Raw genomic sequence first — 56,994 nt, 5'->3', positions numbered from 1 at the left:
GAACCTCGTCTACCAGCGCCGGCTGTCCCCCCTCGCCATGCGCGCGCAGCAGCTCCGCGCCGAGGTCAGCGAGATCGCGCACGAGAGCTTCGACGGGGCGCTGGTCGTCAAGACCCTCGGCAGAGAGGACGCCGAGGCCGTCCGCTTCCAGGCCAAGGCGGACGAGCTCCGCGACGCCAACATCGCCGTGGGCCGCATCCGCGGCCTGTTCGACCCGTTGCTGGAGGCGCTCCCGACGCTGGGGGTGCTCGCGGTGCTGCTGTTCGGCTCCATCCGGCTCGCCGCGGGGGACGTCTCGCCGGGCGACCTGATCCAGGTGTCCTACCTGTTCACGCTGCTGGCGTTCCCGATACGCGCGCTCGGCTGGGTGCTCGCCGAGATGCCGCGCAGCGTCGTCGGCTGGACGCGGGTGCAGGACGTGCTGAACGCGTCCGGCTCGATGGAGTACGGCCCGGCCCGCCTGAACGCGGGCGGCCCCGCCCGGCTGGAGGTGCGCGGCCTCGCCTACGGCTACTCGGCGGACGCGCCCGTGCTGTCCGGGGTCGACTTCCAGGTCAGGCCCGGCCGCACCGTCGCGATCGTCGGCCCCACCGGCTCGGGCAAGTCCACGCTGACCCAGCTCCTCGTCCGCCTGATCGACCCCGACCGGGGCCAGGTGCTCCTCGACGGCGTCGACCTGCGCGAGGTCGCGAAGGGCGAGGTGAGCACGGCCGCCTCCCTGGTCCCGCAGCAGACCTTCCTGTTCGACGACACCGTGCGCGGCAACCTGACCCTCGGGACCGGCGGAGGTGAGCCCGTACCGGACGAGAGGATCTGGGCGGCGCTGCGCCTCGCCCAGGCGGAGGGGTTCGTGAGCGCCCTGCCGAACAACCTGGACACGCGGGTCGGCGAGCGCGGCGCGACGCTGTCGGGCGGGCAGCGGCAGCGGCTGGCGCTGGCCAGGGCGCTGGTCAGGACCCCTCGCCTGCTCATCCTGGACGACGCCACCTCCAGTGTGGACGCGCAGGTGGAGAGCCGGATCCTTTCCGGCCTGCGGGAGGGCTCGCCGGACTCCACGGTGATCGTCGTCGCCTACCGGATGGCGACGATCGCGCTGGCGGACGAGGTCGTCTACCTGGAGCACGGCCGGGTCGCCGACCGGGGCCCGCACGACGTGCTGCTCGCCCGGTGCGAGGGCTACCGCAACCTCGTCACCGCCTACGAACGTGCCGAATCCGAGCGCGCGGCGCTCGACGCCGACGAGGGGATCGTGGCATGACGTCGCGGGTCGAAGAACGTGCCATGACGACGTCGCTGAGCGTGGAGGGGCGCTCGGCTCTCGGGACGTTGCGGCGTGGCCTCGCGCTGTCGCCGGAGTTCCGCGTCGGCCTCCCGGTGACGCTGGTGCTGGCGGTGCTCGCGACGCTCGGCAAGGTGATCGTCCCCATCGCTGTTCAGCAGGTCATCGACCGTGGGCTGAAGGATGCGACGCCGGATGTCGCGTTCATCAGGGACGCCGTCATCCTGTGCGCCGTCGCGGTGACGCTGACCGCGCTGTGCGGCTACCTCATGAACGTCCGTCTCTACCGCTCCACCGAGTCGGGGCTCGCCTCCCTGCGCGGCAAGGGATTCCGGCACGTCCACGACTTGTCGGTGCTCACGCAGAACACCGAGCGGCGCGGCGCGCTGGTCTCCCGGGTCACCAGCGACGTGGACCAGATCAGCACGTTCATGCAGTGGGGTGGCCTGATGGTCATCATCTCGATGGGTCAGCTACTCATCGCGAGCGTGCTGATGGCGATCTACTCCTGGCAGCTCGCGCTGGTCGTGTGGGGCTGCTTCCTGCCGCTGGTCATCGTGCTGCCGAGGTTCCAGCGCTGGGTGGCCCGTGCCTACACCCACGTGCGCGAGCGCACCGGCGACATGCTGGCCGCGGTCAGCGAGTCCGTGGTCGGCAGCGCGGTGATCCGCGCGTACGGCTCGGAGGAGCGCACCGCGCGGCGCATCGACGAGGCCGTCGACGCCCAGCGCAACGCGCAGACCCGCGCCCAGAAGATCGTCGCGTTCACCTTCCCGATCACCGAGCTGGTGGGGGCGGTGGCGGTCGCCGGGGTGGTGCTGCTGGGGGTCGAGCTCGGCATCGGCGGCACGATCTCCGCCGGGCGCCTGGTCGCGTTCCTGTTCCTCATCACGCTGTTCATCAGCCCCCTGCAGACCGCGACCGAGGTGCTCAACGACGCCCAGAACGCCGTGGCCGGGTGGCGGCGGGTGCTCGGCGTGCTGGACACGCCGGCGGACGTGGCCGACCCGGTGCGCGGGGTGAGCCTGCCGCGCGGCTCCATCACGGTCTCGTTCCAGGACGTGGGCTTCGCCTACCCGGACGGGCCGCCCGTCCTGCACGAGGTCTCGGTGGACATCGCGCCGAGGACCCGGGTCGCGGTCGTCGGCGAGACCGGTTCGGGCAAGACGACCTTCGCCAAGCTGCTCACCCGCCTCATGGACCCGACCTCGGGGCGTGTTCTGGTCGACGGCGTGGACCTGCGCAAGGTGCGGTTCTCCTCGCTGCGGGAGCGCATCGTCATGGTGCCGCAGGACGGGTTCCTGTTCAGCGGCTCCCTCGCGGACAACATCCGCTACGGCCGCCCCTCGGCCACCGACGACGACATCGCCCTGGCCATGACCGAGCTGGGGCTGACCGACTGGCTGGAGGGCCTTCCCGCCGGCCTGTCCACCCCGGTGGGCCAGCGCGGCGAGTCGCTGTCGGCGGGGGAGCGGCAGCTCGTCGCGCTGGCCAGGGCCTATCTCGCCGACCCCGACCTGCTGCTGCTCGACGAGGCGACCTCCGCCGTGGACCCCGCCACCGAGGTGCGCATCGCGCGCGCCCTCGACGGGGTCACCCGCGGACGTACGGCCGTGTCGATCGCCCACCGCCTGTCCACCGCCGAGGCGGCGGACGAGGTGCTGGTGTTCGAGCACGGCCGTGTCGTCCAGCGCGGGCCGCACGCCGAGCTGGTGCGGCAGCAGGGCGTGTACGCCGACCTCTACGCCTCCTGGACCTCGGCGGCCAGGTCGTCGTAGAGCTTCTCGAAGGGCAGCGGCCCGATCGTCTCCGGATCGGCGGCGAGGTCGAACAGCGGCCGGTAGCCGGCGGCGAGGTACAGCCGGGCGGCCTCCGGCTGGCGGGGACCGGTGGTGAGGTGGATCCGCCGGTACCCCCGGCGTACGGCCTCGCGCTCCAGCTCGCGGACGACGATCAGCCCGAGGCCCCGCCTGCGGTGCTCGGGGTGGGTCCAGATCCGCTTCAGCTCGGCCGTCGTGTCGTCGTAGCGTCGGAACGCGCCCCCGGCGACCGTCCGCCCGTCCTCCACGAGGATCAGGAAGGCGCCGCCGGGCGGTGAGAACTCCTCGTCGGCGTAGCGGCTGAGCTCCTGGTTCGGCCCGTACCTGCTGTGGTACTCAAGGTCGAGGTCGCGCAGCAGCGGCTCGGCCGCCGGATCGCGGACCTTCACGTGGCGCACTTCGATGGACTCGACGGTCATGTGTTCCTTGCTCACTTCTTCCGGTGCTCACTTCTTCGGCCGCGGCAGGCCCGGGGGGTTGACCTGCGACGCCGGGATGGCCTCGTTCGACAGGCCCCAACGCTTGAGCACCTCGGCGTACTTCCCGTTCTCGATGACCGTGTTCAGGGCGTCGCTCACCGGCTGGACCAGCCCGTTCCCCTTCTGGGTCATGGCCGCGATGAGCCCCTGGATGCTCTCGCCGCCGCCGGACAGCGTTCCGACGATCTTCGTGTCGCCGCTGACGGCCGCGTGGTAGGCCGAGGTGGGGTTCGGGCCGAAGTAGACGTCGATGCGGCCGGACTTCAGGGCCAGGTAGTAGTCCGCCGGGCGCTGGTAGTACTGGACCTCGATGGGCTTCAGGCCCGCCTTCTTGTTCCGCTCGTCCCAGTCCAGGAGGATCTTCTCCTGGTTGGTGCCCGCGCCGACCGCCACCTTGAGCCCCGCGATGTCCGACGCCTGCTTGATCTGCGTCAGCTTGCTGTCCTTGCCGGTCTCCCAGGCGAGCTGGTCGACGCGGTAGGTCGCGAAGTCGTAGATGTCCTTGCGCTCCTCGGTCACGGTGATGTTGGAGAAGCCCACGTGGTCCTTGCCCGACTTCACCGCGAGGAAGAGGTTCTCCCAGGAGGTGCGGTCGAGCCGGAGCCGCAGGCCGAGCACGTCGGCGACGAGCTGGGCGACGTCGGACTCGACGCCGATCACGGTGCTGTCGTCGTCGGCGAGGAACGACAGCGGCGGGATCCCGTCACCGGTGATCCCGGCCGACAGCTCGCCGCCGCTCCGGATCGCCTCGGGGACCCGCGCCGCGATCGCGTCGACCTTCTCCGCGCGCACGCGCTTCTGGTCCGGGCTGGTGTCGATCTTCAGGGGGGCGCCGTCGGCCGCCACGGCGTCGGCGGTCACCGCGCCGCTCCCCTTGCCGGTGCCCGCTCCGGCGCCGCAGGCGGTCAGCAGGAACAGGGGAAGGAGGCCGACTACGGCGGCACGACGGTATAGGGAGGGCATCTTGGTGATCCTTTTCGGGTCAGAGGACTTTGCTGAGGAAGGCGCGGGTGCGTTCGTGCCGGGGGGCGTCCAGCACCTGGCCGGGCGGCCCCTGCTCGACGACGCGCCCGGCGTCCATGAAGACCACGGTGTCGGCGACCTCGCGGGCGAATCCGATCTCGTGGGTGACGACGATCATGGTGGTGCCGCTGCGCGCGAGGTCCTTCATCACGTCCAGCACCTCGCCGACCAGCTCGGGGTCGAGGGCGGAGGTCGGCTCGTCGAACAGCAGGACCTTCGGTTCCAGGGCCAGCGCCCGGGCGATGGCGACGCGCTGCTGCTGGCCGCCGGACAGGCGCCGGGGATACTCGCCGGCCTTGTCGGCGAGGCCCACGCGGTCGAGCAGCCGCGTCGCCAGCTCCTCCACCTCGGCCCTCGGCCGGCGCTGGGCCGACAACGGGGCCTCGGTGACGTTCTGGCGGACGGTCAGGTGGGGGAAGAGGTTGAAGTTCTGGAACACGAACCCGATGTGCGTGCGCTGGCGGAGGATGTCGCGTTCGCGCAGCTCGTGCAGGCGGTCGCCGGCGCGGCGGTAGCCGGCCAGCTCCCCGTCGACGAGCACCGAGCCCCGGTCCACCTTCTCCAGGTGGTTGACGCTGCGGAGCAGGGTGGACTTGCCCGATCCGGAGGGGCCGAGGATCACGGTCACCTCTCCCGCCTCCACGCGCAGGTCCACCCCGCGCAGGACCGCGAGCGCGCCGAAGCTCTTGTGCACGCCGCGCAGCTCGACCATGGGCCGCGTCACAGCGCGCTCCGGCCGGCGAGGCCGCGTGCGGCGACCGCGCGGCGCAGGCGTCCCAGCGGGGTCTCGGGCAGGTGCCTGGTGGCCCCCTTGGCGTAGTGGCGTTCCAGGTAGTACTGGAAGACCGAGAGCACCGTGGTCAGGGCCAGGTACCAGATCGCCGCGACCAGCAGCAGCGCGATGACCCGCCCGCTGCGGTTGTAGATCACCTGCGCCTGGTAGAACAGCTCGGGCAGCGCCATGATGTACACCACCGAGGTGCCCTTGACCAGGCCGATGATCTCGTTCCCCGCCGTCGGCACGATCGTCCGCATCGCCTGGGGGAGCACGATCCTGAAGATCTGGCGGGCGCGGGGGATGCCGAGGGCGGCGGCGGCCTCAAGCTGGCCCTGGTCCACCGAAAGGAACCCGGCCCGCACGATCTCGGCGGCGTAGGCGCCCTGGTGGAGCGCGAGGCCGAGCGCGGCGGCGGTCACCGGGCCGATCAGGTCCATCGTGCCGACGGAGAAGAACGACGGGCCGAACGGCACGCCGAACGAGATCTGCTTGTAAAGCAGGGCCAGGTTGTACCAGAAGAGCAGCTGGAGGATCAGCGGCACCGATCGGAACAGCCAGGTGTACCCCCAGGCCACCGAGCTGAGCAGCGGGTTCGCCGACAGCCTCATCAGGGCCAGCACCGTGCCGAGCAGGAAGCCGAGCACGATGCCGAGCGCGGTGAGCTCCAGCGTGAACGCGACCGCGCGGAGGATCGAGGGGTAGAACAGGTACTCGCCCACGACCGGCCATTCCCACGCGGGGTTGGTGACCAGGGCGTTCGCCGCCATCAGCAGCAGGACGAGCACCACGGCCGCCGCCGCCCAGCGCCCCGGATGCCGGGCGGTGACGACCGTGAGCGGTGGGTCCCCGCCGGGCGGTGGATCGGCGACCGAAGCCCCGGGGGAGGCGGTCTCGGATCCGTTGTGCGTGCCACCGATGCCGAGGGACTCGACGGGCATGGCTGAAGCCTTTCTCACTCAACTGCCGTGGGCCCGTGGTGCCGGAGAGGGGCGTTCACGGGTCAGGGGGTGAGCGCCGGAGCGCGCCGGCGATGGGATCCCACTCCAACACAGACGAGCATTTCCGTCAAGACCTACTTGTTTAGTAGGTTTTAGGCCGACAGGGGGGCTGACCGCCTCACCTCGCCGTGCTCACCGTCCGCCCTCCCGGCCCGCTCGCCGGGAGGCGGCCTCGTCATGGTGCCCCGCGCCTACCGGTTCTGACGGTCGGCGGGGGTGAGCGCCTGGCGGATCCGCGCCTCGGTGGTGGACAGGTCATCGACGGGGGCGATGCGCTCGGCCCACGACCACCAGAACCACCAGGTCCCCTGCCGCTGAGCCGCGAAGATCACTTCAGAGAGGGTGGGCACCCCGGTGCTGACGACGATGAGCTGCGGGAGCCCTCCGTCGGTCGCTCCGACGCGCACGTACAGGCCGCGCCCCTGGAGCGCCTCGCCCAGCGCGTGCAGATGGGCGGTCGCGGTCAGGTGGGTGCTGGCCGTGGTCGCGCTCGCGACCTTGTCGGTGGTCGTCATGGTCGGCTCCGGTCTGCTGGGGACTTCGCGGATGGACACCGATGAACGCGGCCGGGTGTCAGGGGAGCCGTCGTCTCTTCGGGTTTCGGGGTCGTCTATTCGGGGTGGGCGAAGAGCTCGGGGAGCGGCCGCGCGCGCAGGGTCGCGTAGTGCTCGGCCAGCCGTGCGGCGGCGGTGGCGGGGGCGAAGGCGAACGTCCGCAGGGTGCGGCCCCGGCGGCTCGGGTGCGGGCTGGTCCACCAGATGATGCGGCCGTCGACCCGGGCCAGCAGGCCCTGCCACAGCGACACGGCGGCCTGGCCGTCTTCGAGGAAGTAGACGTACGAGGGGATGTTCCGGCGCGCGAGGCAGGTCTGCAGGTCGTCGGCGATCTGCCGTACGGCCGCCGCGGGGCGGCGGCCGGCGAGTGCGGCGGCTTCAACGTGGAGGGCGGGCACGAGGTGGCTCCTCACCGGCACGGCGACTGGGTTCGCCTGGCTCGTCGTGGGCCGTGCGAGACGGGCCACGGGCCGCGTCGCCACGGAGGGGGTCGCCCCTGAGGCTAGGTGGCGGCCGATCTCCTCATCAACGAAGTTGCTTCATGTTCCTCGCAATCTGCTCGACGTCTCGGCGATGAGGTCGCGGGCCGCCTGACCATAGACCGCGGCCTCGGCGAGTTTGGTGAACGCCCTCTCGTAGAGCGCCACGTCGGTGGGGGCCTTGATGCGGAACTGGCCGGGCACCGTATCCACTCTGACCTGATTATCGTCATATATCCAGAAATTTTCGGGTGGCATGATCGCCGACCGGGTCGCGGTGGGAATCACGCCGAAGCTGAGTTGCGGCATGTTGGTCGTGATCCGGAGCAGCCGGTCGAGCTGGGCCACCATCCCCTCGGCGTCGCACACCGGGGTGCGCAGCGCCTGCTCGCCCACGACGAACATGAACCGCTTGCCGCCGGTCCCGAGCACCTCCTGCTGGGCGATCCTGGCCGCCACCGCCGCGTCGAGGTCGTCGGGGATGCCCCGGAAGTCGATGATGGCGCGCAGGTGCGCGCGGGCGTATTCGGGCGTCTGGAGCAGCCCGGGGACGGCCGAGTGCTGGTAGACCCTGAACTGCTGGGTCTCCCGGTAGAGCGGCTGGAACGACTCCTGGACATGCCGCAGCCCGGTGGTCTCCAGCCGCCGCCACTCGGTGTACATCGAGTCGATGTTGCGCACGGCGGCGATCAGGTCGACGACGTACTCCTCGGCGTCGCAGACCCGGCACCAGACCCTGATGTCGTTCTCGTTGGGCATCTGCGCCGCGTGCTCGATCTTGGAGACCTTCGAGTAGTGCCAGCCGGCCTCGGAGGCGAGGGTCCGCCCCGTCAGGCTGGCCTCGCTGCGGATCTCGCGGAGCCGTGCGGCCAGGATTCCCTTCGCTTCGTTGATACGGGTCGGGGGCATGGGGGGCCACCTCTTCGGTTACGTGATGTCGTGACATCCCGACCGTAGCCCTTAGATTTCTCCCTGTACCCGTATATTGCGCGATGTTGCTTGGCGATCCCGGGTCAGTGGGTGCTGGTGGTGCCCGAGAGGCGCTGCGCGAAGTAGATCGGGACCACCGAGAAGACGATGAGCGCGGCGGCGACCACGTTGACGACCGGCGCCTGGTTCGGGCGGAAGAGGTTCTCGAAGATCCAGATCGGCAGCGTCCTCACCCCCGCCCCGGCCGTGAACGTCGTCACGATGATCTCGTCGAACGACAGGGCGAACGCCAGCAGCCCGCCCGCCAGCAGCGCCGAGCGCATCATCGGGAACGTCACCAGGCGGAAGGTGGTGAAGGTGTCCGCGCCCAGGTCCGCCGACGCCTCCTCGACGTTCACCCCCATGCGGCGCAGCCGCGCCAGCACGTTGTTGTGCACGGTGACCACGCAGAACGTCGCGTGACCCACGATCACGGTGAACAGGCCGAGGCCGACGCCGAAGGGTTCGAGGATCGTGCGGAAGGCGTTGTTGAGCGCGATGCCGGTCACGATGCCGGGCAGCGCGATCGGCAGCACGATGAGCAGCGAGACGGTGTCGCGGCCGAAGAACCGGTAGCGCTGCACGGCGAAGGCCGCCATCGTGCCGAGGACCAGCGCGATCGCCGTCGCGCCCAGTCCCGCCCGCACCGAGGTCCACAGGGCGTCGCGCACGCCGGAGGAGTTCCAGGCGATGCCCCACCACCGGGTGGTGAACCCCGTCGGCGGCCAGGCGAAGGTCCGGTCGGCGTTGAAGGAGTTCAGCAGCACGATCCCCAGGGGCACGTAGATCACCGCCAGGCCGAGGACCAGTGCCAGGCGCAGCGCCAGCCGTGCCGTGCGGGACAGGTTCACGAGGGCCTCCGGTCCACCGGGTCGGGAGAGGTGCGGGGGAAGCGGGTCACAGGTTCTCCAGCGCTCCGGTGCGGCGCACCGCGGCGAGGTACACCAGCATGATCACGACCGGGATCGTCGCCACGGCGGCGGCGAACGGCAGGTTGTTGGCGGCGCCGATGTTGTCGTAGACGACGTTCCCGATGAGCTGGCTCCTGCCTCCGACGATCTTCACGGCGATGTAGTCGCCCAGCGAGAGCGAGAAGGTGAAGACCGAGCCCGCCACGATCGCGGGGAACGTCAGCGGCCACACCACCGTGCGGAAGGTCCGCCAGCCCCGCGCGCCGAGGTCGCCGGCCGCGTCCAGCAGGGAGTTCGGCAGGCGCTCCAGCCCCGCGTAGATCGGAAGGATCATGTACGGCAGCCACAGGTACGACAGCGTCAGGATGGTCGCCGTGAGCCCGTACCCCCAGCCGAGCAGGCCGTCCGACGAGAGCATCACCCGCCAGGCGTACGCCTTGACCAGGTAGGACGCCCACAGCGGGGTCAGCACGGCGATGACCAGCCAGCGCTGGGTGCGCGGCGAGGCCAGCTTGGCCATCGCGAACGCCATCGGGAACGCGATCACCATGTCGATCAGCGTCACCGCGACCGCGACGCCGAGCGAGCGCAGCGCGACCGTCCGGTACACCTCGACGGTGAGCACGTCGTGGAAGTTGGCCCACGTGAACGTCCTGACGAGGTCGCCGGTGAAGGAGTCGGTGGTCCAGAAGGCCGTGACGAACAGGGCGGCGAGCGCGCCCAGGTAGGCGACCCCCAGCCAGGCCAGCGGCGCCGACAGCAGCAGCGACAGCCGTACCCCGGCGTGCCGGTGGAGCGCGGCGGCGAGCCGGCGGCGGGGGCCCGGACGCGCGGGCGCCGCCCCGCCGGACGGGGACGCCGGGGCCTCCGGCCTCCCCGATGCGGAACCGATCACCCCTTGATCTCCGTCCACGCCCGGGTCCACTCCGAGTAGTCCTTGCACGTCACGTCCGTGCGGCCGTCCAGGCACTGGGCGATCGGGGTGGTCCAGAAGTGCACCTTGGAGAAGTAGGACTCGTCGGTGGCGTGGTAGGTGTCGCAGAAGCCCTTGTCGGCTGTCCGCGCGCACGCCTCGGAGTTCGAGGGCGCCTCACCGAACCACTCGGCCACCTGGGCGTTGGCCGTGGGCGAGATGATCCAGTCGAGCCACTTGTAGGCGCAGTTGGGGTGCTTGGCCTCGGCGGCGACCATCCAGGTGTCCGACCAGCCGGTGGAGCCCTCCTTGGGCAGCGTCGCCTTGACGGGCGCCTTGTCGGCTTCGACCAGGTTGGCGATGACCTGCCATGTCGTGCCCGCCACGGTGTCGCCGCTCTTGAACGACTGCACCGCCTTGGTGTAGTCCGACCAGTATTCGCCGATGTTCTGCTTCTGCTGCTTCAGCAGGTCGACCGCCGCCTGGAACTGCTTGTCGTCCAGGGCGTAGGGGTCCTTGATGCCGAGATCGGGCTTGGTGGCCATCAGGTACAGCGCGGCGTCGGCGATGTAGATGGGGGAGTCGTAGGCCGTCAGCTTGCCCTTGTACGGCGAGGCCGGGTCGAAGACCACGCCCCAGGAGTCCGGAGCCGGGGTGACCTTGTCGGTGCGCCACATGAGCAGGTTGGCGCCCCGGCCGTGCGGCACACCGTAGGCCACCCCGTTGACCGAGTTCCAGGGCTTGAGCTTCAGCCCCTCGAACACGTTCTTGTAGTTGGGGACCAGGTCGGTGTTGACCGGGGCGACGGTGCCGGAGGCGATCAGGCGCAGCGACGCGTCGCCCGAGGCGGACACGGCGTCGTACTCGCCGGTCTTCATCAGGTTCACCATCTCGTCGGAGGTGCCCGCGGTCTTGGTGTTGACCTTGCACCCGCTGGCCTGCTCGAAGGGATGGACCCAGTCGACCTTCGGGTCGTTGGAGCCGTCCTCGGCGTAGCCGGCCCAGGCGACCAGGTTGACCTGGCCCTCGCCGGCGCCGAGGCTCTTCGGCGCCTCCAGCTTGGGAGGGGTGAACCCGCTCTGGCCGGGGGCGGCCGAGCCGCCGCCGGCGGAAGTGCCGGTCGAGCCGCCACCGCAGGCGGCGGCGGCCAGCGCGAGCGCGGCGGTGGCGATCACGAGTCGAGTGGGCCGCATGATGGTTCTCCTTGAGAGATGGAGCGCGGTGCTGTACGGGATGAGGGGTGGCCCGCCGTCAGGAGGCGATGGCGAACTCGTGGCGGCGGTTCCAGACGAGCCGGGCACGGCTGCCGCGCAGGCCCGTCACCTCCATGGACGAGACCTCCAGGTTCTGCTGCAGGACGATCAGCCGCCCGCCCGCGTCAAGGTCGACGACGAACCGGGTCGCCGCCCCGGCGTACACCACCTCGGCAATGGTGCCGGTCGCGCTGTGGTCGTCCGCGCCGACGGGGGCGTCCACGTCGAGCACGAGGCGGAGCTTCTCCGGCCGCACGCTGAACGTGCCGTCCCTGCCGAGCACGGCCTTGGCCGCCTCGCCCGAGATCAGGTTGGAGGTGCCGACGAACCCGGCCACGAACGGCGTCGAGGGCCGCTCGTAGACCTCGGCGGGGGTGCCGACCTGCTCGATGCGTCCCCGGTCGAACACCGCGATCCGGTCGCTCATGGTCAGGGCCTCCTCCTGGTCGTGGGTGACGAACAGGAACGTGATGCCGACCTCGCGCTGGATCTCCTTCAGCTCGACCTGCATCTGTTCGCGGAGCTTGAGGTCGAGGGCCCCGAGCGGCTCGTCGAGCAACAGGACACGGGGCCGGTTGACCAGGGCCCTCGCGAGGGCGACGCGCTGGCGCTGCCCACCGGACAGCTGGGCCGGCCGCCGCCTGTCGAACCCCTCCAGCCGGACGGAGCGCAGGGCCGCCACCGCCCGCTCGCGCCGCTCGGCCCTGCCGACCTTCTTGACCCGCAGGCCGTACTCCACGTTGTCCAGCACGCTCATGTGCGGGAAGAGCGCGTAGTCCTGGAACACCGTGTTGACGTCCCGCTCGAAGGGGGCGAGGCGGGTGACGTCGTGGCCGCCGAGCTCGACCGCGCCGGCGGTGGGGGTCTCGAAGCCCGCGATCATGCGGAGCACGGTGGTCTTGCCGGACCCGGACGGGCCCAGCATCGCGAAGAACTCGCCGTCGGCGACCTCAAGGTCGACCCCGGCGACGGCCTCCACCGGCCCGAAGCTCTTGCTCAGGCCGCGCAACCGTACCGCCACGTTGTGATCTGGCATGAAGGAAAACCTATGGGGTTAAATGTTTCGCGGTGATGCACGATCCGGTATCACTGTGGTTAAGGCGGCAGAGGGGCGGACACGGGCATGAACACCGCTCACGTGGCCGTCTTCTCCCCGCTCGACAGCACCGCCCGGGTGGACGCCGTCGTGCGCCGCCTCGCCGACGCGATCGCCCTCGGGCTGCTGGCCGACGGCGAGCAACTCCCGAGCGAGGCCGAGCTCGCCGGACGGCTCGGGGTGTCCACCGTGACCCTGCGCGAGGCGCTCATGGCCCTGCGGCAGCGCGATCTGGTCGAGACCCGCCGGGGCCGCGGCGGCGGCAGCTTCGTCCGCGTCCCGCCCGACCCGTCCGGCGCCGAGTTCGAGGTACGGCTGCGCGCGTACTCCGTGGGGGAGCTGCGCGACCTCGGCGACCACTACGCCGCCATCGCGGGCGCCGCGGCACGGCTCGCGGCGCAGCGGTCGCTGCCGGAGGACCTCGCGCCCCTGTGGCGGTCCGTCGAGGAGATGGCCACCGCGTCCGGCGCCCGGCTCAGACGGGTCGAGGGGCGCTTCCACATCGAGGTGGCGGCGGCATCGCAGTCGGCGCGGCTCACCCAGGAGGAGATCCGGTTACAGGCTGACATCGGACCCTTGCTCTGGCTTCCCCGGGCGGGCGCGACCAGGCACGATGAGGTGATGGCAGAGCACCGCGCCATCGCCGCGGCCGTCCAGCGGGGCGACGCGGGCGAGGCCCGCGACCTGGCCGAGCGGCACGTGCTCGACGCCGTCGAGCACCTCATCGAGCTCCGGCTCCTCGAAACGTGACGGGATCATGGCGACGACGGTTGAGGACGAGGCCGGCGCGGCCGTCGCCCGGGCGTGCCTGACCGTCAGCGACACCGCCGAGCGGGTGTTCCACTCCCTGCGCGAGGTCCGCGCCGCCGCCGCCGAGCGGATTCTGGTTGTACGGCGCGGCGGGCGCGCGCCGGTGACCGCCGACCTCGCGGCGCTGCGCCCGCTGCTGTTCGGGCACCTCGGCGCGCTGATCGCCGGCATCGGCTTCATCGCCGCCCCCGGCCTGCTCGCCGACGCGCCGTGGTACCTCGAATGGTGGCAGGACAACCCCGGCGGCGCCCCCATGCAGCTCCTACGCGACCTGGACCCCGCGAGCAGCGCCTTCTACGACTACACCCACTGGGACTGGTTCGCCGGTCCGCACGCGGGGGCCGAGCGCACCGTCTGCGGCCCCTACGTCGACTACCTGTGCACCGACGAGTACAGCCTCACGCTGTCGGTCCCCGTGCTGGTCGAGGGCGCCTTCGTCGGCGTGGCGGCGGCGGACGTGTTCGTGCGGGCCTTCGAGGGGGCCGTGACCCCCGCGCTGAGACGGATCCCGGCGCCGGCCCTGCTGGTGAACGCCTCGGGACGCGTCGTCGCCTCCACGACGGCCAAGTGGCTGGCGGGTTCGGTCTACAGGGGAGCGACGGGTTTCACGGCATACCCCTGCGGTGACCTGCCCCTGCGCCTGGTTGCGGCAGAATTGCCCTATGCCTCTTGACCAGAAGATCGCGGACCGCCTGAAGCGTACCCCGGACGGGCTGGTGCCCGCGGTCGTCCAGCAGCACGACACCGGCGAGGTGCTGATGCTGGCCTGGATGGACGACGAGGCGCTGCACCGCACGCTGACCACCGGCCGTGCCACCTACTGGTCGCGCAGCCGGGGCTCCTACTGGGTGAAGGGCGAGACCTCCGGTCACGTCCAGTGGGTCAGGCACGTCGCCCTCGACTGCGACGGCGACACGATCCTGCTCAAGGTCGACCAGGTCGGGGCGGCCTGCCACACCGGCGACCGCACCTGCTTCGACGCCGGCGTGCTGGAGGTGTCCGCATGACCCCGGCCGCGCGTGCGGGCGTCCCGGCGGCCCTCGCAGCGCCGGAGGCGGCGCGATGACGGTCACCGCTCCGGTCCGTACGAGCCCCGCGCGGCGCGCCCTGATGGCGTGGGTGGCCGCCGGCGCGGCCGGAGCGGTGTCGGCCCTGGTCGCCGCCGGGCGCACCTGGGCGAGCGTGACCTTCTCCGGCGATCCGGGCGGCGTCCACGCGGAGCCCGTGGCGCTGGCCGGAGGCGACGTGGCGCCCGTGCTGAGCCCGCTGGCCCTGGCCTCGCTGGCCGCGGTGGTCGCCGTGCTCGCGGCCCGGGGGCCGTGGCGCAGGCTGATCGGCGCGCTGATCGCCCTGTTCGGCGCCTCGATCGTCGTGGCCTCGTGGCAGGGTGTCCGGTCCTCGCACCTCGTCTCCATCGCGCGGGAGCGCACGACGCTCTCCGGACTCTCCGGCGCGGACCAGGTGGTCGTGTCGGCCGCCTGGGCCTGGCCGGGCGTCGCCACGGCGGGCGGTCTCGTCCTGCTGGCCGCGGGGGTGCTCGCCGTGCTGCGCGGCGCCATGTGGCCCGGCATGTCCGACCGCTACGATCGCTCCGCGCCCTCCCTTGGAGGCGCGAGCCGCACCGGCTCCGCGCCGGCCCCCGAGCGGTCCGGACGCGCCGAGAGAGCACTGTGGGACGCGCTCGACCGTGGCGTCGACCCTACCGACGTTCCGGCGGACGACCGCACCGGGCGTGGTGCCGGAGGGCGAGACGGAGCGACCGGATGAGTAACGCGAACGTGTCGATCTCCATGACAAGTTGCCCACAAAGTGCGACTTCGGCCCTTCGTGTCTCCGGACATCGCTATGCTTCCGCAGCGCAACACGCACATTGACGTCACGGGAGCCATTCAATGAGTTACGGGAATCAGCCGGGCAATCCTGAGGATCACAACCCTCAGCCCGGTGGGGGGTACGGCCAGCAGGGCGGGGGATACGGACAGGGCGGTTACCCGCCTCCGGGGGGTGGCTACGGCCAGCAGCCCCCCGGAGGCGCGCCGACCCCGCCGGACAACCACCTGGTCGCCGCGATCCTCACCACGCTGTTCTGCTGTCTTCCTTTCGGCATCGTGTCGATCGTGAAGTCGTCGCAGGTCAACTCGAAGTGGGCGGTCGGGGACTACCAGGGTGCCATCGCCGCGTCGCAGGAGGCGAAGACCTGGTGGAAGAGGGCGCTGATCTGGGGCATCGTGGTCGACGTGGTCGTGGTGGTGGTCTACGTCGTCCTCTTCGCCGTGATCTTCAGCGCTGGAAACGTCAGCTACAACTACTGATGACCTCGCACGCGGAGCACGCTGGGAGGCGCGGTGCGGACCGGATACGGTCCCTGCTCGCGCCTCTCGGTGCCGCGGCGCTCACGGGGGCGGTCTTCACCTACGTCGGCGCGGTCGACCCGAACGCGCCGGGTCACTACCCGACCTGCCCGTTCCTGTTCGTCACGGGGCTCTACTGCCCCGGCTGCGGCACGCTGCGCACCATCCATGCCCTGGCCCACGGCGACGTGGTGGCGGCCCTCGGGCTCAATCCCCTCGCCGTGGCCACCATCCCGTTCCTGCTGTTCTGGTGGGGCCGGTGGACCCTGCGCACCTGGCAGGGCAGGCCCGCCCGCACGACCCTGGCCCATCCGGCCTACATCTGGGCGTTCCTCGCGCTCGTCATCGTCTACTGGATCGTGAGAAATCTGCCTTTCGGCAGCTTCCTGGCGCCATGACGCCCCGAGATCAGGGACCCTGTGGCGAGGCGGTGGCGGTAAGCCCGATACCATCGGCAGGGCAAGGTCGGGAGAGGATGCCGGCCCCCAGCCCGATCAGTTGATCGGGTGGCAGGGCGTCCTCTGACCCGCAAGCAACAGTCGACCGGAGGGACCCTGATCGGGTGAGCGAGCCAAGCGAGGAGATCAAGTGAGCGTGCTCGACGAGATCCTGGACGGCGTGCGCGCCGACCTCGCCGATCGGCAGCAGACCGTGTCGCTGGCGGAGCTCAAGGACCGCTCCCGGCGGGCACCGGCCGCCAGGGACGCGTACGCCGCTCTGGGCGGCGACAAGGTCTCCGTCATCGCCGAGGTGAAGCGATCCAGCCCGTCCAAGGGCGCGCTGGCGGCGATCGCCGACCCCGCCGCCCTCGCGGGCGACTACGAGGCGGGCGGCGCCCACGTCATCAGCGTGCTGACCGAGCGGCGCAGGTTCGGCGGCAGTCTCGAAGACCTGGCGGCGGTGCGCGCGGCCGTCGACATCCCCATCCTGCGCAAGGACTTCGTCGTCACCTCCTACCAGCTGTGGGAGGCGCGGGCCCATGGCGCCGACCTGGCGCTGCTCATCGTCGCGGCCCTCGATCAGAACGCCTTGGTGTCCCTGATCGAACGGGCCGAGTCGATCGGCCTGGCGCCGCTGGTGGAGGTGCATACTGAGGAGGAGCTCGACCGGGCGCTGGAGGCGGGTGCGAAGATCATCGGTATCAACGCGCGGAACCTCAAGACCCTTGAGGTCGACCGCGACGTCTTCGCCCGCATCGCGCCCAAGATTCCTGACGGCGTGCTGAAGATCGCCGAGTCCGGTGTGCGCGGCCCGCACGACCTGCTGGCCTACGCCCGGGCGGGCGCCGACGCCGTGCTGGTCGGCGAGAGCCTGGTCACCGGCAAGGACCCCAGGGCCGCCGTGGTGGACCTGGTCACCGCGGGGGCTCACCCCGCTTCGCGACTCGACAACGGACCCGAGAGGCAGCAGTGACGATCGCAGAAGGCCCTCTGATCACCACGGCCGACCTCGTGGGCAACGCGGCGGGCGACGACCCCGACGTCCACGGCCGTTTCGGTGTGTTCGGCGGACGTTTCGTGCCCGAGGCGCTGATCCCGGCCCTCGACGAGGTCGCCCGGGTCTACCAGGACGCGAAGAACGACCCCGAGTTCCTGCGCGAGTTCGACCACCTGCTGCGCACGTACGCCGGCCGGCCGACCATCATCACCGAGGTGCGGCGGTTCAGCGAGGTGGCGGGCGGGGCCCGCGTGCTGCTCAAGCGCGAGGACCTGACGCACACCGGCGCCCACAAGATCAACAATGTGCTGGGCCAGGCCCTGCTCACCAAGCGCCTCGGCAAGACGCGCGTCATCGCCGAGACCGGCGCGGGCCAGCACGGCGTCGCGACCGCGACCGCCTGCGCGCTCATGGGCCTCGAATGCGTCATCTACATGGGCGAGGTCGACTGCGAGCGCCAGGCGCTCAACGTCGCCCGCATGAAGCTCCTCGGCGCGACCGTCGTCCCGGTCGGCAACGGCAGCCGCACCCTCAAGGACGCCATCAACGAGGCGTTCCGCGACTGGGTGACCAACGTCGACACCACGCACTACCTGTTCGGCACGGTGGCGGGGCCGGCCCCGTTCCCCGAGATCGTCCGTGACTTCGCGCGCGTCATCGGCGTCGAGGCCCGGCGCCAGGTCCTGGAGCTCACCGGCCGGCTGCCCGACGCCGTAGCGGCGGCCGTCGGCGGCGGCTCCAACGCCATCGGCGTCTTCCACGCCTTCATCGGCGACGAGGGCGTCGCGCTCCACGGCTACGAGGCCGCCGGGCACGGCGTCGAGAGCGGCGAGCACGCCCTCACCCTCACCGAGGGCTCGATCGGCGTCCTGCACGGCTCCCGCACCTACGTCCTGCAAGACGACGAGGGCCAGACCATCGAGTCCCACTCGATCTCCGCGGGCCTCGACTACCCCGGGGTCGGCCCCGAGCACGCCTGGCTGAAGGACTCCGGCCGCGCGAGCTACCACGGCGTCACCGACGACGAGGCGATGGAGGCGTTCTCCCTGCTCGCCCGCACCGAGGGCATCATCCCGGCCATCGAGTCCTCGCACGCGCTCGCCGGCACGATCAAGCTCGGCCGGGAGCTCGGCCCCGAGGCGACCATCCTGGTCAACCTCTCGGGCCGGGGCGACAAGGACATGGGCACCGCCATGAAGTACTTCAACCTGTAGGCCCCAGAAACTGTAAGCGGGACTCCCTGACATGACGACTCTTCAGACGGTGTTCGAGAAGGCACGGGCCGACAAGCGGGCCGCCCTGGTCGGATACCTTCCGGCCGGCTTCCCCACCAAGGACGGCGCCATCGCCGCCGCGACGGCCATGGTGGAGGCGGGCTGTGACGTCATCGAGATCGGCCTGCCGTACTCCGATCCGCTGATGGACGGTCCCACCATCCAGGATGCCGTGCACCGGGCGCTGACCAACGGCACCCGCATCGCCGACGTCATGCACACCGTCGAGGCGGTGGCCAAGGCCGGCGCCGCCGTGCTGGTCATGACCTACTGGAACCCGATCGACCGCTACGGCGCCGAGCGCTTCGCCCGCGACCTCGCCAACGCCGGGGGCACGGGCACCATCACCCCCGACCTCACGCCCGAGGAGGCCGGGCCCTGGTGCTCCTTCAGCGCCGCGGCGGGCATCGACACGGTGTTCCTGGTCGCTCCCAGCTCCCCTGACGAGCGCATCCAGGCCGTGGCCGACTGCTGCACCGGTTTCGTCTACGCCGCCTCCCTCATGGGGGTCACCGGCGCGCGCGCGAGCGTCAGCGCGGCGGCCGAGGGCCTGGTGAAGCGCAGCCGCGCCCACACCGACCTGCCGGTCTGCGTGGGGCTCGGCGTCGGCACCGGCGCCCAGGCCGCGGAGGTCGCGGGCTACGCCGACGGCGTCATCGTGGGGTCGGCGTTCATCCGCCGCCTGCTCGACGCCCCCGACGAGGCCTCCGGCCTCGCGGCGGTCCGCGAGCTCACCGCCGAGATGGCGGCCGGCGTACGCGCCTGAAGTCTCCGGCGGCCCGCTGTGCCGGTCCGCGTAGGCGGTCTGAGGCTCCGGCGGGCCGTGGCGCCGGCCGGAGTACGTACCTGAGGCTCCTCCGGCCGCCGCCCGCGGGCGGCGGCCGGGGTACGTGCCCGAGTCTCCGGCCGCCTCTTCCTCCCCACGTCCCGGCCCCGCGAATCCTGAAGTCAGGGCCGTTTACCAGGCGCTTATCGCGGTCATGATGGGCTAGTCAACCGGTACCCTTCGGCCGAACGCCTGTATCGGGCTGGACGCTCGACGTCCCGGTGCCAGACGAGTCCACGCGTGGTTCGTTTCGCGGACCGGCCTGTTCCTGGACAAGGAGACGAGAATGCTGGTGACTTCCAAGGAGCCCGCGCCAATGGGGTCGCTTTACGTGCGCCCGGCGGTACCCTGGGTGACGACCGTCGCCCGGCTGGTGGTCGCGGGCGTGCTGATCGCGGCCGGGTGGCTGAAGATCGGCACCCCCGCTCTCTCCGTCCAGGCCGTGAAGGCCTACGAGCTACTGCCGGTGCCGGTCGCCACCGCGGTGGGCTACGGCCTGCCGATCGTTGAGATCGTCGTTGGGGTGTTGCTTGTTGTCGGGCTGCTCACGCGTGCGGCGGGTGTCGTCTCCGCGCTGCTCATGCTGGTCTTCGTGGTCGGCATCGCTTCGGCGTGGGCGCGTGGCCTGCGCATCGATTGCGGATGCTTCGGCGGCGGCGGCAAGCTGGCGGAGGGGAAGAGCCCGGGCTACCTGTGGGAGATCCTCCGGGACGGCGGGTTGTTCCTGCTGGGAGCCTGGATCGTCCGATTCGCGCCCGGCCGCCTCTCGCTCGACTCCGCGCTGGGGCTGGCCCCCGCGAGCGAGCCGCACGCCGACGTCGACGATATCGAGGGCGACGAGCCCCGCATGAAGGAGAGTCTCTGATGGGAAAGGCCGCGCGGGATCTCTCCGCGCGCGAGCGCATCAAGTCGCAGCGCGAGCAGGAGCGCAAGCAGCAGCAGCGCAGGCGCCTCGCCACCGTGGTGACCGTGGTGATCGTGGCGATCGCCGTCATCGGCGGTGCCTGGTGGTATGTCCAGTCGGGCAAGTCCGAGACGCTCAGCGGGCAGCTCGCGCCGATCACCCTGCAGTCCGACGGCTCCAGGGTCATGGCGAAGCCGGGCGTCGACAAGCCCGTGCTCGACATCTACGAGGACTTCCAGTGTCCCGCCTGCCAGGCCTTCGAGCAGTCGAGCTCCGCGACCGTGAAGAACATGGCGGCGGCGGGCCAGGTGAAGGTCGTCTACCACGCGGTGAACATCTTCACCAACGAGCCCACGCACGGGAACACCGTCCGCGCGTCCTCGGCCGCCCGGTGCGTGCCCGACGGCAAGCAGTGGATGGCCTTCCACGACAGGCTGTTCAAGGAGCAGCCCCCCGAGACCAAGCCCGGCTTCGCGATCGACGACCTGGTCAAGTGGGGCAAGGAGTCCGGGGTCACCGACCCGAACTTCGAGTCCTGCGTGAGGAGCCAGAAGGAGGCCGCGGCCCAGGCCGACTACAACAAGAAGCTCGGGGAAACCGGCGCCTTCGCCAAGGGCACGCCCACGCTGCGGCTCAACGGCAAGGAGGTCGACAACAGCATCTCCTTCAGCCCGTCGTCGCTCCGCAAGGCCATCCTTGATGCCGCGAAGTAGGCCCGGAAACGGTAACGTCACCTGACATGCCCCTGGCCTCCTTTCCCAGCCCGTCAGAAGGGGTCTGGTACCTCGGACCGATCCCTCTGCGGGCCTACGCTTTCTGCATCGTGCTCGGCGTCATCGTCGCCGTCTGGATGGGCGAGCGCCGATGGCGCGCCCGTGGCGGCGAGCCCGGCACGATCACCGACCTGGCCGTCTGGGCCGTACCCTTCGGCCTGGTCGGCGGGCGGCTCTACCACGTCGTCACCGACTGGCAGCTGTATTTCGGGGCCGACGCCCCCAACCGGCCGATCGACGCGCTCTACATCTGGCACGGCGGCCTCGGCATCTGGGGCGCGGTCGCGCTCGGTGGCGTCGGGGTGTGGATCGCCTGCCGCAGGCGCGGCATCTCGCTGTCGGCGGTGGCCGACACGGTGGCGCCCGGCATCGCGGTGGCGCAGGCCATCGGGCGCTGGGGCAACTACTTCAACCAGGAGCTGTTCGGCGGCCCCACCACGCTGCCGTGGGCCGTGGAGATCGATCCGGGCCGTCCCGGCACGATCCCCGGCGTGACGACCTACCATCCCGCGTTCCTCTACGAGTTCCTGTGGGATCTGGCCGTCGCCGGCGTGCTCATCTGGGCCGGCAAGCGGTACGGGCTGCGCCACGCCAGGCTGTTCGCGCTCTACGTCGCGGGTTACACCCTGGGCCGCTTCTGGATCGAGGGCATGCGGGTCGATCCCGCGCACCACATCCTCGGCCTGCGGCTGAACCAGTGGACCGCCGTGGTCATCTTCATCGGCGCGCTGGTCTACTTCTGGGTCACCAGGAACAAGACCACAGAGGAGGTCGTGGTGCCGGGGTCCGCCTCCGGCGACGGCTTCGATCCCGCGCATCCCGCCGACCAGGCCGACGAGCACGAGCTCGCCGGGGCGTCGTCCCCGGAGACCACCGTCGCACTGACGGCCGAGGCCGGCTCGTCCGCCGATCCGGCCCATCCGGCGAGCCAGGCCGACGCCGCCGAGGCCCAGGCCCCGGCCACGCGCGAGCCCGAGGCCCCGGTCACGGTCGCTGACAAGAGCGCGGAGACCCCGCCTGCGGGCGACGCCGGTCGTAAGGCCGGGGGCGAGAAGTCGCACGAGGCCCCCGCGCCTGCCGTGCCGGACTCGGAGGCGAATTCACGATGATCCAGGGCGGCTCCTCGGGGGGGCACGCCGAGATCCACCACAAGCACCGAGACGTGACCGGCGGATGGCTCCGTCCGGCCGTGTCCGGTGCCATGGACGGTCTGGTGCCGAACTTCGCCCTCATCGCCCGTGACGCGGGAGGCGGCGCGGGCACCAGGGTCGTCGCCCTCTCGTCGTCTCTGTTCCTCACCATGGGCGCGGGCGCCCTGACGTCCGCTCTCGGCACGCTCCTTGGCGCCGGCGGCCTGTGAGCGCGCGCAGCAAGAGACGCCGGTCCTCCTTCGAGGTCGAGGCCCTGTCCGAGCGGGGTCTGAGCGAGAAGCATCAGCGGATCCTGTTCGCCGTGGGCACGGTTCTGGTCGTGCTCGTGGGCGGCTTCGGTCTCACCGCCATCGTCAGCACCCTCGGCGTCTCGCAGCCGCCCCCCGACCAGAGCACGGAGGCGGACACGATCGGCCTTCCCCACCCCGACGAGTACCAGGCCTGGGTGTCGCCCAAGCTGTTCAGCCCGATCGCCGACCGCAGGGCCGACGGGGCTCCGCTGCGGGCCGAGGAGGTCTTCGGCGTCAAGACGCTGACGAGCGGCAAGCTGACCCTCAAGCTGGTCGGCCGCCGCCTCGACGGCGCCTGCGCGCCCGTCACCTGGGGCGGGGGAGTGCTCGCCAAGCTCGCCGGCACCGGCTGCACCCAGGCGGTCCGGGGGCTCTACCTCAGCGCGGACCGCCGCTACGTCGCCCAGTACACCCTGTTCAACATGGCGAGCTCCACGGCCGCCGACGGTTTCGTGCGGGAGATGTCCACTCTTTACCGGGGAGGCGGGTGGGTCCGCCCGCTGGAGTCCAGGGCGGCCTCGTTCGTGCCCGACGGCTACACCGAGGCCAGCGGTCACGCGATGGGGCACTACGCCGGGTTCGTGTGGGTCGGCCGGGCGGACGGCCGGGAGCCGGCGCCCAAGGAGGACTTCGTGTCGCTGATCCTGGGCGTCAGGGGCGCCGAGAAGGCGATCTACCGACGCGTCGTCGCCGTCACCGGGCCCTCGGCACCCCCCGCGAAGTAGGCTCAATGGCCATGCCCAGCCGCACCTTGATCGCCGTGGCCGCCGCCGGCGTGCTCGCCGTGGCCGGGGCGGTCCTTTTCGTCGTCACGAGCCCCGAGACGGGCCCGATCCCCGCGCGGTTCCGCGGCGAGCGCACGTCAGCCCTGTACGCCCCCATCGCCACCCGGGCGCGCGATCCCCGCACGCCGAGCGAGCAGGAGGTGTTCGGGCAGGCCGCCGGGCTCACCTCGTCGGGCGTGACCATGGAGCGCCGGCAGGTCACGGTCTCCTCCGACTGCGCCGGGGCGGTGTGGGGGAGCGGCCCGGCCGCCGCTCTCACCGGGTGCGCCCAGGTCCTGCGCGCGAGCTTCGCCAGCGCGGACGGCGGGGTCTCGGGCCAGTACGCCGTCTTCGACCTGGCCGACGGCGCCTCGGCCGACAGGCTCGTGGCGGCGCTCGATCCCAAGGACGGCGACGGGTTCCTGCGGCTCGCGCCCGGCCAGCCGCAGTCGTTCGACGCCGGCCACAGCCGGGCGGAGGTACGGGCGCTCGGCCATTTCGTCGTCGTGAACTGGGTCGGCCCCGTCGGCGACGAGGGCCGGGCCGATCTCACCTACCCCCAGCTCGCCCTGGAGACCCTCGGCGGGTTCGTCCAGCGGCGCGTCCTGGACGCCGGCGACTGACCGATCCTTGACCGGATCCTGACCCCTTTCTGGGCACCTCCGGTGTTCCTGACCTGGAATAACACCTTTCCATGTGACGTTGGAGTCACTGCGGCCTGGGACGTACGACAGCGGGCACGGAAGTGTTTTCTCACAGATGGTGAATGTTCGCGATACCAACCTGGCGGGCACCATTCCGACAGGGTGAGGTAGTCTCTACACACCTAACAGCAGCAGGGCCAACGTCGTCCCTCTTGCCTGCACTCGCCAATCAAGACGAAGCAGACGAAGACGACGGGAGGGATTCAATGCCTGCTGCCCACCTCGGTTCCCCCGAGCCCCAGGGCCTGTATCACCCCTCGCAGGAACACGATGCGTGCGGTGTCGCGATGGTGGCGGATGTCGCCGGACGCCGCAGCCATGACATCGTCGCGAAGGCCCTGACGGCGTTGTGCAATCTGGATCACCGAGGGGCCAAGGGTAGCGAACCGGACACCGGCGATGGCGCCGGCATCCTGACGCAGATCCCCGACACGTTCCTCCGCGAGTCCGTGGACTTCCCGCTTCCCCCGGCCGGCTCCTACGCCGCGGGAATCGCGTTCCTCCCTCTCGACGAGCAGGCCCGCCAGATCGGCGTCGGCATGATCGAGGAGATCGCCGCCGAGGAGGGCCTGACCGTCCTCGGCTGGCGCCAGGTGCCCATCGACACCGCCCACGCCGGGCCGAGCGCCCGCGCCGTGATGCCGGCCTTCGTGCAGCTCTTCGTCTCCTCGCCGAACGGCGAGACCGGGCTGGAGCTCGACCGCCTGGCGTTCTGCCTGCGCAAGCGGGCCGAGCACGAGGTGGACGTCTACTTCCCGTCGCTGTCCTCGCGGACGATCGTCTACAAGGGCATGCTGACGACCCCGCAGCTGGAGCCGTTCTTCGCCGACCTGTCCGACGAGAGGTTCGCGAGCGCGATCGCGCTGGTGCACTCGCGCTTCTCCACCAACACCTTCCCGTCGTGGCCGCTGGCGCACCCGTACCGGTACGTCGCCCACAACGGCGAGATCAACACCGTCAAGGGTAACCGCAACTGGATGCGGGCCCGCGAGGCGATGCTGGCGACCGACCTGATCCCCGGCGACCTCGCGAGGCTGTTCCCGATCTGCGACCCGGACGGCTCGGACACGGCGTCCTTCGACGAGTGCCTGGAGCTCCTCCACCTCGGTGGCCGCAGCCTGCCGCACGCCGTGCTCATGATGATCCCCGAGGCGTGGGAGAACCACACCGAGATGGATCCCGCCCGGCGGGCCTTCTACGAGTACCACTCCACCTCGATGGAGGCCTGGGACGGGCCCGCGTCGATCACCTTCAGCGACGGCACGCTCGTGGGCGCGGTCCTCGACCGCAACGGCCTGCGCCCGGGCCGCTTCTGGGTGACCGAGGACGGCCTGGTCGTCCTGGCGTCCGAGGCCGGCGTGCTGGACATCGAGCCGTCCAAGGTCATCCGCAAGGGCCGCCTGCAGCCCGGCAAGATGTTCCTCGTCGACACCGAGCGCGGCAAGATCATCGAGGACGACGAGGTCAAGGCCGAGCTGGCCGCCGCGCACCCGTACGGGGAGTGGCTGCACGCCGGGCTCGTGCGCTTCGAGGAGCTGCCCGAGCGGCAGCGCCCGATCGTCACCCGCGAGGCCCTGGTGAAGCGCCAGCAGACCTTCGGCTACACCGAGGAGGAGCTGCGCGTCATCCTGGCCCCGATGGCCAGGGCGGGCGCCGAGCCGATCGGCTCTATGGGCACCGACTCGCCCGTCGCCGTGCTGAGCGAGAAGCCCCGGCTGCTGTTCGACTACTTCAGCCAGCTGTTCGCCCAGGTCACCAACCCGCCGCTGGACGCGATCCGCGAAGAGCTGGTCACCTCGCTGCAGACGACCATCGGCCCAGAAGGCAACCTGCTCGCGCCGGACCCGGCGTCCTGCCGCAGGCTCGTCCTGCCGTACCCGGTGATCGACAACGACGAGCTCGCCAAGATGATCCACATCAACGACGAGGGCGCGCTGCCCGGCTTCCAGCCGCACGTCGTCTCCGGCCTGTTCGAGGTCGCGGGCGGCGGCGAGGGCCTGCTGCACCGCCTGGAGGAGATCTGCGGGGAGGTGTCGCGGGCGATCGCGGGCGGCGCCCGCATCATCGTGCTCTCCGACCGGGGCTCTGACAGCCGTCTGGCCCCGATCCCGTCGCTGATGCTGACCGGCGCGGTGCACCACCACCTGATCCACGAGAGGTCGCGCACGCGCGTCGGCCTCGTGGTCGAGACCGGCGAGGCCCGCGAGTGCCACCACATGGCGCTGCTGATCGGGTACGGCGCCTCCGCCGTGAACCCCTACCTCGCGATCGAGACCATCGAGGACCTGATCGCGACCGGGACGCTTTCCCTCGACCCGCGTGCCGCCGTACGCAACCTGATCAAGGCGTACGGCAAGGGCGTCCTGAAGATCATGTCCAAGATGGGCGTGTCCACGGTGGCCTCGTACACCGGCGCGCAGATCTTCGAGGCGCTCGGCCTCGGCCAGGACGTCATCGACGCCTGCTTCGCGGGCACCACCTCCCGGCTGGGCGGCGTCGGCTTCGACGTGCTGGCCAAGGAGGCCGGGCTCCGGCACCTGCGGGCCTACCCGCGCGCCGAGAACGCCCACCGCAGGCTGGAGGTCGGCGGCGAGTACCAGTGGCGCCGCGAGGGCGAGCCGCACCTGTTCAACCCCGAGACGGTCTTCAAGCTCCAGCACGCCACCCGCACGCGCCGGTACGAGATCTTCAAGGAGTACACCGGCCTGGTCGACTCGCAGGCGGAGAAGCTGATGACGCTGCGCGGCCTGTTCAGGCTGCGCGACGGAGTGCGCCCGCCGGTCCCGATCGAGGAGGTCGAGCCGGTCGAGAGCATCGTGAAGCGCTTCTCCACCGGAGCGATGTCCTACGGGTCCATCTCGCAGGAGGCGCACGAGACCATCGCGATCGCCATGAACCGGCTGGGCGCCAAGTCCAACACCGGCGAGGGCGGCGAGGACCCCGAGCGCCTGCACGACCCGGTGCGCCGCTCCGCGATCAAGCAGGTGGCCTCCGGCCGGTTCGGCGTGACCAGTGAGTACCTGGTCAACGCCGCCGACCTGCAGATCAAGATGGCCCAGGGCGCCAAGCCCGGCGAGGGCGGCCAGCTGCCCGGCCACAAGGTGTACCCGTGGATCGCCAAGACCCGGCACTCCACTCCCGGCGTCGGCCTCATCTCGCCGCCGCCGCACCACGACATCTACTCGATCGAGGACCTGGCCCAGCTGATCCACGACCTGAAGAACTCCAACCCCGAGGCGCGCGTCCACGTGAAGCTCGTCGCGGAGGTCGGCGTCGGGACCGTGGCCGCCGGGGTCAGCAAGGCGCACGCCGACGTGGTGCTCATCTCGGGCCACGACGGCGGCACCGGGGCCTCGCCGCTGACCTCGATCAAGCACGCCGGCACCCCGTGGGAGCTCGGTCTGGCCGAGACCCAGCAGACGCTCCTGCTCAACGGGCTGCGCGACCGCATCGTCGTGCAGGCGGACGGCCAGCTCAAGACCGGCCGCGACGTGGTGGTGGCGGCGCTGCTGGGCGCAGAGGAGTTCGGCTTCGCGACCGCGCCGCTGGTGGTCTCGGGCTGCGTGATGATGCGCGTCTGCCACCTCGACACCTGTCCCGTCGGCGTCGCGACGCAGAACCCCGAGCTCCGCAAGCGGTTCAACGGCAAGCCGGAGTTCGTGGTCAACTTCTTCGAGTTCGTCGCCGAGGAGGTCCGCGAGTACCTCGCGGCGCTCGGGTTCCGGTCGATCGAGGAGGCCGTCGGCCACGCCGAGTTCCTGGACACCACGGCCGCCGAGGACCACTGGAAGGCGGCGGGTCTAGACCTGTCCCCGATCCTGCACGTGCCCTCGCTGCCCGAGGGCACGCCGCTGCACCGCACGGTCGCCCAGGACCACGGCCTCGACAGGGCACTGGACAACACCCTCATCCAGCTCGCCGAGGGCGCGCTGAAGTACGGCGACCGGGTGACGCTTGAGCTGCCCATCCGCAACGTCAACCGCACGGTCGGCACCATGCTCGGCAACCAGGTGACCAAGCGGTACGGCGGTGAGGGCCTGCCGGACAACACGATCGACGTGAGCTTCACCGGCTCCGCGGGCAACTCCTTCGGCGCGTTCGTGCCGAACGGCGTCACCCTGCGGCTCACCGGCGACGCCAACGACTACCTCGCCAAGGGGCTGTCGGGAGGCCGGGTCACGGTACGGCCGCACCCCGACGCGCCGTTCAGCGCGGAGACCCAGGTGATCGCCGGCAACGTCGGCCTGTACGGCGCGACCTCCGGCGAGGTTTTCATCCGGGGAGTCGTGGGCGAGCGGTTCTGCGTCCGCAACTCCGGCGCCACCGCCGTCGTCGAGGGCGTGGGCGACCACGGCTGCGAGTACATGACGGGCGGCAGGGCGGTCGTGCTCGGCCCGACGGGACGCAACTTCGCGGCGGGCATGTCGGGCGGCATCGCCTACGTGCTCGACCTGAACCCCGCACGGGTCAACCGCGAGATGGTCGAGGTCGAGGAGTTGTCCGAGGTGGACTCGGAGTTCCTCAGGGACATCGTCGAGCGCCATCTCGCCGAGACCGGCTCCACGGTCGCCAAGACGCTGCTGGACGACTGGGACGGCACGCTCACCCGCTTCGGCAAGGTCATGCCGATCGACTACAAGCGGGTGCTCAAGGCGGCGGAGGCCGCGCGGGCCGAAGGCAGGGACATCGACGAGGCGGTCATGGCCGCCGTACACGGATAAGGGAGGTTCACCGATGGCCGACCCCAAGGGTTTCCTCACACACGCCCGTGAGCTGCCGGCGCGCCGCCCGGTCGACGTCCGCATCCGCGACTGGCGGGAAGTCTACGAGGACTTCCCGAAGCCCGCGCTCACCAACCAGGCCGCGCGCTGCATGGACTGCGGCATCCCGTTCTGCCACAACGGCTGCCCGCTCGGGAACCTCATCCCCGAGTGGAACGACCTGGTGTACCGGGACGACTGGCGCGAGGCGACCGAGCGGCTGCACGCGACGAACAACTTCCCGGAGTTCACCGGCCGCCTGTGCCCGGCTCCGTGCGAGGCGGCGTGCGTGCTCGGCATCAACGCCGACCCCGTGGCGATCAAGCGGGTCGAGGTGGAGATCATCGACCGCGCCTTCGCCGAGGGCTGGGTGACCCCCCAGCCGTCGGCCACCAGGACGGGCAAGAGGGTCGCCGTCGTCGGGTCGGGCCCCGCGGGCCTCGCCGCCGCGCAGCAGCTCACCCGCGCCGGGCACGACGTGGTGGTGTTCGAGCGGGCCGACCGCGTCGGCGGCCTGCTCCGGTACGGCATCCCCGAGTTCAAGATGGAGAAGCGGCACGTCGACCGGCGCCTCGCGCAGATGCGCGCGGAGGGCACCGAGTTCCGCACCGGCGTCAACGTCGGCGTGGACGTCACGGTCGAGCGGCTCCGCGAGGAGTTCGACGCGATCGTGCTCTCCGGAGGCGCCACCGCGTGGCGCGACCTGCCTGTGGCGGGCCGCGAGCACAAGGGCATCTACCAGGCCATGGAGTACCTCCCGCTCTCCAACAAGGTGCAGGAGGGCGACCTCGCCGCCTCCCCGGTCTCGGCCGAGGGCAAGCACGTCGTGGTGATCGGCGGCGGTGACACCGGCGCCGACTGCATCGGCACGGCCGTACGCCAGGGCGCGCTGTCGGTCACCCAGCTGGAGATCATGCCGAAGCCTCCGGGCCTGCGGCCGGACTCCCAGCCGTGGCCGACGTACCCGATGCTGTTCAAGATGGAGAGCGCCCACGAGGAGCTGGAGGACGGGGGCGGCGCCCGGGTTTACGCCGCCTCCACGACCGAGTTCGTCGCGGACGAGCAGGGACGGGTGAAGGCTCTGCGCCTGGTCGACGTGGAGGGGCCGGCGGCGGGCTTCCGGCCCATCCCCGGCACCGAGCGGGAGATCCCGGCCCAGCTCGTCACGCTGGCGATGGGCTTCCTCGGCCCGGAGAAGGGCGCGCTGCTCACCGACCTCGCGGCTCTCGCCGACGACCCTGGCGCGTTCTTCGACGCCCGGGGCAACGTGGCGAGGGACAAGTCGTATATGTCGGGTGTGGAGGGGGTGTTCGTGGCCGGTGACATGGGCCGCGGCCAGTCGCTCATCGTATGGGCGATCGCGGAGGGCCGCTCGGCCGCCGCGGCCGCCGACCGCTTCCTGACCGGCCAGACGGCCCTGCCCGTGGCGATCCCGCCGACGGCGCGCCCGCTGGTCTGACGCGACACAGGACGGCGTCCCGCGCCTCGGGGCGCCGTCTCTTTTATAGCGGTTCGGCCATTTATGGCATCATTTTCCGCTATATAGGGATATTACGGATCGATTGCCGGGGATTTCATCGACAACTTGCTTTGGTCCTCGATCCCCTGAAAGATGCTGCCTCGTCGGTGAGAGGCATGAGGAGAGGGTCAATGGTGCGGGGGTACAGACGCCTGACAGGCGCTGTCGTTTCGGTCGCGGTGGCGGGAACGCTGGCGGCGGGCTCTCTTGTGACGGGTGCCGGCGCGGTCGCCGCGCCCGCGTCGTCCGAGGCGGGCCAGTACCTCGTCTTCTACGCTCAGGGCAGGCAGGCCGGCGCGCTCGGCGCGATCAGGGCCGGCGGCGGCACGGTCGAGGCGGTCGACGCCAAGCTCGGGTACGTCATCGCGCAGGGCCCCGCCAAGGGCTTCGCCGAGCGGCTCGGCGCCAGCACGTCCGTGGTCGGGGTGACCGGCAACCGCAGGATCGGCGCGGCCACCGCCCTTAGCTCCGGAGACCGGGCCTCGGTGCCCACCGCCCCGATGTCGGTGGCGGAGTCCTCCATGCCCGCCACCTGGACCTCGTCCGCGCAGGCGCTCGCGCCCGCCGCCGGGACATCGGGGACATCCGGCGCGTCGGCGGCGGGGGCCTCGTCAGGCACGGCCTCGCCGCACGGCGATCCGCTGTCCGGCCGCCAGTGGGACATGAAGATGATCGGCGCCACGCCCACCGGCTCGTACGCCAAAGAGCGCGGCAGCAAGAAGGTGCTGGTCGGCATCATCGACACCGGGGTCGACGGCAAGCACCCCGACATCGCCCCCAACTTCAACCGTGCGCTCAGCCGCAACTTCGTGGTCGACCGCCCCAAGGACGCAAGGGGCAAGACGCTCGACGGGCCCTGCGAGTACAAGGGCTGCAAGGACCCGGTCGACGTGGACGACGACGGCCACGGCACGCACGTCGCCAGCACGATCGGCTCGCCGCTCAACGGCATCGGGGTCGCGGGCGTCGCGCCCGACGTGTCGCTGGTCAACATCCGCGCCGGGGCCGACTCGGGCTTCTTCTTCCTCAAGCCGGTGCTCGACGCCCTCACCTACGCGGGCGACGTGGGCATCGACGTGGTCAACATGAGCTTCTACGTCGACCCGTGGACCTTCAACTGCGCACACAACCCGGCCGACTCCCGCGCCGAGCAGTTGCAGCAGCAGGGCATCATCACCGGCGTCCAGCGTGCGCTCGACTACGCCCGCAAGCACGGCGTCACGCTCATCAGCGCGCTCGGCAACGAGTCGACCGACCTCGGCGCCCCCACGATCGACAAGAGCAGCCCCGGCTACCCGGCCGGCACCGAGCGTGAGCGGACGATCGACAACTCCTGCCTGAACGTGCCCGCCGAGTCGCGCGGCGTCATCTCGGTCTCCGCCGTCGGGCCCAGCAAGAAGAAGGCCTGGTACTCCGACTACGGCATCGAGACCGACCTGTCGGCCCCCGGCGGCGACCCGGCGGACGCCGGCACCTCCCTGAAGGGGACGGCCAGGGAGATCCTCGCCGCCGCTCCGACCGGCGCGCTGCGCAAGCAGAAGCTGATCGACGGCTCGGGCAAGCCCACCAGCTCCTCGGTGATCCGCGAATGCCATAGCGGCAAGTGCGCGTACTACCAGTACCTTTCTGGCACCTCGATGGCCTCGCCGCACGCCGCGGGCGTCGCCGCCATCCTGATCAGCCGCTTCGGCAAGCCGGGCAAGGGCGGCCTCACCCTCAGCCCCGCGCGGGTCGAGGAGCTGCTGTACGCGACGGCCACCCCGACCGAGTGCCCCTCGTCCGGCTCGACCACCTACTCCGTCAGCGAGGAGACGCACGTCTGCTCCGGTTCGAAGTCGAAGAACGGCTTCTACGGCCACGGCCTCGTCGACGCCTACCGCGCCGCCACCACCAAGGGCTGACCCCGGCCCGCCGCCGCTCCCAGCCCCCGAGGTCATGCCGGCTTCGGGGGCTCACTCTTTTTCACGCCTCGTTCTCCGCTCCCACGGCCGGCCAGGCGAACGCGCCTTGACGAACGCGTGGTTAACGGCAAGGGCCGGTTCGGCGACGCGGCCGCCCGGCCGGCCGGCGACAACTATCCTGGAGGCCACACGCATACGAATACGGACCTGGAGCGCCCGGTCGCATTCGTCGTGGCTCGCGTCTCAGGCATCGTTCTACCTGCGGCGACGTGCCCGGGGTCGCCCGATGGCAGGTTCACGTCACCTGGATTTCTCCAGGCGCTGTGAACTTCGTCATCATCAAGTGGTCTGTACCAATTAGGGTAGGACTTGTGAGTCGTCGAGCGAAGATTGTCTGCACACTGGGGCCCGCCACCTCCTCTCCGGAGCGGCTGCGTGAGCTGATCGCCGCCGGTATGAACGTGGCGCGGTTCAACCTCAGCCACGGGAGCCACGAGCTCCACAAGGAGATCCACAGCCGGGTGAGGGAGGCCGCGGCCGAGCTGGGCATGGCGGTCGGCGTCCTCGCCGACCTGCAGGGACCCAAGATCCGAGTGGGCCGTTTCGCCGAGGGGCCCGTGCGCCTCGGCTTCGGCGACGTCTTCACGATCACCACCGAGGACGTACCCGGCGACCGCGACCTGGTCTCCACGACCTACGAGGGCCTGCCCGGCGACGTGCGCCCCGGTGACACGATCCTCGTCGACGACGGCCGCCTGGTGCTGGAGGCCACGGCGGTCGACGGTCCCCGCGTCGTCACCAAGGTGGTCGTCGGCGGCATGATCTCCGACAACAAGGGTCTCAACCTGCCGGGCGTCGCCGTCTCGGCCCCCGCCCTCACCGAGAAGGACGAGGAGGACCTGCGCTGGGCCCTCCGCACGGGCTTCGACATGATCGCCCTGTCCTTCGTGCGCAGCCCCGACGACGCCCTCACCGTCCGCGCCATCATGGACGAGGAGGGCGTCCACCTCCCGCTCCTCGCCAAGATCGAGAAGCCGCAGGCCGTGGAGCACCTCGAAGCCATCGTCGACGCCTTCGACGGCATCATGGTCGCCCGAGGCGACCTCGGCGTGGAGCTCCCGCTGGAGCAGGTGCCGATCGTGCAGCGGCGCGCGATCGCCCTCGCCAGGGAGAAGGCCCACCCGGTCATCGTGGCCACCCAGATGCTCGACTCGATGATGAGCGCCCAGCGGCCCACCCGCGCCGAGGTCTCCGACGTCGCCTACGCCGTGATGGACGGCGCCGACGCCGTCATGCTCTCCGGCGAGACCTCGGTCGGCAGCTACCCCATCGAGTCGGTCGCGACCATGGCCCGCATCGCCTCCGCCGCCGAGGAGGAGGCGCTCCAGTCGACGCACACCTTCGACCGGCTCCCCGAGACCACCGGTGGCGCGATCGCGCGTGCGGCGGCCGAGGTCGGGGCGATCGTCGGCGCCAAGGCCCTGTGCGCCTTCACGATGTCGGGGGAGACCGCCCGCCGGCTCGCCCGTTACCGCTCGCCGATCCCGCTGCTGGCCTTCACCTCCGCCCCCGAGGTGCGCGGCCAGCTGGCCCTCACCTGGGGCGTGGAGACCTTCGAGGTGCCGTTCGTTCACCACACCGACGACATGGTGCGCCAGGTGGAGTCCGCCCTGCTGTCGGGCGGCCACTACGAGAAGGGCGACAAGGTCGTCATCGTGGCCGGCTCGCCTCCCGGCAACCACGGCTCCACCAACGCCCTGCGCGTCCACACCATCGGCTCGCTGGTCTCCGGCGGCTGACCCTCCCTCCGCGTCCCTGACGGCCGCCGCCGGGTTCTCCGGCGCCGGCCGCCCACGCGTTCGGTACAGGTCCGGGCGGGAGATCACCAAGAGCCGCATGTGAGGCGGTTCGCCGGTAGTTCCACCGGGTTTGATCGGCCCCATGACGGTGGCCGGGAAACGTGAGAATGCGACCGGCCGGCCCGTGGCCGGCGGCCCGAGGACGCGCCCGCTTCCGCCCTGGGTCACCCACCCCGCGTTCCCGCTGGCGCTCGTGGCCGTGCTGTACGGGCTGGCGCAGCTCGTCTTCGTCGGTCCCACCCTGCGCTGGGGGTGGGACGAGCTGGTCTATCTCAGCCAGGTGAGCCCACGCCTGCCGGACGCCCTCTTCACCGCCCCCCGCGCCCGGGGGATCACGTGGCTGGCCGCTCCCGCGGCGTACGTGTCGGACTCGCCGCAGGTCGTACGGGTCTGGATGACGCTGCTGTCCTGCGGCGGACTGTTCGTGGCGTATCTGCCGTGGCTGCGCGTGCTCGCCCATCGTGGCCGCTCGGCCACGGTGGCCCTGGCGGCGCTGCTGCTCGGCGGGCTGTGGGTCGCGCAGTACTACGGCGGCGCCGTCATGCCGAACCTGTACGTCGCCTACGCCTCGGTGGCGGCGGTCGCCTTCTTCCTGCTCGCCGCCCGCGTCCCGGCCCCCCGGAACGTGGGGGACCACGCCCGGAGCTCGGTGCCGGACGCCGCCGGGGACCACGTGCGGGACCCCGCCCGGCTCCGGCGGTGGGCCCGCGACCCGTCGGCCGGGCTCGCGCTGAGCCTGGCCGCCGTCGCGGCGCTGCGACCCGGCGACGCCGTGTGGCTCGCGCTCCCGCTGGCCCTCGCGTGGCTCGCCGTGCGGGAATGGCGGCGCGGACCCGTTCTCCTCGCCCTGGCCGGGGGACTCGGGCTGGGGCTCGCGCCGTGGGTCGCCGAGGCCTTCATCCGGTACGGGGGGCTGGCGCACCGAATCGAGGAGGCGAGCAGGATCCAGGGACGACTGAGGCCCACCTGGGGTTTCGTCCACGAGTTCGCCGCGCTCAACGGGCCGCTGCTGTGCCGCCCGTGCACGATCCCGGTGAGGTACCCCTACCTGGCGCTCTGGTGGCTCGCGCTGCCCTTCGCCGTCGCGGGAGGCCTGCTGGTGGCGCGCCGGCTCGGCGTGGCGCGGCCGTACGGCCTGGCCTGCGCGGCCGGGGCCGGGCTGGCGGCGCAGTACCTGTTCCTGGTGGGGTACGGCGCGCCGCGCTTCCTGTTGCCCGCCTACGCGGTGCTGGCCCTGCCGGTGGCCCTGCTCCTGGTGCGGGCCGCCCGCCGCGGGCGCGTGCCCGCCGTGCTCGTCCTGGTCGCGGTGGCGGGTCAGCTCCTCACCCAGCAGGTGGTCCTCGGACGGCGCGTGGAGCGCTCGCACGCCTACAGGGCGGCGGAGCGGGCCGTCGCCGACGCGCTGAGGCAGGCGGGGCTGAGCGGCCCGTGCGTCGTCGGCGGCCCGGGGAGCACCCTGCCCATCGCCTACGAGGCGGGATGCGCCCTGCGCGCCTTCCGCAGGACGCCGCTGACCTGGCCGGACGGGCGGATGGCCGCGTACCTCACCCACGTGCCCGAGCCGCGGGTCGCGGGATGGGCCGCGCGGCGCCTGGTCACCGGTGACGGCCGCGTGTGGTTCCTGTGGCTGCCCGCCCTGCGGGAGGCCACAGACGCGAAAACCGCGCGGCCTCAGCCACGCGGTTTCGCCGGAACAGTGCCCCGAGTGGGATTCGAACCCACACTGTATGGATTTTGAGGCCATCGACTCTGCCGTTGGTCTATCGGGGCGCCGAGGTGCTCGTGCCCCTAATCTAGCGGACATCGGTACTCTCTTGGTCGTGAGTACGCAGCGGCGAGTGGTGATCGCGGAAGACGAGGCACTGATCCGTCTCGACCTTAAGGAGATGCTCGAAGAGGAGGGCTACGCCGTCGTCGGCGAGGCCGGGGACGGCGAGACGGCGATCAAGCTCGCCTTGGAGCAGCGGCCCGATCTGGTGATCCTCGACGTCAAGATGCCGATCCTCGACGGCATCTCGGCCGCCGAGCGCATCGTGTCCGAGCGGGTGGCGCCGTGCCTGATCCTGACCGCGTTCTCCCAGCGCGACCTCGTGGAGCGGGCGAGGGACGCGGGGGCCATGGCCTACCTGGTCAAGCCGTTCACCAAGTCCGACCTGGTGCCGGCGATCGAGATGGCCGTGAGCCGCCACGAGGAGATCGCCGCCCTGGAGCGCGAGGTCACCAGCCTCGGCGAGCGCCTTGAGACCCGCAAGCTCGTCGAGCGGGCCAAGGGCCTGCTGATGGCCGAGCACGGGTGGACCGAGCCCCAGGCGTTCCGCTGGATCCAGAAGGCGTCGATGGACCGCCGCATGAGCATGCGCCAGGTCGCCCAGGCCGTCGTTCAGGAGGCGCAGAGCCCCGAGGAGTCATGACAAGAGATTGCCGGGACTCCGCCGCGCTTCTCCGTCAGAGCCGGGATGTTACTCCATGGAGTCGGCTCCGGGGTCACGTGAGTTGACTCGCGAAACGCTCCGCCGTCGATGTGACCTTTACTTTTCCGGCCGATCGCCGAAGAGGACCGGTGTGATAACGAAGCGGTAACGTGTTCTGAGTCTGTACCGACCTGTGACTTGAGCTGGGTGTAATGCCGTCAACGAACCCTGGCCAGATCGCCAGGGAGGTTCTGTGGACCCGATCCCGACACGGGATCAGGTGAAAGGAAGGCAACCTTGCGGCCCAAGATTGCTCGCCTCGGGGGCGTGCTCGCCGTCGGTGTGGCACTTACCGTTGGTCTCGCTGCTTGTGGCAGTGACTCAGGGTCGTCGTCGGAGGGCGGCGGCGACGCCGCGCCGACCACGCTGAAGATCGGCTTCATGGGTGACCTGTCGGGTGAGAACTCCGGCATCGTCATCCCGCCGAGCAACGGCGCCCAGCTTGCCGTCGACGAGTACAACGCCACCAATCCCAAGGTCAAGCTTGAGATGGTCAAGTACGACAGCAAGGCGGACCCGACCACGGCCGTCAGCCTCGCGCAGCAGGCGATCAAGACGGACAAGGTCGTCGCCATGGTCGGCCCCGCCTTCTCCGGCGAGTCCAAGCAGGTCGGCCCGCTGCTCGAAGAGGCGAAGATCCCCAGCATCTCCGCCTCGGCCACCGCCGTCGCCCTGGCCGAGAACGGCTGGAAGTACTGGCACCGCGTCGTCCCGAACGACGGTGTCCAGGGCCCGGCCATCGCCGACTTCATCGTGGGCGCCGCGGCGGCCAAGAACGTCTTCGTCGTCGACGACAAGTCCGAGTACGGCAAGGGCCTTGGCGACGCGGTCCGGGGCCAGCTCAAGACCAAGGGCGCCACGGTCACCGACGACGCACTCGACCCGAACGCCGCCGACTACTCCTCGACGGTGAACAAGGTCGCTTCGGCCAAGCCGGACGCGCTGTTCTTCGGCGGTTACTACGCCGCCGCGGGCAAGCTGCTCAAGCAGCTCAGGGACAAGGGCGTCACGGCCAAGTTCTTCTCCGCCGACGGCTCCCTGGACAAGGGCATCATCGAGAGCGCCGGCGCTCCGCAGGCCGAGGGCGCGCTCATCGGCTGCCCCTGCCGCATCCCGACCGCCGCCGAGACCGACGAGAAGGTCAAGAAGTTCGCCACGGACTACAAGGCGAAGTTCGGCGCCGACCCGCTGATCTACGCCACCGAGGGCTACGACGCCATGACCACCTTCACCAAGGCCCTCGCGACCGGTGCGACGACGGCCGAGGCGATCAACGAGGCGGTCGGCAAGTCGGACTTCGACGGCATCACCAAGCACATCAGTTTCGACCCGACCGGTGAGCCCGCCGCGAAGTCGATCTACATGTACGAGGTCAAGGATGGCCAGATCGGCCTGCTCGGCGACACGACGACGGCCAAGCTCGGCTGACGGACGGTAGTCACAGTAGTGAGGGGGCGGGAACGCCACGGCGTCCCGCCCCTGCCCGTTGTCTGCCCGTTGTCGCCTGCAGGCTTCCCTGAAAGCGAATCCATCCAGTGTTCGATAACCTCATCGGATCTTTCTGGCCGTACACGATCGACGGCCTCATCCTGGGCGCGATCTACGGCCTCGTCGCCCTCGGCTACACGATGGTCTACGGCGTGTTGCGCCTCATCAACTTCGCGCACTCCGAAGTCTTCATGATCGGCACCATGGCGTCGGCGTTCGTGGTGATGACCCTCGGCATCACCCAGCCGCTGACCGGGCTGGCCCTCGTCGGCGGCCTGCTCCTGATGGTGCTCGCCGGAGGCTTCGCCTCCGCGGGCTCGGCCATGCTGCTCGAACGTATCGCCTACCGCCCGCTGCGCAAGCGCGGCGCCTCCCGCCTGGCCGCGCTCATCTCGGCCATCGGCGCGTCGCTCTTCCTCCAGGAACTCTTCGCCCTGGTGATCATCCCTCACGTCTTCAACCGTCCGCAACAGGGCCGCAACCAGATGGGTGTGGCCCGCATCATGCAGAAGGACACGCTCTTCACGGTCGGCGGCGCGCAGGTCCGCGTCGACCAGGTCCTGATCTTCGTGGCGGCCATCGGCATGATGGTCCTGCTTGACCTGCTGGTGAACCGCACCAAGATCGGCCGAGGCATCCGTGCGACCTCGCAGGACCCGGAGACCGCGGTCCTCATGGGCGTGGACATCGACAAGATCGTGCGGATGACGTTCCTCATCGGTGGCCTCATGGCGGGCATCGCGGGCGCGCTGTTCGTGCTCCAGTTCGAGGTCACGAAGTTCTCCATCGGCTTCCTACTCGGCATCAAGGCCTTCACGGCCGCGGTGCTCGGGGGCATCGGCAACCTACGTGGAGCGCTGGTCGGCGGCCTGTTCCTCGGTCTGATCGAGAACTACGGTGCCGCCGTCTTCGGCTCGGGATGGAAGGATGTCATCGCGTTCACGGTTCTCGTCCTGGTCCTGATGTTCCGGCCCACCGGCATCCTCGGTGAATCACTCCAGCAGGCACGCGCATGAGCACGAACTCCACGACCACCAAGCGCAGGAACGCCTTCTCGGCCTTCCTCGACGGCATCCGCGACCGGTGGGCGGGCGCCCCCGTCTGGCAGCGCTGGATCGTCTACGTCGCGTTGTTCGTGATCGCGCTGCTGCTGCCCTCGGAGTCCTTCGGCCACTTCATGTCGCCCTACAGCGACTGGGCCAGCGTCCTGTTCTTCCCCATCGGGACGTACGTGGTCCTCGCGATCGGCCTCAACGTGGTCGTCGGCCAGGCCGGTCTGCTCGACCTCGGGTACGTCGCCTTCTTCGCCATCGGCGGCTACTCGATGGCGCTGCTCGGCACCAAGCTCGGCCTGAACTTCTGGGAGATCCTGGTCGTCGGCGTCCTGCTGTCGGCGCTGTCGGGAGTGGTCCTCGGCGGGCCGACGCTGCGCCTTCGCGGTGACTACCTCGCGATCGTCACGCTCGGCTTCGGAGAGATCGTCCGCCAGACGGCCGAGAACACCGACGCCATCGGCGGACCCCGCGGCATCGCGGGCATCCCGCACCCGCCGAGCTTCGACGGCGTCGAGCTCTTCGGGGTGCAGATCTTCCACTACGGCGTGCTCGATCCGAGACCGTACTACTACCTGCTGGTCGTGGTGGCCACCGCGATCATCATCTTCGTGAAGCGGTGGGAGAAGAGCCGCGTCGGCCGCGCGTGGGCGGCCATCCGCGAGGACGAGGACGCCGCCGAGGTCATGGGCGTGCCGACCTTCAAGTTCAAGCTCCTGGCCTTCGCGATCGGCGCCTCGATCGGCGGGGCCATGGGAGTCGTCTGGGCCGGCAAGACGATCTCGATCAACCCCAACGACTTCCTGTTCATGCTGTCGGCCACCATCCTCGCGGCGGTCGTGCTCGGCGGTTCAGGCAACATCCCGGGCGTCATCCTGGGCGCGTTCCTCGTCGCCTGGCTGCCCGAGAGGTTCCGCGGCCTGTCGGAGTACCGCACGATGGTGTTCGGCGCCGCGCTGGTCGCCCTGATGATCTTCCGGCCCGAGGGCCTGCTGCCGTCGCGCCGCCGAAAAGCGGAGCTGGCGGAGGGCACAGGCGGCATGGGCAGCATGGGCGCCGAGGTTCCGGGTCCGGAGTCCCAGCCCGCAGCCGAGGGAGCATCCAAATGAGCGATCCGCGTCCGCTTCTGCAGCTGCAGAAGGTCAAGATGCAGTTCGGCGGCGTCGTCGCCCTGCGCGAGGTCGAGCTGACGATCAACGAGGGCGAGATCTTCGCCCTCATCGGGCCGAACGGCGCGGGCAAGACGACGGTGTTCAACGTCGTCACCGGCGTCTACCGCCCGACGTCGGGCCAGGTGGTGTTCGACGGCGACCGCATCGACGGCATGAAGCGGTTCAAGGTCACCAAGCGGGGCGTCGCCCGCACGTTCCAGAACATCCGCCTGTTCCACAACATGTCGGCGCTGGAGAACGTCATGGTGGGGGCCGACGCCCACCACCGCGCGGGCATGTTCAGCGCGGCGCTCGGCCTGCCGTGGCACCGCCACGAGGAGCGTGACGGCAAGGCGCTGGCCCGTGAGCTCCTTGAGTTCGTGGGCATCGGCCACCGCGCCGAGGAGACGGCCAAGAACCTCCCCTACGGCGACCAGCGGCGGCTGGAGATCGCGCGTGCGCTCGCGACCAAGCCCAAGCTCCTCCTGCTGGACGAGCCGGCGGCGGGCATGAACCCATCGGAGAAGGAGTCCCTCCAGGGCCTGATCCGCAGGATCCGCGACGCCGGGCGCACGGTCCTGCTGATCGAGCACGACATGGCCCTGGTCATGGGCATCAGCGATCGCATCGCGGTGCTGGACTTCGGTCAGAAGATCGCCGATGGTCTCCCCGCAGAGGTGCAGAACGACCCGAGGGTCATCGAGGCGTACTTGGGGGCTCCCGCAGATGCTTCTTGAGATCAAGGACATGCGTGTCCACTACGGCAAGATCGAGGCGATCAAGGGCGTCTCGCTGGAGGTCGACCAGGGGGAGATCGTCACCCTCATCGGCGCCAACGGGGCGGGCAAGACCACCACGCTGAAGACCATCTCTGGCCTCCGGCCGCTGACGTCGGGCACCGTCACCTTCGACGGGGCCGACATCAGCAAGCTGCCCGGCCACAAGCGGGTGATCGCCGGCATCGGGCAGTCTCCGGAGGGCCGTGGCGTCTTCCCCGGTATGACCGTCACCGAGAACCTGCTGATGGGCGCGTACACCCGCACGGGTGACCTCTCCAAGGACCTCGACGAGGTCTTCGAGCTGTTCCCGAGGCTGGCCGAGCGCAAGAACCAGGCCGGCGGCACGATGTCGGGCGGCGAGCAGCAGATGGTGGCCATCGGCCGCGCGCTGATGAGCAAGCCGAAGGTGCTGCTGCTCGACGAGCCATCGATGGGCCTCGCCCCCATGCTGGTCGCCCAGATCTTCGCGATCATCAAGGAGATCAACAACCGGGGCACCACCGTGCTGCTGGTGGAGCAGAACGCCCAGCAGGCCCTCCAGCTCGCCCACCGGGCGTACGTGCTGGAGACCGGCAAGGTGGTCAAGTCGGCTCCGGCGGCCGACCTGCTCAACGACCCCCAGGTGCGCGAGGCGTACCTCGGAGGCGAGCTCGGCGCTCACTGAGCGCCGCATGGTGTGATCCGCGATCCGGCCGGGGCTCGACGGCCCCGGCCGGGCCGGCGCACCCTGCTCGTACGGAGGCTCCCGCCGGTCAGCGCAGCGGTACGTCGACGCCCTGGGAGGGACCGATGGCCCCGAGGGGCGGATCGGCGAAGAACCGGATCTTGGTGATCTTCACGTCCTTGGGGACGTCGTACCACAGGTCGAACTCCATGCGCACGAAGCTGCCGACGGGGAGCTTGCCGGGCTGGCGCTTGGTGGTCTGGGCGGCGTCGTCCACGGAGAACGTGCGCCCGTCGGAGGCCACCAGTAGCTGCTGCTTGGCGTCGAACATCTGGTTGGTGCGATCGGTGCTCTCGATGAGGACGCGCACCCGGACGTACTGGCCCTTGGCGTTCCACTCGGCGTGGCTGCCGAAGATGCTCGGCATGCCGTCGTGAAATCCAATGACACGGAACCGCATCTGGCCGTCGACCACCGGCTTGGCCGTGATCACGGTCTCGCCGGGGCGCGCGGTCTCGGCGGGGATCACGTACGTGGGGGAGGGGCTCGTCGTGGGCTCGGCGGGTCCGCTGGAACAGCCGGAAAGCGAAATGGCGGCAAAAGTCAAGCAGCCCAGACCGACCACAGGCACTCGCACCATGGCACCCTAACGCGCCGCTCGGCTCGGAGTGCCAGGCTCCTTCAGGTGTTGTGCGATCGTTTCATTTCGGTAATACCCCTGGTGACCAGGTGCGGGACCATGGCCAGGGTTACGGTAACTTAACTCAAATCCGACATACAGCTGAAGAGGAGGACGTTGTGGTCTTTTGGCCCAGACGTCGCCGTATGACCTCGATCGGGGCGCTGGCGGTCAGCGCCGCGTTCCTTCTCTCCGCCTGCGGTGGCGGATCGGACACCAGCGCGACCAGCTCCAGCGCCCCGGCCGGCAGTGCCCCGGCGGCGGCGGCCTCGGAGATCAAGTTGATCCACCCGGGCAAGCTGACGACGTGCACGAACCTGCCCTATGAGCCCTTCCAGTTCAAGGAGGGCGACAAGGTCGTCGGGTTCGACGTCGACATCGTCGACCTCGCCGCCAAGAAGCTCGGCGTGACCCAGGAGATCGTCGACATCGACTTCGCCGTGATCAAGAGTGGCGCCGCCCTCAACGCCGGCAAGTGCGACGTCGCCGCGGCGGGCATGACGATCACTCCTGAGCGCCAGAAGAACCTCCTTTTCTCCGACCCCTACTTCGACGCCACGCAGGCGCTGCTCGCCAAGAAGGGCACCGGCGCCAAGTCGCTCGACGACGTGAAGGCCAAGGGGCTCAAGCTCGGCGCGCAGGCATCGACGACCGGCCTCGACTACGTCAAGGGCAAGGGGTTCAACCCGACCGAGTTCGCCGACTCCCCGAAGGAGCTGCTCGGCCTGCAGTCCGGGCAGGCCGACGTGATCGTCCAGGACCTTCCCGTCGTGCTGACCTGGCTGAAGAAGCCCGAGATCGCGAGCAAGTTCGAGCTCATCGCGAGCCTGGACACAGGTGAGCAGTACGGTGTCGGCCTGAAGAAGGGCAACGACGCGCTGGTCAAGGTGATCAACGAGGAGATCGCCAAGGCCAAGACCGACGGCACCTACGAGCAGATCTACGTCAAGTGGTTCGGTAAGAAGCCCGGCGAGCTCGGAACCTGATCGATGACCGATCAGCCCATGACGGCCGGGCCGACCGGCTCTGCCGGGCAGGCGCCCGGCAGAGCCAGGCTCAGCCCTCGTAAGCGGCAGAGGATCAGCCGCGCCGTCCAGTACGTCATCCTGGTGGCCGCGCTCCTCGCCGTCGTCCTCCTGACCAACTGGCAGGGACTCGCCGAGAACTTCACCAAGATGGACGTGGCGAAGCAGGCGCTCCCCGACGTGTTCACGGTCGCGCTCAAGAACACGATCATCTACACCGTCGGCGGCTTCGTCTTCGGCTCGCTGGGCGGCCTCCTGCTCGCCCTGATGCGGCTCTCGTCGGTGCGGCCGTACCGCTGGATCGCGACCATCTACATCGAGATCTTCCGCGGCCTTCCCGCCCTGCTGATCTTCCTGCTCATCCTGTTCCTGCCGCTCGCGCTGCCCGGCTTCGAGGTTCCGGGCGGTACGTACGGCCAGGGCGTGCTGGGCCTGACGATCGTGAGCGCGGCGTACATGGCCGAGACCCTCCGGGCCGGCCTGCAGGCCGTGCCGAAGGGGCAGGCCGAGGCGGCGCGCTCGCTCGGCATGTCGCACTCGCGGGCGATGGTCTCGGTGGTCATCCCGCAGGCCATCCGCATCGTGATCCCGCCGACGACCAACCAGTTCGTGTCGCTGCTCAAGGACTCCTCGCTGGTGCTGTTCCTCGGTGTGAGCGGCGAGTACGTCGAGCTGACGAAGTTCGGCAACGACCTCGCCTCGACGACCAGCAACGCCACCCCGATCCTGGTGGTCGGCCTGACGTACCTGCTCGTCACGATCCCGCTGGGCTACCTGGCGGGCCGCCTCGAAAACCGTCAGGCGAAGGGACGGTGACCCCGGTGACGCACGCGGTCGAGATCAAGGACCTGCACAAGTCGTTCGGCGAGCTGGAAGTGCTCAAAGGCGTCGACTTCACCGTCGACGAGGGCCAGGTCGTCTGTGTCATCGGCCCCTCCGGATCAGGCAAGTCGACGCTGCTCCGCTGCGTCAACCTGCTCGAAGAGCCCAGCAAGGGCAGCGTGACCGTGGGCGGCGTCGAACTGACCGACCCGGACGTCGACATCGACGCCGCGCGGCGCAGGCTCGGCATGGTCTTCCAGTCGTTCAACCTGTTCCCGCACATGTCGGTGCTGCAGAACGTCATGATCGCCCAGCGGCGGGTGCTCAAGCGGGGCAGGGCCGACGCCGAGCGCATCGCGCGGGAGAACCTTGAGAAGGTGGGCGTCGCGGCCAAGTGCGACGCCTTCCCTCCGCAGCTCTCCGGAGGCCAGCAGCAGCGGGTCGCGATCGCCCGGGCCCTCGCCATGGACCCGGCGCTCATGCTGTTCGACGAGCCGACCTCCGCGCTCGACCCTGAGCTGGTGGGCGACGTGCTGTCGGTCATGCGCAAGCTCGCGCACGACGGCATGACGATGCTGGTGGTCACCCACGAGATGAGCTTCGCGCGGGAGGTGGCCGACCGCGTGGTGTTCATGGACGGCGGGGTGATCGTCGAGGAGGGCCCGCCCGACCAGGTGATCGGCAATCCCCAGCACGCCCGCACGCGCACGTTCCTCAAGAGGGTGCTGGACCCGACCCACTCGGAGGACGACGGCGCGACCGGCGAGGAAGGGGCCCCGGCGGCCTCGCCGCCCGCCCTCTGAGGTCGCCGCCTGGAAGTCCCTGTCATGGCGCACCGATGTTATGGCGCACCGATCCCCGCCGGCCCCCGGCCCGCGGGGATCGGGCCTTTCCGGGGCTGGAAGGCACAGCGAGCCCGCGGGTGATCTTTGGGGCCATGTAGGGCTTCCCCGGCCGCACACGTTGTCTACTCGACCACCCACGGGCTCTGGCGTCCACAACGCTAGCGAGCTATGAGGCCCCCGTGCATGGAGAGTCGCAAATCGTGGTCCGATAAAGACCAAATATCACGGGGCGTCACGAAGCATGCAGGTGAGTCGCGAAGTGCAGACGCGCCGCCCCTCGTCGTCGGTGATCTCGATGTCGTACGTGGCGAGACTGCGCCCGCCGTGCAGGAGGGTGGCGACGCCGGTGACATGGCCCGAGGTGGCCGAGCGGTGGTGGGTCGCGCTGATCTCGATGCCCATGGCACGCCGGCCCTCCCCGGCGTGCAGGGCCGCGCCGGTGGACCCGATGGTCTCGGCGAGCACGCAGGAGGCGCCCCCGTGGAGGAGGCCGTACGGCTGGGTGTTGCCCTCGACCGGCATCCTGGCGACGACCCGCTCGGCCGTGACCTCGATGAACTCGATGCCCATGGTGGCGATCAAGGTGCCCTTGTAGTCGCCGCCCAACGTTTCGAGGCGGGTGAGATCCTCGGGGTTCGTCATGGTCAAGGGGACGCCTCCAGTTGCACAGGGCGGAGTGTTCTGTCGTACATGGAGACTAGGCTGCGGGTGTGCCGAAGAAGGAACCGACCCCCGCACGTGACCGCCTGCTTCTCCTCGACGGGCATTCACTCGCGTACCGCGCGTTCTACGCGTTGAAGGACGCGAACCTCACCACGACCGACGGCCAGCACACCGAGGCGGTGTACGGCTTCACCTCGATGCTGATCAACGTCCTTCGCGACGAGCAGCCGAGCCACGTCGTCGTGTGCTTCGACCGGTCGGAGCCCACCTTCCGCCACGAGGCCTACGAGCACTACAAGGCCAACCGCCAGGAGACCCCTGAGGACTTCCGCGGCCAGGTCAGCCTGATCTTCGAGGTGCTCGACGCGCTCCGCGTGCCCTACCTGTCCCTCGCGGGCTACGAGGCCGACGACCTGATCGCCACGCTCGCCGACAGCGCCGCCCGGCGGGACATGGACGTGCTGATCGTCACCGGCGACCGCGACGCCCTCCAGCTGGTGAACGACCGCGTCACGCTGCTGATGACCCGCCGCGGCATCAGCGACATGACGCGGTTCGACCCCGCCGCCGTCGTCGAGAAGTACGGCCTGACTCCCGCGCAGTATCCCGACTTCGCCGCCCTGCGCGGCGACCCCAGCGACAACCTCCCCAACATCCCGAGTGTGGGGGAGAAGACCGCCGCCAAGTGGGTCAAGGAGTTCGGCTCGCTCACCGAGCTGGTCGCCCGGGTCGACGAGGTCAAGGGCAAGGTCGGCGACAAGCTCCGCGAGCACCTCGGCCAGGTGATCCACAACCGCCAGCTCACCGAGCTCCGGCGCGACGTCCCGCTCGACGCCGACGTCGCCGGCCTCAAGATGGGCCAGTGGGATCGCGACGAGATCCACAAGCTCTTCGACACCCTGCAGTTCCGGGTGCTGCGCGACCGGCTCTACCAGAGCATCGGCACGGCCGAGCCGGAGGCGGACGAGGGGTTCGAGGTCGAGGTCGTCACCCTCGGCCCCGACGAGGTCGAGGCGTGGCTCGCCGTCATGCCCGAGGGCAGGGCCGGGCTGGCGGTCAAGGGCACCTACGGCAGCGGCACGGGCAGGCTCGACGGCCTCGCCATCGCGGCCCCCGCCGACGCCGAGGGCGGGAAGCGCGCGGCGTTCGTCGACCTTCAGGGCCTCAGCCCCGCCGACGAGGGCGCGCTGCGCCGATGGCTCGCCGACGCGGGAAGGCCGAAGGCCCTGCACGACGCCAAGGGTCCGCTGCTGGCCCTGTGGGCCCACGGTCTCGACCTTCAGGGCCTCACCTGTGACACCGCCCTGGCGGCCTATCTGGCGATGCCGGGGCAGCGGTCCTTCCCCCTCGACGACCTCGTGCTGCGCTACCTCCACCGCGAGCTGCGCGCCGAGACCGAGACCAACGGCCAGGCGGCGCTGTTCGACGATCCCGGCGACGACGAGGGCCGGGAGCTCGGCATCCGGGCACAGGCCGTGCTGGAGCTCGCCGATGCCCTTGAGGCCCACCTTTCGCCTCGGGGCGGCATCCGCCTGATGCGCGAGGTCGAGCTCCCGCTGGTGCGCGTGCTCGCCGAGCTGGAGCGCGACGGCATCGCCGCCGACCACGACTACTTCGCCGGCCTTGAGGTGGAGTTCGGCGCCGCGGTGAAGCAGGCCGTCGAGGAGGCCCACCGGGTCGTCGGCGAGCAGTTCAACCTCGGCTCGCCCAAGCAGCTCCAGGAGATCCTGTTCGTCAAGCTCGGGCTGCCGAAGACCAAGAAGATCAAGACCGGCTACACCACCGACGCCGACGCCCTGGCGACGCTCGCCACGCAGACCGACAACGAGCTGCCGATCATCCTGCTGCGCCACCGCGACCAGACCAGGCTGCGCACCACCGTCGAGGGCCTTATCAAGGAGATCGGCGACGACGGGCGCATCCACACCACCTACAACCAGATCATCGCGGCGACCGGTCGCCTGTCGTCCGAGAAGCCCAACCTGCAGAACATCCCCATCCGCACCGCCGAGGGCCGCCGGATCCGGCAGGGATTCATGGTGGGCGAGGGCTACGAGAGCCTGCTGACCGCCGACTACAGCCAGATCGAGCTGCGCATCATGGCCCACCTGTCCCGCGACGAGGCGCTGATCGCGTCATTCGAGTCCGGGCACGACTTCCACCAGGCGACCGCCGCCCGGGTGTTCGACCTCCCGCCCGAGCAGGTCGGCGGCGAGCTGCGGGCGCGCATCAAGGCGATGAACTACGGCCTGGCGTACGGCCTGTCCGACTTCGGGCTGTCGGGCCAGCTCGGCATCCCCGTCGCCGAGGCCCGCGCGCTCAAGGACGAGTACTTCCAGGAGTTCGGCGGCGTCCGCGACTACCTCGCGACCATCGTCGCCCAGGCCCGGCACGACGGGTACACCGAGACCATCCTCGGCCGCCGCCGCTACCTGCCCGACCTGATTAGCGACAACCGGCAGCGCCGCGAGATGGCCGAGCGCATGGCGCTCAACGCCCCCATCCAGGGCTCGGCTGCCGACATCATCAAGGTCGCGATGCTCAACGTGCAGCGGGCGCTGCGCGAGCGCGAGCTGCGCTCCCGCATGCTGCTGCAGGTCCACGACGAGCTCGTCTTCGAGGTGGCCCCCGGCGAGATGGAGCCGCTGCGCGAGCTGGTGGTGTCCCAGATGTGCGCCGCGTACGAGCTGCGCGTCCCCCTGGACGTCTCCGTGGGCGTCGGCCGCACCTGGCAGGACGCCGGCCACTGAGACCGTCCCCGCCGTCGTCGCCGTCCCCGCCGGGGGCGGCGGGCGGCCGGTCAGTCGGTCGCGGTGGCGGCGGGGTGATGGTGGCCGGAGAGTGAGGCCGTGAGCGCGGCGGTCTCGACCTCCAGCAGGCTGGTCTCGTGCCGCTCGGCCTCGTACGCCGCGTGCCCGCCCCGCAGGCCGAACAGCCGCTTCGACAGCAGGATGTACAGCACGGCGGCGAGGTTGATCAGCAGGATCACGATCCGCAGCCAGGTGACCTTCTCGACGATCTCGTAGATCTCGACCGGCACGAACAGCGACGTCGCGACCACCGCGAAATACTCGCCCCAGCGCCGCAGCAGCCACAGGCCGACGCCCTCGGTCATGAGCAGCGCCCCGAAGACGAGCAGGCCGAGCACGATCCACGTCAGCGTCCTGGTCTCCGCGCTGATCACGGTGCGGAGGGTGTGGACCACACCCGACTCCTCCAGGTTCCACCCGAGCTTGTCGGCCAGCGGCTGGAGCAGCGGCACGTCCTCGTCGAAGGCCATGGCGATCGCGTCCTGGTGGGCGCGGAACCTCCAGATGCCGAAGGCCGCCGCCAGCACCAGCAGCCCCTTGCCCCACCGGAACACCGCGAGCAGCCGCAGGATCGTGGCGTCGCGCAGCGCCTTGCCGCGCAGCACGATGGGAGCGTCCTCCGCGGGGCCGGAGCCGTGCGGATCGCCGAGCGTGAAGTCGCCGCAGCGCAGGCACCGCCAGGCCTCCCCGAGGGCCGTCTCGGCGCGCAGACGCCGGCGGAGCGCCTCCTCGGTGGGGGCGTAGGTCACGTGGCCGTGTCGGCCACAAGCGCGCAGGCTCCAGTTCACGCTCAAATTTCAACACATGATAGGTGTGTACGCGGCCCAGGACGCGGCCGATGGGCCGTCCCAGGGCGAAAATCGACCTGCCGCCGATCCAGGAGAACACTTGTGCGCAGCGCACCCGGCCTGACACCCGTCATCGGCATCGTGAACATCGGTGTCATGATCGTCGCCGTCGTGGCGCTGCTGGTCCTGCCCCTCGGGCACGACGACGAAACTGCCGAGCACAAGGCCGGACCGGCACCGGAGGCCACACCGCCGGTGGTGCCACCGCCGCCTCCGGTGACGGCGACGGCCGAGTCCGCGAGGAACGTCGGGGCCAACGAGCTCGGCCTGGTGCCCGTGCTGATGTACCACCGGATCCTTTCGAAGCGGCTGGCCTCCATCGACCGCACCCCCTCCCAGCTCCGGGGGGAGCTGGAGAAGCTGGCCTCGGAGGGCTACGTGCCGATCACGGCGGCCGAGTTCGTGGCCGGCGCCGTCGACATCCCGGCGGGGGCCCATCCGGTCGTGCTGACCTTCGACGACGGTCACCCCTCGCACTTCGCCCTCGGAGCCGACGGCACGCCCAAGAAGGACACCGCCGTCCGGATCATCTACGACGTCGCCGGCAGGTATCCGGGCTTCCGTCCGGTGGCGACCTTCTGGATCAACGCCGACCCCTTCGGCCTGCGCGACCGCGCCCGGCAGAAGGCGGCAGTGGGGTGGCTGGTCGAGCACGGGTTCGAGGTCGCGAACCACACCTTCCGCCACCCGGACCTCTACCGGCTGACCAAGAAGAAGATCGCCGAGAGCATCGTGCGCGAGCAGCGGCAGCTGAAGGAGCTCGGCGCCCCGCGGTCGGCCACGTTCGCCCTGCCGTACGGCAGCAGGCCCAAGAAGAGGTCGACGGCGCGCGAGGGGAAGTGGGACGGGACCACATATCATTTCGATGCCGTTTTCCTGGCCGGGGCGGAGCCCGCGATTTCGCCCTACGCGAAGGCCTTCGATCCGTACAACATCCCGCGGGTCCAGTCGAACGGTAAACAAGGGGAGTGCCGGAAGTGGTGCTCGCAGTACTGGCTGGAGTGGCTCCGCAAGCACCCTGATAGGCGATACACCTCGGACGGGGACCCCGCGCACGTCTCCATCCCTCGTCGATTCCGGGGTAAGATCAAGGCAAAGTTCGACGGGGTGTTGATCACCTATTGAAGGCTTCCGGGGTTGTGCGGGTGAGCGCCGGATTGACCACGCCCGCGTACTCTCATATGCTGATCGCTGCGCTGTGGGCTCGCGTGCGCCTCGGACGGAGCGGGCTCGCGCTCGGTCATGTCGACCAAGGGTCATCCCGACCATCCTCGGCTTGAGCGATAAAGAGGCCTGCCGCGCGTCCGCCACATCGACATCTGTCCGCGTTCGGAGCAATTCCACACATGACGAGCAGCACTGAGGCCACCTCGAGCACCCCGCAGGTAGCGGTCAACGACATCGGTTCCGAGGAGGCCTTCCTCGCCGCGATCGACGAGACCATCAAGTACTTCAACGACGGCGACATCGTCGAAGGCACCGTCGTCAAGGTCGATCGAGACGAGGTCTTGCTCGACATCGGCTACAAGACCGAGGGTGTCATCCCCTCGCGCGAGCTCTCGATCAAGCACGATGTCGACCCAGCCGAGGTCGTCGAGGTCGGCGAGCACGTCGAGGCCCTGGTTCTCCAGAAGGAGGACAAGGAAGGCCGGCTGATCCTCTCCAAGAAGCGCGCGCAGTACGAGCGCGCCTGGGGCACGATCGAGAAGATCAAGGACGAGGACGGCATCGTCACCGGCACGGTCATCGAGGTCGTCAAGGGTGGTCTCATCCTCGACATCGGCCTGCGCGGCTTCCTTCCGGCGTCGCTGGTCGAGATGCGGCGGGTTCGCGACCTTCAGCCGTACGTCGGCCGAGAGCTCGAGGCGAAGATCATAGAGCTGGACAAGAACCGCAACAACGTGGTTCTCTCCCGGCGCGCCTGGCTTGAGCAGACCCAGTCCGAGGTCCGCCAGACCTTCCTCAACACCCTCCAGAAGGGCCAGGTCCGCAAGGGCGTCGTCTCCTCGATCGTCAACTTCGGTGCGTTCGTGGACCTCGGCGGCGTCGACGGTCTCGTGCACGTCTCCGAGCTTTCCTGGAAGCACATCGACCACCCCTCCGAGGTCGTCGAAGTGGGCCAGGAGGTCACCGTCGAGGTTCTCGACGTGGACATGGAGCGCGAGCGGGTCTCCCTGTCGCTCAAGGCGACGCAGGAGGACCCCTGGCAGCAGTTCGCCCGCACCCACCAGATCGGGCAGGTCGTCCCCGGGCGCGTCACCAAGCTGGTGCCGTTCGGTGCGTTCGTCCGCGTCGAGGAGGGCATCGAGGGCCTGGTCCACATCTCCGAGCTGGCCGAGCGCCACGTGGAGATCCCGGAGCAGGTCGTCCAGGTCGGCGACGAGATCTTCGTGAAGATCATCGACATCGACCTCGACCGCCGTCGCATCTCGCTGTCGCTGAAGCAGGCGAACGAGGGCGCGATCGGTGCCGACGTCGAGTTCGACCCCACGCTGTACGGCATGGCGGCGACCTACGACGACCAGGGCAACTACATCTACCCCGACGGGTTCGACCCCGAGACGGGCGAGTGGCTCGAGGGCTTCGAGAAGCAGCGCGAGGAGTGGGAGCGGCAGTACGCCGAGGCCCAGACTCGCTTCGAGGCCCACAAGTCGCAGGTCGAGAAGGCTCGCGCGGAGGAGGCGGAGGCCGCAGGCCCGTCCACCTACTCCGGTGAGACTCCTCCGTCCTCGTCGTCCACCGGCGGCTCGGCTCCGGCCGCGGGCGCCCTGGCCTCCGACGAGGCCCTGGCCGCGCTTCGCGAGAAGCTGGCGGGTGGTCAGAGCTGACGCTCTGAGAGTTCAGTTTCACTGAGAGGGCCCCACTTCGGTGGGGCCCTCTTCGTGCTTTCACAGCCCCGCGTTCGTGCTTCCCCGGCCCTACAGTGGGCGGGTGACGAGGATCGAGCGGGCCCGGCCCGAGGACGCCGGTGAGATCCTCACGCTCCAGCGGGCGGCCTACGTGAGCGAGGCGCAGCTGTACGGGGACCCTTTCCTCGGTCCCCTGGTGGAGTCGCTCGACCGGATGCGCGCGACGATCGCCACCGCGACCGTCCTGAAGGCGCTCGCCGGCGACCGCGTCGTCGGCGCGGTGCGCGGGCGGCTCGCCGACCGCGCGGGCATCATCGGCCGGCTCGTGGTGGCCCCCGACCAGCAGGGCCACGGGGTCGGCACCGCGCTGCTGCGGGCCATCGAGGAGGAGCTGGCCGCCGAGGTCGACGCCTTCGACCTGTTCACCGGGCACCTCTCGGAGGGAAACCTCCGGCTGTACCGCCGCCTCGGCTACCGCGAGACGCGGCGGGAGCGCGTCCACGACCACCTGACCCTGGTCCACATGCGCAAGCCCGCATAGCGTTGGCTACCCTTCCGTGCATGCTGAAGATCGGGCTTACGGGCGGCATCGGGTCGGGAAAGAGCGAGGTGTCCCGGCGCCTAGGGGATCACGGCGCGGTGGTCATCGACGCCGACAAGATCGCGCGTGAGGTCGTCGAGCCGGGCACCACGGGTCTCGCGCTCGTCGTCGAGGCGTTCGGCCGGGGCGTGCTGCGCGACGACGGCTCCCTGAACCGCGAGAAGCTCGGGCAGATCGTGTTCGCCGATCCCGAGAAGCTCGGCCGGCTGAACGCCATCGTCCACCCGAGGGTGGGGGAGCGGGTCGCCGAACTGCAGGAGGACGCGCCCGGCGACTCGGTCCTCGTGTACGACGTGCCGCTGCTGGCCGAGAACGGCCTGGCGCCGATGTACGACGTGGTGATCGTGGTCGACGCCGCGGACGAGGTGCGTCTCGCCCGGCTGGTCGGGCTGCGGGGGATGGCCGAGGAGGACGCCCTCGCCCGCATCAGGTCCCAGGCCTCCCGGGAGGACCGGCTGAGGATCGCCGACATCGTGATCGCCAACGAGGGCCCTCTGGACCTGCTGGACGCGCGCGTCGCCGAGGTCTGGGCGGACCTCCAGAAACGCCGCGAGACGGCGACGGGCTGACCGTACGGCCCGTCGGCGCGGGCCTCAGGGCGCCCACAAGGGCTCCCCGGTCGCTGGGGGTGCCAAAGGGTGGCCGACAGGGTGGCGACCCCCCACGGCTCGCTCAGGGGCTTATGCCGGAAACTCCCTCGTATGACCGTGTGGCCTGCGGTTCACCGGACCGCCGTCCTCCCGTGCGGCCGGAGGCTTCGAGGATTTCCGGTATGGGACCATGGCCCACGTGACACGGCGGCTGACGGTCCTCGACTGGGTCCGCGTGGGTGTGCTCGCCGTGGGCCTGGTCTGCGTGGCGACGGGGCTGCTCCCCGCCGAGGAGGCCGCGGACAATCTCCTCCGCATCGGCCCGCTCCTGCTGTTCCTGACGGCCGTGATCGTGCTGGCCGAGCTGACCAAGGAGGCGAACGTCTTCGACGTCCTCGCCGGCAGGCTGGCGATCGCCGGGCGCGGGAACTACTTCGCCCTGTTCCTGCTCTGTACGGCTTTCGCCTCATTTGTCACGATATTTCTTAATTTGGATACGACCGCGGTGTTGCTGACCCCGGTCATGCTCGCCCTGGCGCCACGTGCCCGCATCGCGCCCCTGCCCCTGGCCATGACCACGATCTGGCTGGCCAACACCGCGAGCCTGCTCCTGCCGGTCTCCAACCTGACCAACCTGCTGGCCATGGGCCGGGTGGGGCTGTCCGCGCGCGACTTCGCCGCCCGCATGTGGGCACCGCAGATCACGGCGGTCGCCGTGACGATGCTGTTCCTGTGGATCTTCTTCTGGCGGCGCGGCGAGCGCGGTGAGGACCGTTACGTGCCGCCGCCGCCGGCCCCGGCGGGCGACCCGGTGCTGTTCACCGTCGCGGCCGTCGCCTGCGCGCTGTTCATCGTGGCCATCCTCGCCGGGCTCCAGATCGGCGTCGCGGCGGCCGTGGCGGCCGTCCTCCTCGTCGCGGCCTTCGCCTGGCGCGACCGTTCGAAGCTCACCTGGGGACTGTTCCCCTGGCAGCTCCTGGTCTTCGTCACCGGGCTGTTCCTGGTGGTGCCCACGCTCAGCCGGTACGGGCTCGACGATCTCATGCGGGCGCTCATCGGCGAGGCGGGCGACGCCGCGGGGGACTACCGTGCCGCCGCGGCGGGCGCGGGGCTGGCGAACATCGTCAACAACCTGCCCGCGTACTACGCGGGGGAGCGGGTGATCCCGCTCGTGAACCACGACCAGCTGCTCTCGCTGCTCATCGGCACGAACGTCGGCTCGGTCATCACGCCGTGGGCGTCGCTGGCCATCCTGCTGTGGTTCGAGTGGTGCCGTCGGCGCGCCGTGAAGGTGCCGATGGTGAAGTTCGCGCTCACCGGGCTCTGCCTGGCCGTCACCGGCGTCGCGGCCACGGTCGCGTCCCTGCTCCTCACCAACTGACCCCCGGCGCTCCTCACCGGCTGGCCCCCGACGCTTCTCACCGGCTGACCTCCCGCACTCAGCGCACTGGCCCCGTTCACCGCCTGAGCCAAGTCCGGTCGCCCTCGTCTTGGTGACGAGACGGTCAAGGACGGGCCGGTGACGGGCAAAGGAGCCGGGATTCCGGTCCGTCCGGCGGCGGGCCCGGAAATGTCGGTGGCTCCGCGTAGGTTATGGAGACGTGAGGCCGGTAACAGATTTGCAGCGCAAGGTGGCCCCCTTCCAGGTCGTCACCGACATGACCCCGTCCGGTGACCAGCCGACCGCGATCGCCGAGCTTGAGCGGCGCGTCAAGGCCGGAGAGAAGGACAACGTCCTGCTCGGTGCCACCGGCACCGGCAAGACCGCGACGGTGGCGTGGCTCATCGAGCGGTTGCAGCGTCCGGCTCTGGTGATGCAGCCCAACAAGACGCTCGCGGCCCAGTTCGCCAACGAGCTGCGCGAGATGCTCCCCAACAACGCCGTCGAGTACTTCGTCTCCTACTACGACTACTACCAGCCCGAGGCGTACGTCCCGCAGACCGACACCTACATCGAGAAGGACTCGTCGATCAACGACGAGGTCGACCGCCTGCGCCACTCGGCGACCAACTCACTGCTCACGCGCCGCGACACCGTCGTGGTGGCCTCGGTGTCCTGCATCTACGGTCTCGGCACCCCGCAGGAGTACGTCGACCGCATGGTCCGGCTCAAGGTCGGTCAGGAGATCGAGCGCGACCAGCTCCTGCGCCGCCTCGTCGACATGCAGTACGCCCGCAACGACCTGGCCTTCACCCGGGGCACCTTCCGGGTGCGCGGCGACACGATCGAGGTCATCCCGCAGTACGAAGAGCTCGCCGTGCGCATCGAGATGTTCGGCGACGAGATCGAGAAGCTCGCGACGCTCCACCCGCTCACCGGCGAGGTGATCACCGAGGATCCCGAGCTCTACATCTTCCCCGCCTCCCACTACGTGGCGGGTCCCGAGCGCATGGAGCGGGCGATCAGCGGCATCGAGACCGAGCTCGCGCAGTCGCTCGCGACCATGGAGAAGCAGGGCAAGCTGCTGGAGGCCCAGCGGCTGCGCATGCGCACGACCTACGACATCGAGATGATGCGCCAGGTCGGCACCTGCTCCGGCATCGAGAACTACTCGCGGCACATCGACGGCCGCGAGGCCGGCACCGCGCCCAACACCCTGCTCGACTACTTCCCCGAGGACTTCCTCCTGGTCCTCGACGAGTCGCACCAGAGCGTCCCCCAGATCGGCGCGATGTACGAGGGCGACGCCTCGCGCAAGCGCACCCTGGTCGACCACGGCTTCCGCCTGCCCTCCGCGATGGACAACCGCCCGCTCAAGTGGGAGGAGTTCCTCGACCGCATCGGGCAGACCGTCTACCTCTCGGCCACTCCCGGGCCTTACGAGCTGGGCCGCAGCAAGGGCGAGGTGGTCGAGCAGGTCATCCGCCCGACCGGCCTGGTCGACCCCGAGGTGATCGTCAAGCCGACCAAGGGGCAGATTGACGACCTGGTCCACGAGATCCGCGAGCGCACCGACAAGGACGAGCGGGTCCTGGTCACCACGCTGACCAAGAAGATGTCCGAGGACCTCACCGACTACCTGCTGGAGCTCGGCATCCGCGTGCGCTACCTCCACAGCGAGGTCGACACGCTGCGCCGCATCGAGCTGCTCCGTGAGCTGCGCATGGGCGAGTTCGACGTGCTGGTCGGCATCAACCTGCTCCGTGAGGGGCTCGACCTGCCCGAGGTGTCCCTGGTGGCGATCCTCGACGCCGACAAGGAGGGCTTCCTGCGCAGCGAGACGTCACTGATCCAGACGATCGGCCGTGCCGCGCGCAACGTCTCCGGCCAGGTCCACATGTACGCCGACCGCGTGACGCCGTCCATGGAGCGCGCGATCGAGGAGACCAACCGCCGCCGGGCCAAGCAGGTCGCCTACAACGAGGCCAACGGCGTCGACCCCCAGCCGCTCCGCAAGAAGATCGCCGACATCCTCGACTCCCTCACCAGGGAGGACGCCGACACCGAGCGGCTGCTCGGCGGGGGCCGCCAGCAGAGCCGCGGCAAGGCGCCCGTCCCCGGTTTGTCCTCCCGACAGACCGGGCAGCACGCCAAGGCCATCGTGGGCGAGATGCCGCGCGCCCAGCTGGAGTCGCTGGTCCAGTCGCTCACCGAGCAGATGCACACGGCCGCCGCCGACCTGCAGTTCGAGGTCGCGGCCCGCCTCCGCGACGAGATCAAGGAGCTCAAACGCGAACTCCGCGACATGCGCGAGGCCGGCGTCCACTGACCCCATCCCGTCCCGACCATCACCCCCGGCCTGGCCCAGCCGCTGCGCCACCGGTGGCACGGTCGACGTCGC

Annotated in this window: 52 protein-coding genes and 1 tRNA gene (1 of these 53 cut by a window edge); 37 read left to right on the top strand and 16 right to left on the bottom strand. The window is 70.1% G+C overall.

Features of this window, described 5'->3' with window-relative positions; all coding sequences use genetic code 11:
• Positions 1 to 1,258: the 3' portion of an ABC transporter ATP-binding protein gene (locus tag ACGFIV_RS19460; protein WP_392836607.1), read on the top strand. Its footprint begins 533 nt before the window's first position; 1,258 of the gene's 1,791 nt are visible here — the last part of the coding sequence; the start codon falls outside the window, past its left edge; its stop codon occupies positions 1,256 to 1,258.
• On the top strand, positions 1,255 to 3,057 hold the full coding sequence (locus tag ACGFIV_RS19455; RefSeq protein WP_392836545.1) for an ABC transporter ATP-binding protein: 1,803 nt from the start codon (positions 1,255 to 1,257) through the stop codon (positions 3,055 to 3,057). The genes ACGFIV_RS19460 and ACGFIV_RS19455 overlap by 4 nt, the downstream gene beginning before the upstream one ends.
• Here the strand turns inward: ACGFIV_RS19455 and ACGFIV_RS19450 are convergent.
• From ACGFIV_RS19450 to ACGFIV_RS19400, 11 genes are all read right to left on the bottom strand, one after another.
• Positions 3,021 to 3,518, bottom strand: a complete 498-nt coding sequence (locus tag ACGFIV_RS19450; RefSeq protein WP_392836542.1) for a GNAT family N-acetyltransferase — start codon at positions 3,516 to 3,518, stop codon at positions 3,021 to 3,023. The genes ACGFIV_RS19455 and ACGFIV_RS19450 overlap by 37 nt on opposite strands.
• 27 nt (positions 3,519 to 3,545) lie before the next feature.
• Positions 3,546 to 4,541 (bottom strand): ABC transporter substrate-binding protein, encoded by a 996-nt coding sequence (locus ACGFIV_RS19445; RefSeq protein ID WP_392836539.1) that lies wholly within the window; start codon positions 4,539 to 4,541, stop codon positions 3,546 to 3,548.
• 19 nt (positions 4,542 to 4,560) lie between these two features.
• Complete coding sequence (locus ACGFIV_RS19440) at positions 4,561 to 5,313, bottom strand: amino acid ABC transporter ATP-binding protein (protein ID WP_392836604.1); 753 nt, start codon at positions 5,311 to 5,313, stop codon at positions 4,561 to 4,563.
• Between the two features lie 8 nt (positions 5,314 to 5,321).
• Positions 5,322 to 6,317: an amino acid ABC transporter permease gene (locus tag ACGFIV_RS19435; protein ID WP_358561360.1), complete on the bottom strand. Its 996-nt coding sequence runs from the start codon at positions 6,315 to 6,317 to the stop codon at positions 5,322 to 5,324.
• 251 nt (positions 6,318 to 6,568) lie between these two features.
• A complete protein-coding gene (locus ACGFIV_RS19430; RefSeq protein ID WP_358561357.1) occupies positions 6,569 to 6,892 on the bottom strand; it encodes a hypothetical protein in 324 nt (107 codons plus the stop codon).
• Positions 6,893 to 6,987: 95 nt separating this feature from the next.
• Entirely contained in the window at positions 6,988 to 7,329 is a 342-nt protein-coding gene (locus ACGFIV_RS19425) for a hypothetical protein (RefSeq protein ID WP_358561354.1), read from the bottom strand.
• 141 nt (positions 7,330 to 7,470) lie between these two features.
• Positions 7,471 to 8,319, bottom strand: a complete 849-nt coding sequence (locus ACGFIV_RS19420; protein WP_358561351.1) for a helix-turn-helix transcriptional regulator — start codon at positions 8,317 to 8,319, stop codon at positions 7,471 to 7,473.
• Between the two features lie 104 nt (positions 8,320 to 8,423).
• Positions 8,424 to 9,230, bottom strand: a complete 807-nt coding sequence (locus ACGFIV_RS19415) for an ABC transporter permease (RefSeq protein ID WP_358561349.1) — start codon at positions 9,228 to 9,230, stop codon at positions 8,424 to 8,426.
• A 46-nt stretch (positions 9,231 to 9,276) separates the two neighbouring features.
• On the bottom strand, positions 9,277 to 10,185 hold the full coding sequence (locus tag ACGFIV_RS19410; RefSeq protein WP_392836531.1) for an ABC transporter permease: 909 nt from the start codon (positions 10,183 to 10,185) through the stop codon (positions 9,277 to 9,279).
• The gene (locus tag ACGFIV_RS19405) at positions 10,182 to 11,396 is read right to left on the bottom strand and encodes an ABC transporter substrate-binding protein (RefSeq protein WP_358550259.1); all 1,215 of its coding nucleotides are present in this window, start codon (positions 11,394 to 11,396) and stop codon (positions 10,182 to 10,184) included. The genes ACGFIV_RS19410 and ACGFIV_RS19405 overlap by 4 nt, the downstream gene beginning before the upstream one ends.
• Before the next feature lie 58 nt (positions 11,397 to 11,454).
• On the bottom strand, positions 11,455 to 12,492 hold the full coding sequence (locus tag ACGFIV_RS19400; RefSeq protein WP_358550261.1) for an ABC transporter ATP-binding protein: 1,038 nt from the start codon (positions 12,490 to 12,492) through the stop codon (positions 11,455 to 11,457).
• Positions 12,493 to 12,579: 87 nt separating this feature from the next.
• Here ACGFIV_RS19400 and ACGFIV_RS19395 point away from each other — a divergent pair, with 87 nt between their 5' ends.
• The 19 genes from ACGFIV_RS19395 (at position 12,580) to pyk (ending at position 33,815) form a co-directional block, all read left to right on the top strand.
• On the top strand, positions 12,580 to 13,302 hold the full coding sequence (locus tag ACGFIV_RS19395) for a FadR/GntR family transcriptional regulator (protein ID WP_392836526.1): 723 nt from the start codon (positions 12,580 to 12,582) through the stop codon (positions 13,300 to 13,302).
• Between the two features lie 7 nt (positions 13,303 to 13,309).
• Complete coding sequence (locus ACGFIV_RS19390; protein ID WP_358550265.1) at positions 13,310 to 14,035, top strand: cache domain-containing protein; 726 nt, start codon at positions 13,310 to 13,312, stop codon at positions 14,033 to 14,035.
• Complete coding sequence (gene hisI, locus ACGFIV_RS19385; protein WP_358550267.1) at positions 14,025 to 14,369, top strand: phosphoribosyl-AMP cyclohydrolase; 345 nt, start codon at positions 14,025 to 14,027, stop codon at positions 14,367 to 14,369. Before ACGFIV_RS19390 ends, hisI begins: the two co-directional genes overlap by 11 nt.
• Positions 14,370 to 14,424: 55 nt before the next feature.
• The gene (locus ACGFIV_RS19380) at positions 14,425 to 15,129 is read left to right on the top strand and encodes a TIGR02234 family membrane protein (RefSeq protein WP_392836521.1); all 705 of its coding nucleotides are present in this window, start codon (positions 14,425 to 14,427) and stop codon (positions 15,127 to 15,129) included.
• A gap of 125 nt (positions 15,130 to 15,254) precedes the next feature.
• Positions 15,255 to 15,674 carry a CD225/dispanin family protein gene (locus ACGFIV_RS19375; RefSeq protein ID WP_358550271.1) on the top strand — a complete coding sequence of 140 codons (420 nt, stop codon included), beginning with the start codon at positions 15,255 to 15,257 and terminating at the stop codon, positions 15,672 to 15,674.
• A complete protein-coding gene (locus ACGFIV_RS19370; RefSeq protein ID WP_358550273.1) occupies positions 15,674 to 16,111 on the top strand; it encodes a DUF2752 domain-containing protein in 438 nt (145 codons plus the stop codon). The genes ACGFIV_RS19375 and ACGFIV_RS19370 overlap by 1 nt, the downstream gene beginning before the upstream one ends.
• A 190-nt stretch (positions 16,112 to 16,301) precedes the next feature.
• The gene (gene trpC, locus ACGFIV_RS19365; protein WP_358550275.1) at positions 16,302 to 17,126 is read left to right on the top strand and encodes an indole-3-glycerol phosphate synthase TrpC; all 825 of its coding nucleotides are present in this window, start codon (positions 16,302 to 16,304) and stop codon (positions 17,124 to 17,126) included.
• A complete protein-coding gene (gene trpB, locus ACGFIV_RS19360; RefSeq protein WP_392836516.1) occupies positions 17,123 to 18,364 on the top strand; it encodes a tryptophan synthase subunit beta in 1,242 nt (413 codons plus the stop codon). Before trpC ends, trpB begins: the two co-directional genes overlap by 4 nt.
• 31 nt (positions 18,365 to 18,395) lie before the next feature.
• On the top strand, positions 18,396 to 19,190 hold the full coding sequence (trpA, locus tag ACGFIV_RS19355; RefSeq protein WP_358550277.1) for a tryptophan synthase subunit alpha: 795 nt from the start codon (positions 18,396 to 18,398) through the stop codon (positions 19,188 to 19,190).
• A gap of 346 nt (positions 19,191 to 19,536) precedes the next feature.
• Positions 19,537 to 20,115 carry a MauE/DoxX family redox-associated membrane protein gene (locus tag ACGFIV_RS19350; RefSeq protein ID WP_358550280.1) on the top strand — a complete coding sequence of 193 codons (579 nt, stop codon included), beginning with the start codon at positions 19,537 to 19,539 and terminating at the stop codon, positions 20,113 to 20,115.
• On the top strand, positions 20,115 to 20,867 hold the full coding sequence (locus ACGFIV_RS19345) for a thioredoxin domain-containing protein (protein ID WP_358550282.1): 753 nt from the start codon (positions 20,115 to 20,117) through the stop codon (positions 20,865 to 20,867). The genes ACGFIV_RS19350 and ACGFIV_RS19345 overlap by 1 nt, the downstream gene beginning before the upstream one ends.
• Positions 20,868 to 20,893: 26 nt before the next feature.
• Positions 20,894 to 22,036 carry a prolipoprotein diacylglyceryl transferase gene (gene lgt, locus ACGFIV_RS19340; RefSeq protein WP_358550284.1) on the top strand — a complete coding sequence of 381 codons (1,143 nt, stop codon included), beginning with the start codon at positions 20,894 to 20,896 and terminating at the stop codon, positions 22,034 to 22,036.
• Positions 22,033 to 22,287, top strand: a complete 255-nt coding sequence (locus ACGFIV_RS19335; protein ID WP_358550286.1) for a hypothetical protein — start codon at positions 22,033 to 22,035, stop codon at positions 22,285 to 22,287. Before lgt ends, ACGFIV_RS19335 begins: the two co-directional genes overlap by 4 nt.
• The gene (locus ACGFIV_RS19330) at positions 22,284 to 23,093 is read left to right on the top strand and encodes a hypothetical protein (protein ID WP_358550288.1); all 810 of its coding nucleotides are present in this window, start codon (positions 22,284 to 22,286) and stop codon (positions 23,091 to 23,093) included. Before ACGFIV_RS19335 ends, ACGFIV_RS19330 begins: the two co-directional genes overlap by 4 nt.
• A gap of 11 nt (positions 23,094 to 23,104) precedes the next feature.
• Positions 23,105 to 23,755, top strand: coding sequence for a hypothetical protein (locus ACGFIV_RS19325; RefSeq protein WP_392836508.1), 651 nt, complete (start codon positions 23,105 to 23,107; stop codon positions 23,753 to 23,755).
• Positions 23,756 to 24,042: 287 nt separating this feature from the next.
• Positions 24,043 to 28,557: a glutamate synthase large subunit gene (gene gltB / locus ACGFIV_RS19320; protein WP_392836505.1), complete on the top strand. Its 4,515-nt coding sequence runs from the start codon at positions 24,043 to 24,045 to the stop codon at positions 28,555 to 28,557.
• A gap of 13 nt (positions 28,558 to 28,570) precedes the next feature.
• Positions 28,571 to 30,055, top strand: a complete 1,485-nt coding sequence (locus ACGFIV_RS19315; RefSeq protein WP_392836502.1) for a glutamate synthase subunit beta — start codon at positions 28,571 to 28,573, stop codon at positions 30,053 to 30,055.
• Positions 30,056 to 30,294: 239 nt separating this feature from the next.
• Positions 30,295 to 32,016 (top strand): S8 family serine peptidase, encoded by a 1,722-nt coding sequence (locus ACGFIV_RS19310; RefSeq protein WP_358550296.1) that lies wholly within the window; start codon positions 30,295 to 30,297, stop codon positions 32,014 to 32,016.
• A gap of 371 nt (positions 32,017 to 32,387) precedes the next feature.
• The gene (pyk, locus tag ACGFIV_RS19305) at positions 32,388 to 33,815 is read left to right on the top strand and encodes a pyruvate kinase (RefSeq protein ID WP_358550298.1); all 1,428 of its coding nucleotides are present in this window, start codon (positions 32,388 to 32,390) and stop codon (positions 33,813 to 33,815) included.
• Between the two features lie 1,527 nt (positions 33,816 to 35,342).
• On the opposite strand, the gene ACGFIV_RS19300 is transcribed toward pyk, so the two are convergent.
• Positions 35,343 to 35,474 carry a hypothetical protein gene (locus tag ACGFIV_RS19300; protein WP_358550300.1) on the bottom strand — a complete coding sequence of 44 codons (132 nt, stop codon included), beginning with the start codon at positions 35,472 to 35,474 and terminating at the stop codon, positions 35,343 to 35,345.
• A gap of 98 nt (positions 35,475 to 35,572) precedes the next feature.
• Positions 35,573 to 35,645 (bottom strand) — tRNA-Leu (locus tag ACGFIV_RS19295).
• Positions 35,646 to 35,695: 50 nt separating this feature from the next.
• Between ACGFIV_RS19295 and ACGFIV_RS19290 the strand changes: the two genes are divergently transcribed.
• From ACGFIV_RS19290 to ACGFIV_RS19265, 6 genes are all read left to right on the top strand, one after another.
• Complete coding sequence (locus ACGFIV_RS19290) at positions 35,696 to 36,286, top strand: response regulator (protein ID WP_358550302.1); 591 nt, start codon at positions 35,696 to 35,698, stop codon at positions 36,284 to 36,286.
• A 297-nt stretch (positions 36,287 to 36,583) separates the two neighbouring features.
• Entirely contained in the window at positions 36,584 to 37,774 is a 1,191-nt protein-coding gene (locus ACGFIV_RS19285) for a branched-chain amino acid ABC transporter substrate-binding protein (RefSeq protein WP_358550304.1), read from the top strand.
• 107 nt (positions 37,775 to 37,881) lie between these two features.
• Entirely contained in the window at positions 37,882 to 38,850 is a 969-nt protein-coding gene (locus ACGFIV_RS19280) for a branched-chain amino acid ABC transporter permease (RefSeq protein ID WP_358550306.1), read from the top strand.
• Entirely contained in the window at positions 38,847 to 39,995 is a 1,149-nt protein-coding gene (locus tag ACGFIV_RS19275; protein WP_358550308.1) for a branched-chain amino acid ABC transporter permease, read from the top strand. The genes ACGFIV_RS19280 and ACGFIV_RS19275 overlap by 4 nt, the downstream gene beginning before the upstream one ends.
• Positions 39,992 to 40,774, top strand: a complete 783-nt coding sequence (locus tag ACGFIV_RS19270) for an ABC transporter ATP-binding protein (RefSeq protein ID WP_392836493.1) — start codon at positions 39,992 to 39,994, stop codon at positions 40,772 to 40,774. The genes ACGFIV_RS19275 and ACGFIV_RS19270 overlap by 4 nt, the downstream gene beginning before the upstream one ends.
• Positions 40,764 to 41,480: an ABC transporter ATP-binding protein gene (locus ACGFIV_RS19265; RefSeq protein ID WP_392836490.1), complete on the top strand. Its 717-nt coding sequence runs from the start codon at positions 40,764 to 40,766 to the stop codon at positions 41,478 to 41,480. Before ACGFIV_RS19270 ends, ACGFIV_RS19265 begins: the two co-directional genes overlap by 11 nt.
• A gap of 88 nt (positions 41,481 to 41,568) precedes the next feature.
• On the opposite strand, the gene ACGFIV_RS19260 is transcribed toward ACGFIV_RS19265, so the two are convergent.
• A complete protein-coding gene (locus tag ACGFIV_RS19260; RefSeq protein ID WP_392836487.1) occupies positions 41,569 to 42,111 on the bottom strand; it encodes a DUF4352 domain-containing protein in 543 nt (180 codons plus the stop codon).
• A 194-nt stretch (positions 42,112 to 42,305) separates the two neighbouring features.
• Between ACGFIV_RS19260 and ACGFIV_RS19255 the strand changes: the two genes are divergently transcribed.
• The 3 genes from ACGFIV_RS19255 to ACGFIV_RS19245 are packed head-to-tail and all read left to right on the top strand — an operon-like array spanning position 42,306 to position 44,809.
• The gene (locus tag ACGFIV_RS19255) at positions 42,306 to 43,145 is read left to right on the top strand and encodes an ABC transporter substrate-binding protein (protein ID WP_392836484.1); all 840 of its coding nucleotides are present in this window, start codon (positions 42,306 to 42,308) and stop codon (positions 43,143 to 43,145) included.
• 3 nt (positions 43,146 to 43,148) lie between these two features.
• Entirely contained in the window at positions 43,149 to 44,000 is an 852-nt protein-coding gene (locus ACGFIV_RS19250; protein ID WP_392836481.1) for an amino acid ABC transporter permease, read from the top strand.
• A 5-nt stretch (positions 44,001 to 44,005) separates the two neighbouring features.
• The gene (locus ACGFIV_RS19245) at positions 44,006 to 44,809 is read left to right on the top strand and encodes an amino acid ABC transporter ATP-binding protein (protein WP_392836478.1); all 804 of its coding nucleotides are present in this window, start codon (positions 44,006 to 44,008) and stop codon (positions 44,807 to 44,809) included.
• A 264-nt stretch (positions 44,810 to 45,073) separates the two neighbouring features.
• On the opposite strand, the gene ACGFIV_RS19240 is transcribed toward ACGFIV_RS19245, so the two are convergent.
• Complete coding sequence (locus ACGFIV_RS19240) at positions 45,074 to 45,493, bottom strand: hotdog fold thioesterase (RefSeq protein WP_358557669.1); 420 nt, start codon at positions 45,491 to 45,493, stop codon at positions 45,074 to 45,076.
• Between the two features lie 68 nt (positions 45,494 to 45,561).
• On the opposite strand from ACGFIV_RS19240, the gene polA reads away from it, so the two are divergent.
• On the top strand, positions 45,562 to 48,264 hold the full coding sequence (polA, locus tag ACGFIV_RS19235; protein ID WP_392836475.1) for a DNA polymerase I: 2,703 nt from the start codon (positions 45,562 to 45,564) through the stop codon (positions 48,262 to 48,264).
• Between the two features lie 50 nt (positions 48,265 to 48,314).
• Here the strand turns inward: polA and ACGFIV_RS19230 are convergent, their stop codons facing one another.
• Positions 48,315 to 49,112, bottom strand: a complete 798-nt coding sequence (locus tag ACGFIV_RS19230) for a DUF2127 domain-containing protein (RefSeq protein WP_358557634.1) — start codon at positions 49,110 to 49,112, stop codon at positions 48,315 to 48,317.
• A gap of 102 nt (positions 49,113 to 49,214) precedes the next feature.
• On the opposite strand from ACGFIV_RS19230, the gene ACGFIV_RS19225 reads away from it, so the two are divergent.
• The 6 genes from ACGFIV_RS19225 (at position 49,215) to uvrB (ending at position 56,922) form a co-directional block, all read left to right on the top strand.
• Positions 49,215 to 50,297 (top strand): polysaccharide deacetylase family protein, encoded by a 1,083-nt coding sequence (locus ACGFIV_RS19225; protein ID WP_392836471.1) that lies wholly within the window; start codon positions 49,215 to 49,217, stop codon positions 50,295 to 50,297.
• 221 nt (positions 50,298 to 50,518) lie between these two features.
• Positions 50,519 to 52,000, top strand: coding sequence for a 30S ribosomal protein S1 (rpsA, locus tag ACGFIV_RS19220; protein WP_358557638.1), 1,482 nt, complete (start codon positions 50,519 to 50,521; stop codon positions 51,998 to 52,000).
• Between the two features lie 103 nt (positions 52,001 to 52,103).
• Complete coding sequence (locus ACGFIV_RS19215; protein ID WP_358557641.1) at positions 52,104 to 52,562, top strand: GNAT family N-acetyltransferase; 459 nt, start codon at positions 52,104 to 52,106, stop codon at positions 52,560 to 52,562.
• A 20-nt stretch (positions 52,563 to 52,582) separates the two neighbouring features.
• Positions 52,583 to 53,191, top strand: a complete 609-nt coding sequence (gene coaE, locus ACGFIV_RS19210; protein ID WP_358557644.1) for a dephospho-CoA kinase — start codon at positions 52,583 to 52,585, stop codon at positions 53,189 to 53,191.
• A 211-nt stretch (positions 53,192 to 53,402) separates the two neighbouring features.
• A complete protein-coding gene (locus ACGFIV_RS19205; protein WP_358557647.1) occupies positions 53,403 to 54,593 on the top strand; it encodes an SLC13 family permease in 1,191 nt (396 codons plus the stop codon).
• A gap of 220 nt (positions 54,594 to 54,813) precedes the next feature.
• A complete protein-coding gene (gene uvrB / locus ACGFIV_RS19200; protein WP_358557650.1) occupies positions 54,814 to 56,922 on the top strand; it encodes an excinuclease ABC subunit UvrB in 2,109 nt (702 codons plus the stop codon).
• Positions 56,923 to 56,994: the final 72 nt, after the last annotated feature.

Origin of the sequence: Sphaerisporangium sp. NPDC049003 (assembly GCF_043197795.1) — a bacterium.
Taxonomy (GTDB): Bacteria; Actinomycetota; Actinomycetes; order Streptosporangiales; family Streptosporangiaceae; genus Sphaerisporangium.
Note: the sequence above shows the minus strand (reverse complement) of the source record. Positions and strands in the feature narration are given on the sequence as shown.

Bases quoted from the DNA above. Each gene is read 5' to 3' on its own strand.
- ACGFIV_RS19420 (WP_358561351.1), bottom strand. From the start codon at position 8,319: ATGCCCCCGACCCGTATCAACGAAGCGAAGGGAATCCTGGCCGCACGG.
- ACGFIV_RS19315 (WP_392836502.1), top strand. From the start codon at position 28,571: ATGGCCGACCCCAAGGGTTTCCTCACACACGCCCGTGAGCTGCCGGCG.
- hisI (WP_358550267.1), top strand. From the start codon at position 14,025: ATGCCTCTTGACCAGAAGATCGCGGACCGCCTGAAGCGTACCCCGGAC.
- ACGFIV_RS19275 (WP_358550308.1), top strand. From the start codon at position 38,847: ATGAGCACGAACTCCACGACCACCAAGCGCAGGAACGCCTTCTCGGCC.
- trpA (WP_358550277.1), top strand. From the start codon at position 18,396: ATGACGACTCTTCAGACGGTGTTCGAGAAGGCACGGGCCGACAAGCGG.
- ACGFIV_RS19390 (WP_358550265.1), top strand. From the start codon at position 13,310: ATGGCGACGACGGTTGAGGACGAGGCCGGCGCGGCCGTCGCCCGGGCG.
- gltB (WP_392836505.1), top strand. From the start codon at position 24,043: ATGCCTGCTGCCCACCTCGGTTCCCCCGAGCCCCAGGGCCTGTATCAC.
- ACGFIV_RS19445 (WP_392836539.1), bottom strand. From the start codon at position 4,541: ATGCCCTCCCTATACCGTCGTGCCGCCGTAGTCGGCCTCCTTCCCCTG.
- ACGFIV_RS19430 (WP_358561357.1), bottom strand. From the start codon at position 6,892: ATGACGACCACCGACAAGGTCGCGAGCGCGACCACGGCCAGCACCCAC.
- ACGFIV_RS19370 (WP_358550273.1), top strand. From the start codon at position 15,674: ATGACCTCGCACGCGGAGCACGCTGGGAGGCGCGGTGCGGACCGGATA.
- ACGFIV_RS19335 (WP_358550286.1), top strand. From the start codon at position 22,033: ATGATCCAGGGCGGCTCCTCGGGGGGGCACGCCGAGATCCACCACAAG.
- ACGFIV_RS19345 (WP_358550282.1), top strand. From the start codon at position 20,115: ATGGGAAAGGCCGCGCGGGATCTCTCCGCGCGCGAGCGCATCAAGTCG.
- ACGFIV_RS19325 (WP_392836508.1), top strand. From the start codon at position 23,105: ATGCCCAGCCGCACCTTGATCGCCGTGGCCGCCGCCGGCGTGCTCGCC.
- ACGFIV_RS19455 (WP_392836545.1), top strand. From the start codon at position 1,255: ATGACGTCGCGGGTCGAAGAACGTGCCATGACGACGTCGCTGAGCGTG.
- ACGFIV_RS19395 (WP_392836526.1), top strand. From the start codon at position 12,580: ATGAACACCGCTCACGTGGCCGTCTTCTCCCCGCTCGACAGCACCGCC.
- ACGFIV_RS19205 (WP_358557647.1), top strand. From the start codon at position 53,403: ATGGCCCACGTGACACGGCGGCTGACGGTCCTCGACTGGGTCCGCGTG.
- ACGFIV_RS19350 (WP_358550280.1), top strand. From the start codon at position 19,537: ATGCTGGTGACTTCCAAGGAGCCCGCGCCAATGGGGTCGCTTTACGTG.
- ACGFIV_RS19375 (WP_358550271.1), top strand. From the start codon at position 15,255: ATGAGTTACGGGAATCAGCCGGGCAATCCTGAGGATCACAACCCTCAG.
- ACGFIV_RS19405 (WP_358550259.1), bottom strand. From the start codon at position 11,396: ATGCGGCCCACTCGACTCGTGATCGCCACCGCCGCGCTCGCGCTGGCC.
- lgt (WP_358550284.1), top strand. From the start codon at position 20,894: ATGCCCCTGGCCTCCTTTCCCAGCCCGTCAGAAGGGGTCTGGTACCTC.
- ACGFIV_RS19440 (WP_392836604.1), bottom strand. From the start codon at position 5,313: ATGGTCGAGCTGCGCGGCGTGCACAAGAGCTTCGGCGCGCTCGCGGTC.
- rpsA (WP_358557638.1), top strand. From the start codon at position 50,519: ATGACGAGCAGCACTGAGGCCACCTCGAGCACCCCGCAGGTAGCGGTC.
- ACGFIV_RS19380 (WP_392836521.1), top strand. From the start codon at position 14,425: ATGACGGTCACCGCTCCGGTCCGTACGAGCCCCGCGCGGCGCGCCCTG.
- ACGFIV_RS19265 (WP_392836490.1), top strand. From the start codon at position 40,764: ATGCTTCTTGAGATCAAGGACATGCGTGTCCACTACGGCAAGATCGAG.
- ACGFIV_RS19240 (WP_358557669.1), bottom strand. From the start codon at position 45,493: ATGACGAACCCCGAGGATCTCACCCGCCTCGAAACGTTGGGCGGCGAC.
- ACGFIV_RS19435 (WP_358561360.1), bottom strand. From the start codon at position 6,317: ATGCCCGTCGAGTCCCTCGGCATCGGTGGCACGCACAACGGATCCGAG.
- coaE (WP_358557644.1), top strand. From the start codon at position 52,583: ATGCTGAAGATCGGGCTTACGGGCGGCATCGGGTCGGGAAAGAGCGAG.
- ACGFIV_RS19450 (WP_392836542.1), bottom strand. From the start codon at position 3,518: ATGACCGTCGAGTCCATCGAAGTGCGCCACGTGAAGGTCCGCGATCCG.
- ACGFIV_RS19270 (WP_392836493.1), top strand. From the start codon at position 39,992: ATGAGCGATCCGCGTCCGCTTCTGCAGCTGCAGAAGGTCAAGATGCAG.
- ACGFIV_RS19255 (WP_392836484.1), top strand. From the start codon at position 42,306: ATGACCTCGATCGGGGCGCTGGCGGTCAGCGCCGCGTTCCTTCTCTCC.
- ACGFIV_RS19400 (WP_358550261.1), bottom strand. From the start codon at position 12,492: ATGCCAGATCACAACGTGGCGGTACGGTTGCGCGGCCTGAGCAAGAGC.
- ACGFIV_RS19250 (WP_392836481.1), top strand. From the start codon at position 43,149: ATGACCGATCAGCCCATGACGGCCGGGCCGACCGGCTCTGCCGGGCAG.